The following is a 42,342-nucleotide window of genomic DNA, read 5'->3' on the forward strand; positions in this document are numbered from 1 at the left end:
GCCCCTGCTCCCGCGGCGCATCATCCGCCGGAATCTGCCGGGCCGGCGGCTCCAGCACCGCCGTCCCCATATGCCGCACCTGGCCGATCGCCACACCGTGGCTCACACCCACGCCCCGCAACGTTGTTCCCATCTCACCTGTCTCCGGTAGTGCGGCCCCCGCGCCGCGGGGCGGTCCGTCCTGCACCTGCGCGCCGCCGTGGCGACGGCGGTGGTGTCACGTCGTCACGTCCAGAGGAAGAGTCCGTCGCCGGACTTCACCTCGCCGTCGACACGGACACCGGAGAGGGCGTCGGCGGTCGCCTCCACCGCCACGACCGGGGACACCGGGGACTTGCCCACGGCCTCGACCGCGGCGGGGTTCCAGCGCACCACGGCCTGGCCGCGGAGCACGGTGTCACCCTTGCGGACCAGGAGCTCGAACCCCTTGCCGCCCAACTGCACGGTGTCGATGCCGAGATGGGTGAGCACACCGTGGCCCTTGTCATCGACGACCACGAAGGCGTGGTGGTGCAGGGACAGCACCACGCCGTCCAGCGGCGCAACCGCCTCCTGCGGCTCCCGGACCGGATCGATGGCGGTACCCGGACCGACCATCGCGGCCGAGAAGACGGGGTCCGGCACTGCCGCCAAGCCGATGGCGCGCCCGGCAAGCGGTGACGTCACATGGGTCACGATGGCCCTCCTGAACAACGCGGCACGGGTCCGCGGCCAGATACGTGGGGGTGCGGCGGCGGACCGCATGGCCCGCCGCCGCACAGTGGTGTAGACCAGTTGTAGCACGGCGGCGACCCCACGCGGAACCTTGTTCCTCACCTTTCCGTGACCATCTCACCCATCAGACACAGCACTGACCTGCAGTTTCATGGAGTTGCCAGAAATTGGTCCAGTCCTGTGCGGCTTTTGTACAGACACCCCGGGCCGGGCTGGAGCGATGCTCAGACCGGCTGCCTGATGCTCTCGATGATCCGGGCGAAGCCCTCCTTTCCGTGGCCCGCGTCGATCTGGCGCCGGATCAGCTTCTGGACCATGGAGATGACCTCCGTACCCACGCCCTGCTCCTCCGTGGCCCGCACGAGGTCGTCGAGGCTGGAGAACTCCAGGCTCTGCTGTCCTTCGACGGTGTAGTCGCCACCATCGACCACCTCGGCGAACCCCGCGAAGGCACCCGTCATGGCGGTCAGCCACGGCGCCGCCATGGTGGCGAACCGGCCCGCCGACACACCGGCCGGGGCGACCATGGCCGCGCCGTGCAGGAATCCGGCGAACATGACGTACATGCCCGCGAGCAGCGCGAAGTCATAGAGGGAGGCCAGTCCGGCGTCCTCACCGAAATACGTACCGTCGCCCCAGAGTTCGAGCAGCGGCTGGTGCCGCTGGAAGACGGCGGCCGAACCGCTGTAGAGGACCGAGGCACCCGGCTTCCCGATCATTTCCGGTACGGCCATGATGCCGCCGTCCAGATAGGCGATCCCGGCCTCCGCCGCCCAGGTGGCCAACTCCCGCGACTGCTCGGGGGTGGTGGTCGTGACGTTGATCAGAGTGTGTCCGGCCAGCTCGGCGGCGAGCGGATCGAGCACCTCATGGACCGAGGCGTGGTCCAGCAGACAGGCGATCACCAGTCGGCCGGAACGGACCGCCTCCGCCGCCGTGGCGACGGAGGCCGCGCCCCGGGCGACGAGATCGTCCGCCTTCCCGGCGGTCCGGTTCCAGACGGTGGTGGGGTGTCCGGCCCTCAGCAGTGCGTCCGCCAGGACACTGCCCATCGCGCCCAGTCCGAGGACACTCACCGGTGTGCTGGTGTTCGTGGTCATGATGCGGGGCTCCCCCTCGTGTTGCGTGTTGATCGTCCGGCTTCGATCCTGGCCGCCGCCGGTAGGGTTGACCAGTACGGACTTATAAGTCGGGTACTCACCTCCGGGTAAGTGCCCCCGGCCGGATCCGGAGGGGCGGATGGCACCGTCAGCGCGACGCGGTCCCTATTTCTGCGGTATCGACGCGGCGATGGACGTCGTCACGGGCAAGTGGAAATCGCTCATCCTCTGGGAGCTGGACCACCACGGGACGCGCAGGTTCGCCGAGCTCCGGCGCGGACTGCCGGGCGTCAGCGAGAAGATGCTGATCCAGCATCTGCGGGAGATGGAGGAGGACGGTCTCGTCCATCGCGAGGTCTACCGTCAGGTGCCGCCGAAGGTGGAGTACTCCCTGACCGAGCACGGTGTCTCGCTCAACGCCGCGCTCGCTTCCCTGGGGCAGTGGGGCACCGAACGCATACGGCGGATCGGGGCCGAGAAAATCGCCCCCGAGGGCGTCGGGACGGATCGCTGAGCCCATCCGCCGTCATGCGACGGGGAGTTGCCCCCGGAGCGGCGCCTCCTTGGATTCGATCCGTCCGAGCGGATCGGGGCCGGAGGCCAGCGCGTTCCGCGCGGCCTGCCAGGCGGAGTCCCCGGGGTAGAACTCGCTGCGCAGATAGGCCACGGTGAGCCGCGCGACCGCGGCGACCCGCTCGGGGTTCTCGTCCGTGGTCTCGGCGACGTCGTATCCGGAGATCCCGCCGAGCCCGTGCTCCGCGCCGAACAGGGTCAGCAGTGACTTGGAGCCCGGGGAGAGGGTGTACGGATCGGCGTGCCAGTCCGGACCGGCGACCGTCAGAAAGGCGGAGTCGTCCTTGTCGCCCGCGACCACGAGCGCGGGTGTGGTCATCGTGGAGAAGTCCGTGGTCAGGAAGAACGAGTAGTTCTCGACGGTGAACTCGGTGAGGGCGTCACCGCCCCGGCCGGGCGCGGCAAGCAGCACACCCGCCGTGATCCGGGGCTCGGCGAGGTCGACCTCGGTTCCGTCATGCGGATCGGTGAGGCGTGCGCCCAGCAGCAGACTCGCGGTGTGCCCGCCCATCGAGTGCCCGGCCACCGCGACCCGGCTGCGGTCCACACGGCCACGGAGCTGCGGAACGGCGGCCTCGATCGCGTCGAGCTGGTCGAGGACGCGCGTCATGTCCTCGGCCCGGGTACGCCAGTGCGCCACTACCGCGGACCCGCCAGGGTCCGGGTTCAGCGTCCTGGAGTCCAGATGGGTCGGCTGGATCACCACGAAACCGTGTGCCGCCCAGTAGTCGGCGAGCGGGGCGTAGCCGTTCAGCGAGGAGAGGTGGTGGGAGAAGCCGAGACCGTGCGAGAGGAGGATGACCGGAAGCTCGCTGCCGGTCATCGGGGCGGAGACGCGCACCTGCAGGTCCACGGCACGGCCGGGGGTCGACAGCACCACCGGGCCGACCGAGAGGACGGGCGTGGGCGCACCGGGGGTCTCGGTCGCGGAAGAGGGATTGCTCATGAGGAGTGTGCCTTTCGATGGCGCCTGCCGTCGGTCGCGTACGGCCGGCGGCGGGTAAGGCGGAGGGCCCGCCTTCAGCTACCCTGAAAGCGGATCGTTGTTCCACTTACGATACGGAACACTGATCCGTTTCGTCAACGACGACCGGAAGGAGTGCGTGGTGCCCACGTCAGGCCAGCCCAAAGGGGCGTCCGCCCGCAGCAAGCGGGCGGACGCGATGCGCAACCAGCAGACGCTGCTGGATGCCGCCGCGGAGGTGTTCGTGTCCTCGGGGGTCGATGCGCCGATCCGGGAGATCGCGGCCCGGGCCGGCGTCGGACTGGGAACCCTCTACCGCCACTTCCCGACCCGGGCGGACCTCGTCACCGCCGTCTACCGCCACCAGATCGAGGCATGCGCCGAGGCGGGCCCGGCCCTCCTGGCCGACACCACCTCTCCATTCGAGGCGCTGCGCCAGTGGATCGACCTCTTCGTCGACTTCCTGGTCACCAAGCACGGACTCGCGGACGCCCTGCAGTCCGACAGCGACCGCTTCGCCGCACTGCACACCCACTTCCTCGACCGACTGATGCCCGTCTGCGGGGAGTTGCTCGACGCCGCCGCCGACGCGGGCGAGATCAGGACCGGCATCCAGCCCTACGAACTGATGCGCGGCATCGGCAACCTCTGCATCGGACGGGACACCGACCCTCGCTATGACCCCCGTCGGCTGATCGGACTGCTCCTCCAGGGGCTGCGATCACAGCACTCACCCGGCGGCGACGACGCATGATGCCCGGCGCACGCGCCTACGCCGCTGAACTGCTGGGTCACCATCAGGTTCCTCAGTCACCAAAAAGTGCGTTCTTCCAGGTCAGCGGCGACTCTCCTACGGTTTCCCAGTAACCACGAGAGAGCACGAGTGGCCGGGGGCGCGCCCCCGGCTCTCATGACGAGGAGGACCGCACCATGGCCATCACCCTGCTGAACCCCGAGGGGCTGCCGAAGATCGATGCCTACCGTCAGGTGGCGGTCGCGACCGGGTCCCGGCTGGTCTTCATCGCCGGGCAGGTGGCCTGGGACACCGATGGCGTCACGGTCGGCGAAGGCGACCTGGCCGCCCAGGTCGAGCAGTGCTACCTCAACGTGGCCACCGCCCTGGCCGGGGCCGGGGCTTCCTTCGAGAACGTGGCGAAACTGACCCTCTACGTCGTCGACTGGACTCCCAGCAAGATGCCCCTGCTACTGGAGGGGATCACCCGGGCGGCCGGAAAGCTGGGCGTCACACCGGTGCCGCCGGGCACGCTGCTGGGAGTCGCCACGCTGGACGTACCCGAACACCTGGTGGAGGTCGAGGCCACCGCGGTCATCGACTGAACTCCCGCCCACCGGGCGGGACGTTCGCCGGGCGGGACGTCACCGAAATCACGTTGCCGCCGCCGGCGGACGCATACGATCCTCCTGGCATGGACCTCCCACAGCAGGTGATCGAGCTGGACGGCCTCACGCTGCGCCGCTTCAACGGCGAGGCGGACCTCCCGGAGCTCTTCCGGGTCATCGAGGAGTCGCTGGAGCACCTCCGGCCCTGGACCCGCTGGCTCCCCGAGCACAGCCTGACCAGGACCGGCACCTTCCTGTCCAGCCGCGCGGAGCGCTGGGAGAGCGGGGAGGCGTTCTCCTACGCGATCGTGCTCAACGGGGCGATCGTCGGCGCCTGCACGCTGTTCCGGCACGATGACACCCCGGACCGCAGCTACGAGATCGGGTACTGGCTGCACCCCGCCGCCACCGGGCGCGGCGTGGCCACCCGGGCCACCCGCGCCCTGGTGGAACAGGTCTTCCGCCTTCCCGACGTCGACTTCGTCGAGATCGTCCACGATCAGGCCAACCACGCGAGCGGCGCCATCCCGGCCCGCCTCGGCTTCGTCGAACAGCTCCGCCGTCCGTCCGAGCGGCTCGCTCCGGCCGAGACCGGCGAGGACCGGGTCTGGCGGATGACGCGCGACCGGGCCGAGTCGCTCACCGCCTCCGATACCCGGTGACGGGCCGGACGGGACGACGGAGCGGGGCGGTCCGACGGTGATCACCTATCTCCCCGAGTTCGAGCAGGTCTTCCTTCACACCTGGCGGGACGACCCGAAGGAGGAGACACCGTCGCTCCTGTCGGTGGTGTACGAACCGACGGCCACCGGACGGCGGTGGCTGCTGTGGGCCGGGCCGCCGTCCTTCCGGGAGTTCGTCCCGTTCGACGACGCCGACCACGTACGGGAATTCGCCCGCGCCGTACTGGACCTCCCGGCCACGGCCGTACCGTACGAACGGGACGTGGACCTCGCCGAGGAGGAGCCGGAGGACGGGGCGGATCCCGCCGGTCTGTGCGCGGCCACTGTGACCGTCGGCCGTGACACGTCCGCTGACCACCGCCCCTACCTCGCCTACTGGTCGTACTACGTACTGCCCGGCAGTCCGGAACAGTACGACCCGGGGCCGTCGGTCTTCTGCCGTGATCCCGACGTCGGCCGTCTGCACTCCGAGGCCAGGGCGCTGCTCACCGCGCTCGACGGCGGTTGAGGTGATCGGCGGTCGCGCTCGGGGGTGAGGCGCGACCGCCCGGCCACGTCCCGGTCCTAGTCCTTGCGGCCCGTCACCGCCACGCCGAGGCCGAGGCCGATCATGGAGAGTCCTCCGGCACCGCCCACCATCGAGAGCCGGCGCGGGGAGCGAGCGAACCAGTCCCGTGTGGTGCCGGCCACCAGCCCCCAGACGCTGTCGCAGATCAGCGCGATGAGGTTGAACACCAGCCCGAGCAGCAGCATCTGCGCGGCCACGTTCCCTTCGTCCCGTTCGACGAACTGCGGAAGGACGGCGGCGAAGAAGACGATGGTCTTGGGGTTGGTGACACCGACGGCGAACCCTTCCCAGAAGGCGCGCCGCGCCCCCTGCTGATCACCCTCGGAGGACTGGAACGCCGTCAGCATCGACTTGCGCCGGCGCACCGCCTTGACCCCGAGATAGATCAGATAGGCGGCACCGACCAGCTTGAGCGTGGTGAAGACGAGGACCGACTGCTCGACGATGGTGCCGACACCCAGCGCCACGGCTATCACCAGCACATACGCCCCCACCGTGTTACCGGCGACGGTGGTGAGGGCGGCGCGGCGGCCCTGGGCCAGTGCCCGTCCGATCACAAAGAGGACGCTGGGCCCGGGAACGATGATGAGCAGAAACGAAGCGGCCGCAAAAAGGGCCAATCGATCGGGAGAGACCATGCGGCGATGCTAATGAGGGAGCCGCCCGCTCCCAACCGAATATTCACCGGGCGCGGAAAAACCCGGGATCCCCTTACCGGCCCGCTCCCGTCCGGCCGGGCCCGGACCCCGGCCGGACGGGAGCGACAGACCGCGTGGCTAGTCCGCCACCTTGGCACAGGCGGGATGGCCCCAGCCGTCGGAGTTCTTCATGATCGTCTCGCCCTTGCCATAGGACGCGCCGCAGCGGCACCGGCCGGGGAACTTCGCCGTGATGGACGCCTTGGCGCGGGCACCGCTCCCCCGCTGCGCCGCCGCCTTGCGCGGACGCGCCGCGCGCGCCGTCGGGGCCTCGGGCGGCGGCAGTGCGGACCCGAGGGAGGTACCCGCCGGCTCCTGGGTGCGGGCGGTGTGGCTGGCCGCCTGGTCCGCGGCCGCGTTGAACGGGTCGCCGTCGACCTGGTGCGCGGCCACGTGGACGAACTCCACCGACCGGCCGTCCAGCAGTTCGTCGATACGCACCACGAGCTCGCGGTTGGCCACCGGCGAACCCGAGGCGGTCTTCCACCCCTTCCGCCGCCAGCCGGGCAGCCAGGTGGTGACCGCCTTCATCGCGTACTGGGAGTCCATCCGCACCTGGAGGGGCTGGTCCGCGTCGGTGGTCTCCAACAGCTTGAGCAACGCGGTCAGTTCGGCCACGTTGTTGGTGGCGGTTCCGAGGGGTCCCGCCTCCCAGCGCGCCACCGAGCCATCACTGTCCGCGATGACCCATGCCCAGGCCGCGGGCCCGGGGTTCCCCTTCGATGCCCCGTCACACGCGGCGATGATCTGTTCAGCCATACGCCGATACTGCCAGTACCCGGCCCGGGGCGGTGGCGCCTCCCCCGTCGGCGCCGTGTCCCCGGCCTAATATTTCCCCCGTGATGAATAACGGGCCCCGCCGGGGGCGGCGGACCGGGAGCCCGGACACCCGGACACAGATCCTGGAAGTGGCCCGGCGACGGTTCTTCTCCGAGGGGTACCAGAACGTGACCCTTCGTTCGATCGCCGCCGAAGCCGCCGTGGACGCTGCCTTGATCAGTTACTTCTTCGGTTCGAAGAAGGGGCTCTTCGGAGCGGTCCTCTCGCTGTCCGCCAATCCGGCCGACTTCTTCGCCCAGGCCCTCGAGGGGGACCTCACCACCCTCCCCCAGCGGGTGCTGCGCTCCGTGGACCTCGTCTGGGCGGACCCCGAGGCCGGTTCCCGGCTGCGTGCCATCGTGAGCGGCGCCGCGGACGACGTGGCCATGGCCGCCCTGGTGAAGGAGGCGCTGGAACGCGAGATGGTCGACCGGCTCGCCGCCCGGCTGGGCGGGCGCGACGCACACCGGCGCGCGGGGGCCTTCTGCGCCCAGGTGACCGGTCTGGTCATGACGCGGTTCGTGTTCCGGGTGGAGCCGGTCGCCTCGATGCGCCCGGACGCGCTGGTCCGGCTGTTCACCCCGCCGCTGCGGGCCGTGCTGCTGGAGCCCGGCCGACGGCGGCCGGGAGGCGACCCGTCCGCCCCGGGCCGGAAGCGCTCCTGATCCCCCGGATCCGGATCAGTCCAGGAGGGCGCGCACGGCCGGTGCGTAGAGCTCGACGATCTCGTCGGGGGTGAGGGCCACGGCCGACGGTACGCGGAGCACATAGCGGGCCGTGGCGAGACCGATGAACTGGGCGCAGAGCAGCCCGAGCCTGCGCGCATCGGTCAGGGCGGTCAGGGCCGGGGTGAGCTGGGTGGCCACGATCTCACGGGCGCGGGCGGCGGCGTGTTCGTTGGTGACGGCCGAGCGGAAGACGACGAGCAGGACGTCGTACCGGTCCGCGCCCTCCCACAGCTCCAGGAAGTGGCGGAGGAGCACACGCGGTACGTCCTCGCGGGGGACGCCGTCGAGGGAGGGCGGCCGTGTGTCGACAGCCGCGGCCGCGTCGAACAGCTGCTCCTTGCTGCCGAAGTGGCGCATCACCAGGGCGGCGTCGATGGTGGCCTCCGCGGCGACCGACCGGATGGTGGTGCGCTCGTAGCCGCGTGCGGCGAACTGCCCACGGGCGGCTTCGAGGATCGCGGCACGGGTGGCGTGGGACCGCGAGGGAGTGCCGGTGCCGGTGCGGGGTCCGGCCTCGGTACCCCTGCCATCGCTCATGACCACCCACTGTAAGTCTCCGGCCGTCGACGGCCAACCCGCCGCCGGGCGGCCGGAGTCGGAGCGGCTGGGCCGGTGGGGCCGCGCCCGGGGGCCACCGGATGGACTCCGGCCCCCGGGCGCGTGCCGTGCGGGGCGGGCGGTGTGCGTCCCGCCCGCCGCACACCGTTCACCGGTGTGTGCGGCTCCCCGCGGACGGTATGGAGCGCACCGCGCCGGTGGCTTCCGCACCGGGATCCTCCGTGCCGGTGTCCGGTGTGCCGGTGTCCTGCGCGGCGTGGTGGGGACGTCCCAGCAGGACGAACACCACGACGGCGCCCACGAGCGCCACTCCGGCGCCGCCCAGCAGGGCGCCGTGCAGACCGTCAATGAACGCGGAGCGGGCGGGGTCGACCACGGGTCCGCCGATGGCGGTGGCCGCCGCGAACGAGGAACGGGCCGCCTCGGCCATGTGCTCGGGGATCCCGGGCAGTTCGAGGTTCTCGCGGTAGCCGGTGCTCAGCACACTGCCCAGTACGGCGATGCCCAGAGCCCCGCCGAGCTCGCGGGACAGGTCGTTCATGGCGGAACCCACGTTCTGCAACGCCTTCGGCAGCGCGTCCGTGATGGCCGTGGTGGCCGGGGTCGTGGCGATGCCCATACCGATGCCGAGCGGGACCAGACCGGCCGCCACGAACGCGTACGGACTGTCCTCCGTGAGCTGGGCGAGTGTCGCCAGACCCACCGCGACCAGGACCAGACCGGTCACCCACGGGCCGCGTATGCCGAGCCGGGCGGTCAGCCGCGGGGCGAGCCGGGCGCTGGGCACCATGACGACGGCCATGGGCAGCAGACTGAGCGCGGCGATCAGCGCGCTGTCCTCCCGGATCATCTGGAGGTACTGCATCATCACGAAGATGTAGCCGAAGAACCCGAAGAACTGGAGCATGATCGAAAGCGAGGCCGCGGCGAAGCGGGGGTTACGGAACAGCCGGGGGTCGAGCAGGGGGTCGCGCCGCCGCAGCGACCAGCCGGCGAATCCGGCCACCAGGACCAGTCCCGCGGCGATCCCGCCGAGTGTCCGCGCGGCGCTCCAGCCGTGCACGGGTGCCTCAATGACGGAGTACACCAGAACGGCGAGGCCCGCCACCACCAGCACCGCGCCGGTGACGTCGACCTTCGGAGGGTTGTCGTCCGCGGACTCCGGTACATACAGCAGGGTGCCCACCAGTGCCACCGCCGCCACGACGACGTTGAACACGAAGATGGCCTCCCACGACCAGAACTCCAGCAGGATGCCGGAGACGAGGACGCCGATCACGGCGCTGCCGCCCGCCACCGCAGCCCACACCCCGACACCGCGGGCCCGTTGTTCCCTCGGGAAGGTGCCGGTGATGGTCGACAGCGTGGCGGGCATGACCAGTGCCGCCCCGACGCCGAGGACCGCTCGGCAGCCGATCAGCACATCGGGATCGCTGGTGAACGGCGCGCACGCGGAGGCCGCGCCGAACACGGTCAGGCCGACCAGCAGGGCGCGGCGGCGGCCGAAGCGGTCACCCAGGGTGCCCGCGGGGAGCAGCAGTGAGGCGAAGACCAGACTGTAGGCGTCGATGATCCAGGACAGTTGCGTCTGGCTGGCGTGGGTGTCCCGCGCGATGAGCGGCAACCCCACGTTGAGCGAGGACATGGCGGCGACCACGGCCCCCAGTGCCAGACAGGTGACGACGAGGACGAGGCCGTGGCGTACGGGTGGCCGGGCGGAGCTCCGGGCCTCGGGAGGGTGCGTGGCGGGCATCGGTGATCGGTCTCCAGGAGAGTTCGGCAACGTGACCGAGACTCGCCATCCGACCCATGTCATTTCAACGCTGATGAATTAATTCCGGGGGCGCCGTCAGGCCGGAGCGCGGCCCCGGCCGCGACCGCACCGCGGATATCCAGGGCCCTTGGCGCGCACTGATGAATTAGGGTCCCCGCCGGTATCAAGGTTCCCGCTCCGCGACTGCCCCGCGCAATCGCCCACGGGCGCTCAGCTCTGGAGGGTGTCGGCCGCGGGCGCCGCGGGCGCCGCGGCCGGGGCGGCCACCGGCGGTGTCATCGGCCTCGACCGCTCCGCCCACCGCACCGCCGGTCCCATCGCGTACGAGGCGGTGACGAACAGCCCGCCCAGCACCAGCCATCCCGGTACCCCCCAGGTGACCAGCAGCGCCGTGAGCAGCAGGGGCCCGGCCGTACGGGCCACGATGAGCCCCGTTCCGAAGAAGCCCTGGTACTCACCCACCCGGCCGTCCGGCGCGAGACCGAAGGCGATATGCCACGATCCGGCCGAGTGCAGCATCTCGCCCACCACATGCAGCACCGCGCCCGCGAGCAGCGTCAGGACCGCCACCCACACCGGCACGGCGGCCGCCGAGACCGCGCACACCGCGCAGGACACCAGCAGGATCCAGCCCGAGCGCCGGACGGCGTGCATCGCGGTGCCCGTCGAGGTGACCCCTCGTGCGGCACGTACCTGGAACGCGGCCACCGCCAGGGTGTTGAGCAGGAACAGCGCGGACACCAGCCACTCCGGCGCCCGGGTGTGCTCACTGATCCACAGCGGTATCCCGAGGCTGAGCAGTGGCATCCGCAGCAGCAACACCGCGTTGAGCAGGGTGATCAGGGTGAACGGACGGTCCCGCAGCACCGCGAGCGCCGGTCCCCGGGCACCGTTCACCGGGGCGACGACGGGCAGCCGCCACAGCACCAGAGCGCATCCCAGGAAGCTCACCGCGTCCATCGTGAACACGGCGAGGAAGCTCCCCTGGGTCCCGGAATAGAGCGCGTATCCACCGAGTCCGGCGCCCACCGCGAGCCCGGCGTTGAGGGTGGACTGCAGATGCGCCAGCACACTGGTCCGTTCGCCGGGTGCCACCAGTCCGGCGAGCAGGGCCTGCCGGGCCGCCGCGAGCCCGGACTGTGCCACGGCGTAGCAGCACGCCGCCACCAGGAACGGCCAGAAGGACCGGATGAACAGGAACGAGGCCACGGACGCGCTGGTGGCCAGCGCGAGCAGCACCGCGGTACCGCGCGGCCCCCGCCGGTCGGCGAGCGTCCCCAGCCAGACGCCCACCACCGCGCCGACCGCCCAGGCCACGGTGAGCCCGAGGCCGACCCGTACCGCGTCGAGACCGACGACGGTGGTGAAGTAGAGCGCGGAGGTGGTGTAGAACGCCCCGTCGCCCAGGGAGTTGATGAGCTGGGCGAGGGCGAGGGTCCGGGGCGGACCGGCGGGCGGCAGGATGCGGTGTCTGATCACGCTACGACCCTAGAGAGCCGATGGCCCGTCTCCCAGGGCCATTTCAGCAGTGATCACATGGTCCACTTGCCCCGATTCCTCCTCCGGCCGCCGCCCTGGCGGTCGTAACCCGGCCGACCGAAGCCACAGGGCACACGGCCACGTTGGAGTACGGCCTCTCTCTTGACCCCGGCGGAGGCCACCTCCATAGTTACCCACTGGTAAGGCAGAGGTGCGGCGCCGTGGGGGCGCGGACCGGCACCGCGGAAACCCAGAGAACGGGAAGGTGGACGGTGACGGACGACGCCCGAGCCGCGCTCGATCAGCTCCGCGACACGAGCCACTTCGAGTGGTACGTGATACCGCTCCTGTTGGTAGTGCTCTACGTGTACGCGGTCGAGGTGGAACGCAAGAACTGGAACGTGTTGTTCGCCGGTCTCGCCCTGTGGGGCATGGACTGGTTCAACGAGATCTGGAACTCACTGGTCTTCCACTTCACCGACCGCGCCCCCATGTGGGGCGCGCGGGGCGAAACCGCGTATCAGATCCTCATCGGGCTCAATATCGAGATCTGCTTCATGTTCGCCATCATGGGTGTGGTGGCGGCCAAGTTCCTGCCACCGCGCGAGGTGCGCATCCTGGGGATGCCCAACCGTCCCGTGATGGTCGCGGTGAACTCGGCCGCAGCGGTGTGCGTCGAACTCATGCTGCACCACGCGGGTGTGCTGACCTGGGACTGGTCCTGGTGGCAGGCGAGCTTCCCGCTCTTCATCTTCCTCCTCGGCTATATGCCCTTCTTCATCGCCTGCTTCGCCGTCCACGACATGCGCACGGTGCGCGCGAAGGCCATCACGGTCGGCGCCATCCTCGGCCTGGACGCGGTGGCACTGATCGTGTTCGGTGCGCTCGGCTGGCTGTGAGAGGGCACGGCACTCCACCGGCGCACCGCCGGACACCACCGGCCGGCTCCCGCGCACCGGCGCGCGCCCGGCCGGACCACCGGATCGGGGCACCCGATGTTTGCTCTCCGGCCATTCGGTTACGCGGAGACCATGGCCGAATCAAAGAGCACACGCACCACTGACCGGAGCGCCACCGTGAACGCCAAGGCCACCGCCACCAAGGCCAAGGAGACGACCGCCTCCCAGGCCAAGGCGGCGACGGCGAAGGCTGAGGACACCGCGAAGGAGGCGGGGAAGAAAACGGCTCGGACCGCGAGTCGAGCGACACACGCCGCCGCGGAAAAAGCGCAAGCCACCGCGGGAAAGGCGGTCGCCACCGGCCGTACCGTGGCGGTCGAGGCACCCAAGAAGGCTGCGGCCGCGGCGGGTACCGCATGGATGGTGATCAAGGCACGGAAGGTTCTGACCGCCGCCGCCGGTGCCGGGGCAGCCGCCACGGCCGCCACGGTGGTCGTCCTCCGCAAGAGGGCCGCGCGGCGCCGTCGCCCTCTGGCACGGCTGACCGGTGGGCGACTGGGCACCTGAAGTCAGCCACCATCAGGCGGTTCCCTTCCGTGATCCGCCGCCGTACGCCCCGGCCGCGCCGCTGCGGACCCACCGGCGTCGTACACGGGCGAGGATCACAGCAGCTCGGCGAGGTGTCCGAAGACATCGTGCGCAGACCCCCCGCGCACAGGTCATCGGGCACCTCGTCGGTATGTCGGAACCCGTGCCGTGCGACATCTTCATTCACGCGTAGCGGTCGAAGAGGGCCTGGAGGTAGTCTTCGAGCCGACCGGTCAGCACGGTGGGCGTCAGATCCGCCCGGCCCAGCTCACGCCAAGGGACAGCCACCTTCTCCGCGTCCGGGGCGAACGCCAGTGCGTCCAGGAGCCGCCAGTACAGATGGGCCGGGCCCTCCCCGGTCAGGGTTCCGCCCGCCGCCACATAGCGGTCGGCGAAATCCATGCCCGCTGGAACACCGTGCAGCAGGGCCAACGCGGTGGAGCAGTGCGCCACATCGAGATCGGCGGGCCCCCATGAGGTCTCCACCCAGTCCACGACACCACTGATCCGTATCTCCTCGCCCTCACCGGCGAAGAGCACATTGCCCGGGTGGAAGTCCCTGTGCAGGAAACGGGGTTCGAACGGCGGCGGGTCCTGCCCGATGATGTCCACGGCCCGCCGCCACAGCCCGGGACGGCCCGAATCACCAGGGGGTGTCACCCGCTCGGGCGCGGTCCAGGCCTGATAGTCCCGTGGCCGGGTCTCCCCCGTCACCCGTACCCCGTGGATACGGACCAGTTGACCGGCCAGCAGCGCGGCCCGCAGGCCGGCTCCGTCATCGGTCAGGCGAACGGTCCCGGGCAGCAGGGACATCAGCAGGGACGGGTGGTCACAGTGTTCCGCCGGGGCGTCCACGTCCACCACAGTGGCCGCGAGTATGTCCGTGGTGGCGAGCAGATCCAGCACTCCCGCTTCGCGGGTGAGCAGACCCTCGGCATGCCGCAGGTAGAACGGTTTCACGAAGGAGCGGAGGACCAGTGAACGACTGCCGCACGGACCGGAGATGTCCAGCCGGCGCATCTGTGAGGTCCAGCCGCCGCGCAACCGGGTGACCGCCTCGATCCGGTCCCCCGCGGGCAGCCGCTTCTCCACCCAGGAGCGTGTCGCGCTCCAGTCCTCCTCGCCACTGATCATGGCCGCCAGGCTAACCGCCACCTCCCGGCCCGTCGACACCGCTCAAGACCACCGCGATCCCGGAAACCCTAGGCTCTTCCCCATGAGTGAACGGAGCCCGGCCACCGGGGATCTGACGACCGATGTCTCCCCGGCGGAGATCTTCGGTGACTCGGACCTACCAGCCTGGCGCAACCGCGCGCTGCTCGTCTTCGACCGCGTCCCGATCCCGGCCGCGGTGTGCCGCACCGACGGCACCGTCCTGCTGGCGAATCCGGCCATGGCGGCCGAATGGCGCACCACTCCGGGACGGCTCCGGGGCCGTGATGTGCTGGAGCTGTTCCACCCCCGTTCCGTGGAGCAGGTCGAGCGCATCGTCGAGGCGGTGCGGCACGGCCATCGCTCCCGGTATCCGGTCCTGGTGCACTGGCCCGGCCCCGACGGACTGCAGCGATATGGGGAGTTGACGGCGGACACGGTGAGCGACACGCCCGAGGCGCCCCTGTGGCTGCTGGTGCTGCTGAGGGTGCTCGGTACCCAGGACACGCCCGAGGAGCCGCCGCGCTCACCCACCGAGAAGGTCACCGACCGGGAGCGCACCGTCCTGGCACTCGCCGCGGGCGGCGCCACCACCGCCCAGATCGCCCGCGCGGTGGGGCTGACCACGGACGGCGTCAGCTATCACCTCACCCAGCTCTCCCGCCGCTGGGGCGTGGCCAACCGTACGGCACTGGTGGCCCGCGCCTATGTGCTGGGCGTTCTGGACGCCGGTGTCTGGCCGCCGAAGGCGCGTGACCTGTGAGGAGGCCGCCCGCACGACCCCTGAGGTCTCCCCCTCGGATACAGCGGCACCCGCCGCGGAGGCAAGAGTCAGGAGACCTGGGTCACTACAGATTCCGGTAGGAGCGGGTCTGCGGACACCCCGCCCGGAACGTCACGCTGAGGGGAACGCCGTACCAACGGCATCCACCCGCACGGCAGTTTCCGGCTCCCGGGGAAAGGCATCTCCATGACCGAGGTCATTCTCCCTCCGCACGACGGGATCCGCTCGGGCCCTCCCGTCGTGGACATCTCCGCCACCGGCATGACCGCCACCCCCACCCTCCAGGCCATGGACCACGCACGGCGTCACGGTCCCGTCTTCGTCCAGCGGTTGCACGGCAAGGACACCCTGTTCGTCAGCGGCCTGGACCTGGTCACCGAACTGGCCGACGAGCAGCGGTTCAGCAAGGCGGTCGGACCGGGTCTGCGCTATGTGCGCGAGTTCACCGGCGACGGGCTGTTCACCGCCTACAACGACGAGGCCAACTGGTCCAAGGCGCATGACATCCTCATGCCCGCCTTCGCGCTGGGCTCGATGCGCACCTACCACCCGGTGATGCTGCGCGTCGCCCGCCGGCTGATCGCGGGCTGGGACCGGCACGCCGCCGCCGGCACCCCCGTGGACGTCCCGGGCGATATGACCCGGATGACGCTGGACACCATCGGACTGGCCGGGTTCGGGTTCGACTTCGGCTCGTTCGACAGCGAGGAGGCGCACCCCTTCGTCGACGCGATGGTGCGCTGTCTGGCCTGGTCGATGGCGGGGCTGAGCCGGAAACCGGGCGTCGACTACAGCGAGCGCGACGAGGCGTTCCGCCAAGACGCCGACTATCTGGCCTCGGTGGTGGACGAGGTGATCGCCGCACGCACCGCGCAGGGCGGCACACCGGACGAGGAGCCCGCCGATCTGCTGGGTCTGATGCTCCGGGCCCCGCACCCGGCCGACGGCACCACCCTGGACGAGGAGAACATCCGCAACCAGATCATCACCTTCCTGATCGCGGGACACGAGACGACCTCGGGCACCCTGGCGTTCGCCCTCCACTTCCTGGCCAAGCACCCGACCGTGCTGGACCTGGTGCGGCGCGAGGTGGACGGGCTGTGGGGCGACACCGCCGACCCCGAGCCGACGTTCGAGGACATCGGCAGGCTGCGCTACACCCGGCAGGTGCTCAACGAGACGCTGCGGCTGTGGCCCACCGCCCCCTCGTTCACCCGTACACCACACCGGGACACCCTGCTGGGCGGCCGCATTCCGCTGCGCGCGGGACAGGACGTCCGGGTGCTCACCACGATGCTGCACCGCGATCCGGTCTGGGGCGACAACCCGGAGCTGTTCGACCCCTCCCGGTTCGCCCCGGAGGCGGAGGCGGCGCGTTCACCGCATGCGTTCAAACCGTTCGGCACCGGCGAACGCGCTTGCATCGGACGGCAGTTCGCCCTCCACGAGGCCACCATGCTGCTCGGCATGCTGGTCCACCGCTACCGGCTGATCGACCACACCGACTACCGGCTCCGCCTCAAGCAGACACTCACCATCAAGCCCGAGGGCCTCACCCTGACCCTCCTTCCGCGCACCGCCGCCGACCGCGCCCGCCAGGACACCGCGCTTCCCACGGCCACCGTCCCCGGCACCACTCCGGCCGAGGACAGCTCGCTGCCCGCGCGGGTGCTGCCGGACACCGGTCTGCTGCTGCTCCACGGCTCCAACTACGGCACCTGCCGCGACCTCACGGAACGGCTCGCCGACACCGCCGGGGAGATCGGCTGCGCCACGGCATGCGCTCCGCTGGACGCCCACACCGGCGAACTGCCCACCGACCGGCCCGTGGTCATCACCGCCGCCTCCTACAACGGGCAGCCCACGGATGACGCCTCCGCCTTCGTCCGGTGGCTGGAGAACGCCGCGCCGGGCGCCGCGGACGGTGTCGCCTACGCCGTCCTCGGGGTCGGCGACCGCAACTGGTCCGCCACCTACCAGCGGATCCCCACCCTGATCGACGAACGGCTCGCGGCCCTCGGCGGCACCCGGCTGCTGCCCCGCGCCGAGGCCGACGCCTCGGGTGACCTGGCCGGATCGGTGAAGGAGTTCACCACGGCGCTGCGCACCGCGCTGCTGGAACACACCGGGGACCCGGCCACCGTCGGCACCCCGCGGGACGAGACGGCCGACGACGGCGGCTACACGGTCACCGAGGTGACCGGCGGTCCACTGGACGCGCTCGCCACCCGCCATGGGATGACGGAGCTCACGGTCACCGAGGCCGAGAGTCTCAGCCACCCCGCGTACCCGCGGGTCAAGCGGCTGGTCCGGCTGGCGCTCCCGGACGGTATGACCTACCGGACCGCGGACCACCTCACGGTGCTCCCGGCCAACGCCCCCGCGCTGGTGGAACGCGCGGCCCGGATCCTGGGCCTCGGGCTGGACACCGTCGTCCAGATCACCGCGCGCCGCCCCCGCCGCGACGGGCTCGCCGTCGACCGGCCGCTGACCGTCCGTGAGCTGCTCACCCGGCACCTCGAGCTCCAGGACCGGCCGACTGCCGAGCAGTTCGCCACCCTGGCCGGGCTCAACCCATGCCCGCCGGAGCGGCAGGAGCTGCTGAGGCTGGCCGAGGACGCGACCGCGCGCGCCGCGGACCACCGCACCGTGCTGGACCTGGTCGAGGACCACCCGGCCCTGCGGGAGGCGCTCACCCTGCCGGTGGCGCTGGAGCTGCTGTCGCCGGTCCGCCCCCGCCACTACTCCATCTCCTCCTCCCCCGCCGTCAGCCCCGGTGTCATCGACCTCATGGTCTCGGTGCTCCGGGCCCCCGCACGCTCCGGACGCGGCACCTTCCACGGCTCCGGATCCGGCCATCTGGCCTCCCTGCGCCCCGGTGACACCGTGCTCGCCCGGGTCCAGCCGTGCCGTGAGGCGTTCCGCATCCGCCCCGACACACGGACCCCCGTCATCATGGTCGCGGCCGGAACCGGGCTGGCCCCGTTCCGCGGTGCCATCGCCGACCGCGGCGCCCTGATGGCCGATGGCGCCGAACTCGCCCCGGCCTTGTGCTACTTCGGCTGTGACGCACCCGACGCCGACTTCCTGCACGCCGATGAGCTGCGCGCCGCGGAGCGGTCCGGTGCCGTATCGCTGCGGCCGGTCTTCAGCGAAGCGCCGGTCGACGGGGCGCGGTTCGTCCAGGACCGCGTGATGGCGGAGGCCGACGAGGTGTGGCGGCTACTGGAGGCAGGGGCGACGGTGTACGTGTGCGGTGACGGCAGCCGTATGGCACCGGGTGTCCGCGACGCCTTCCGGGCCCTGTACACACGGCACACCCCGGGCGCCGGGGAGGACGCGGCACACGACTGGCTGCGGTCGCTGACGGTCCGGGGCCGGTACATCGAGGACGTCTACGCAGGCTGACCCGGCTCCGCCCGCGGCCCGCCCCCGTTGCGGACCGCGGGCGGAGATCCCACTCAGCCGGGGCGGAACAGACCGTGGCGATGGACCAGCACGATGGCCTGGGCGCGGTCGCGGACGCCGAGTTTCATCAGGATCCGGGTGATGTGGGTCTTGACGGTGGCTTCACTGATGCAGAGCCGGCCGGCGATCTCGGCATTGGAGTGGCCCTCGGACACGAGGTGGAGTACGTGCCGCTCCCGGTGGGTGAGCTGGTCGTATCCGGGCGGTGGGGCGGGGTCTGGCAGCGCGTGGGCGGTGTAGCGGTGAATGAGCTTGCGCGTCATCTGCGGGGACAGCACCGCGTCGCCCTGGTGGGCGGATCGGACGGCCTGCTGGATGAGTTCCGCCGGGGAGTCCTTGAGCACGAATCCGTCGGCTCCCGCGTCCAGCGCCTGGTGAAGGTAGCGGTCCAGGCCGAAGGTGGTGACGATGACGATGCGCGGGCCGCCGGGGCGGGTCCGCAGGCGGCGGGTCACATCGATGCCGTCACTGCCGGGCATCTGGATGTCCAGGAGCACCACATCCGGTCCGAGGTGCGCGGTCTGGGCGAGGGTTTCCGGCCCCGAGGCCGCTTCCCCGGCCACGGTGAGGTCGTCGGCAGCCTCGACGATCAGGGAGAGTCCACCGCGTACGAGGGGTTCGTCATCGGCGATGAGGACACGAATGCGGCTCACGGTGTCTTCCTGGGCAGCTCGGTGGTCAGGGTGAAGCCGCCATCGTGCCGGGTGGTGGCCGCCATCGTGCCGCCGAGGGCGGTCACTCGCTCGCGCAACCCGACCAGCCCCGTGCCACTGCCCACCGTGACGGGAGGACGTTCCTGCGGGGAGGGGCCGTTGGAGACGACGACGGTGAGATGGCCGGGGGCGGCCCGCACCGTGAGGTGGACCGCTGCGCCGGGAGCGTGGCGGGTGGCATTGGTCAGCCCCTCCTGCGCCGCCCGGTACGCGGCGGTGGACAGGGTACGGGGGAGGTGGGTGCAGTCGGCCGGACGGTCGAGGGTGATGTCGACACCGCTGTCGGCGGCCCTGCGGACGAGTTCGTCGAGCGCCTCCAGGGTCGGGCCCGGCCGCGGCGGTGCGTCCGCGCTGTCGGAGCCGTCATCCTCCTCGCGCAGGACGTGCAGCATGGCTCGCAGATCGTCCATGGCCTGACGGCCCGCCTCCTCGATCGACGCCAGCGCGGTGGCCGCGGCTTCGGGCCGGTCGCGGGCGACCAGCCGGGTGCCCGTGGCCTGGAGCACCATGAGGGTCACCGCGTGGGCGACGGTGTCGTGCAGATCGCGTGCGACGGCCTGACGCTCCGTGGCGACGGCGGCCCGGATCTGGGCCTCACGGAGATGTTCGGCGCGCGACCGGGCCCGTTCCTCCCGGGCCAGTTGTTCACGACCGAGGGCGGAGCGCCCCAGCAGCCAGGCCGCCCACACCGCGACGTTGACGAACAGCGCGTCGCCCGAGGGGTCGGCGTTGACACCGATGGGACCGGCCCACTCCTCGGCCAGGCATAGCACCAGCAGCCCGACGGCGGTCAACCGGTGGGGCACGTACCGGCCGGCGGTGAACGCCGCCACCAGCACGGCAAGCAGGGGCATCACCAGTTGTGTGGACGGGGTCAGCCATGTGGTCTGCGTCATCGCCGCCACCACCGTCACCGTCACGGCGGAGACGGGAAACCCGCGTCCCGCTGCCAGCGGCGCGGCCATACCGGCCGCGCACACCGCGTTCAGCCACACCGCACCGGTCAGATCGGCGGAGACGGCGCATTCACGCGTGGCGACCAGGACGAACAGCGCCGCCAGCAGCGGCCCCCAGGGCACGCCGCGCGCGGGCGAGAGCGGCAGCGGCTGTCTTTCGTCGGTCACCCCTTCAGTCTAGGAAGCGAACGGGCAGCCGGGACCGGCACGGCGTACGACCAACGTCGCATGGTGTCCATCGCTCCCGCCCACCACCTGCGACGAAGATCGCACCGGAGAACAGGAGGTCGGACGGACGCGCGGACCGGGGGCCGGTTCCTAGCGTCGGGGCGGCGACAACCGCCCGCATCATGAGGAGCCCCCTTGCACCCCGTTCCCCCTCCCGCCACCGCGCCGCCGACCACCGCCGACTCCCGGATCCACGACCTCGACGCCCTGCGCGGCTTCGCCCTGGTGGGCATCCTGGTCGTCAACGCGACCTACTTCGCCTCCGCGTTCCACGGAACCGGCCTGCCGGACCCCGCCTTCACCTCGCCGCTCGACACGATCACCGGCTCGCTGATCACCGTCCTGTTCGAGACCAAGTTCTATCTGCTGTTCTCGTTTCTCTTCGGCTACTCCTTCACCCTGCAACGCCGCTCCGCGCAGCGGCGCGGCACCCGGTTCACCGCCTCCTTCCTCCGCCGTCTCGCCATGCTGTTCGTCATCGGGGCGGCGCACGCCGTCCTGCTGTTCACCGGCGACATCCTCACCACATACGCCCTGCTCGGCCTGGTGCTGCTGTCCCTGGGGCCGCTGCGCCCGCGCACCGCCGTCGTCACCGCCACCACACTGCTCGCCCTGACCGCGACCGGGTATGCCGCGCTGGGTGTCCTCCAGGCCGCGCTGGGGCCGGAGCGGACACTCGACACTGCCGCGGCCACCGCCGATGCCCACGAAATGGCGGCGCTCCTCGCCGGCGACCCCTTCCAGGTCGTCTCGGCCCACCTCAGGGACCTGCCGGACACCGCCGTCCTGTTGGGGTTCTTCCAGGCTCCCGCGGCACTGGCCATGTTCCTGTTCGGGCTGGCCGCCGGCACCCGAACCGTACTCGCCGGACCCTCGCCCCACCGCGCCACCCTGCGTCGCGTCCAGCGCGTCGGGTTCCCCCTGGGACTGACCGGTGCCCTGATCTATGCCTGGGCCGAGGCCGACTGGGCGGGCACCCCCTACGAGGCGTACGCGCTGGCCGTCGATCTGCTCACCGCCCCGGCCCTGACCGCCGCCTATGCCGCCACGCTCCTGCGTCTCCTCCGCACCGGCCACGGGCCACGGCTCCGCGCCGCGCTCGCACCCGCCGGACGCATGGCCTTGAGCAACTACCTCGGCCAGTCGGCGGTCCTGGCGGTTGTCTTCACCGGCTACGGATTCGCCGCCGTCGGGCAGTTGCCTCCCCTGGCCGTCCTCACCCTCTGTCTGTCCCTGTACGCCGTTCAGCTGCGCATATCCGCCCGGTGGGTCCGGACTCACCCCTACGGTCCCCTGGAGTGGCTGCTGCGGGCCGCCACCCATCTCTCGTTTCCTCCGTGGCGTCTGCGTGCGCGCCACTGCTGCCCCACGGAGGGCGTGAAGTGACCCGCTACAGCACCGAGGCGCTGTCCAGCACCGCGTCCACTTCCTGCCGCGCCGGCTTCCCGGGTGACTCGGCCACGCCGAGGAGGAAGGCCACGCGGTCGTCGCGCACCGAGATCAGGGTCAGCCGCAGGTGGTTCTCGGTTCCGCCGTCGGCGGCGCGGACGGTCAGCGACACCGTGTGTGCGGGGCGGCCGTCCACCTCGACCGCGCGGGACTCCCCCAAGGTCGAGCGGCCGTCCGGGTAGAAGTACTCCGCGTTCGAGCGCGCCGCGCTCTCGGTCCGCTGCCGCAGGGCGGACCGCGGCACCGGGTCGCCTCGTCCGGCGAGAACCACACCGCCGTCTTCCTCGGTGTCGTCCCCGGCCTCCGTGGCGTCCGCGGCGGGACGCCGGCTGATGGAGGAGGTGTAGGCGTCGACCAGGTCCTCGTCGGACTGCCGCCAGCCCTCGGGAATGGCATAGGACAGCCCCGCCGCGCGGTCCGTGACCCGCGGCCGCCCGGCCAGCGGTGACCCGTCCTCGTCGTGGGTCAGCCACCAGGTCGAGCCGGCGGCCAGGACGAGGAGCACCACGACGATCGCGGTCACCGTCCCCCGTCGGCCCCTCCGCGGGGCGTCGGGGGGCGGAGGCAGGTGGCCGGGGGCGGCCGGGGTGGACCACGGGGCATCGTGTGGAGCGGTTGTCATGGGGGCAGTATGCGGCGGTGCACCGGTCCGGGACCTGAGCGTTGCTACTCAGACGGCTACTCAGTTCGCCCCGGGCACACCGCCCGGGACATCGCGCGGCGCGGTGTCCGCGCCCCCGGCCGCCGGTGTGGCGGCCGCCGGAAGGGTGCCGGGCTCGGACAGGGTGCGCAGCAGGAGCCAGCCGACGGCGGGCAGGGCGATCAGCGGCATCAGCGCGGTGTGCAGCGACGTGGCGTCGGCGAGGGCGCCGATGGCCGGGCTCGCGACACCGCCGACGCTGACGGCCAGGCCCAGGGTGACACCACTGGCCGTTCCCACCCGCCGTGGCAGGTAGTCCTGGCCGAGGGTGACGTGGAGGGAGAAGGGCACGTACAGACCGGCCGAGGTGAGCGCCACGCAGAGGTAGAGCGCCGGACCGGGGACGAACACCACTCCGGCGACGGCGAGAACGCTCAGGGCGTAGGACCACCGCACGACCGTGACGCGCTGGTGGCGGGCGGCGAGCCGGCCCCCGGTCACGGTGCCCACCGCACCGCCGAGGTAGAGCACGAAGAGGGCGGCGGTACCGGCGGCGCCACCTCCGCCGGTGCGCTCTCGGACATAGAGCGAGATGAAGGTGCTCAGGCCGACGAAGACGATCGAGCGGCACACGATGGCGCCGGTGAGCCGGGTGAAGGAGCGCCAGTCGTCGCGGCCGGCGGGCGTGGCCGCGCGGGCGGTGGCGGACGCGGTGGCGGGTGGCCGCGCCGCCCGCAGCGCGGCCGCACACAGCAGGGCCCCGGCGACGGCGGGCACGGCCAGCAGGGGTGAGGCGCGCAGCCCGGCGGTGGCCACGACGGCGGAGACCAGCAGCGGGGCGAGGGCGAAGCCGATGTTGCCACCGAGGGAGAACCAGCTCATCCCGGTGTGGCTGCCGCGGCTGACCTCACGGGCCACCCGCGCCGCCTCGGGGTGGTAGGCGGCGACACCGATGCCGGTCACCGCGACGGCGAGGAGGGTGAGGGGGTAGGAGCCGCCGAGGCCGCTCAGGGCGACGCCCGTCCCGGCCGCCAGTGTGCTCACCGGCAGCAGCCAGGGCAGGGCCCAGCGGTCGGTGACCGCTCCGAACAGCGGCTGGACCACGGACGACAGCAGGGTGGCGGCGAGCACGACACCGGAGGCGGCGGCGTAGGTGTACGCGCGCTCGGAGACGAAGAACGGGACCAGCGCGGCCACCGCTCCCTGGTAGATGTCCACGCAGGCGTGTCCGACGGACATCAGCGTGATGGGCCGGTGGCGTGACGGGGTCTTGGTGGTCGGCACCTCTCGATCGTGGGCCTGCGGCAGGGTGTCCCGCTTCCGATAAAGTGCCAATCGATGCCGGATATCCGCCATACGCCGAAGGCCCCGACCCGCGCCCGGACGCTGGCCGCCGGGGAGGGCATCGACGCGCACCGCCATGACGAGCACCAGATCATCTACGCGGGGTCCGGCGTGGTCGCCGTCACCACGGACGCGGGCACCTGGTTCGCACCCGGTACCCGCGCCCTGTGGGTCCCGGCGGGAACGGTCCACGCCCACCGTGCGCACGGCACCCTCGACCTGCATCTGGTGGGGCTGCCCCCCGATGACAACCCGCTCGGCCTGGACGCCCCGACCGTGCTCGGCGTCAGTCCGCTGCTGCGCGAGCTGATCCTCGCCTACACCCGCTCGCCGGAGGACACCAGCGCCGAGCGCCGCCGTCTGCGGGCCGTGCTGCGCGACCAGTTGCGCGCCTGTCCGCAAGCGCCCGTCCATCTGCCGGCCCCCGGCGATCCGCGCCTGGCGGCCGTGTGCGCACTCGTCCACGACCACCCGGAGGACCCGCGCACCCTGGCCGCGCTGGGTGCGGCGACGGGGGTCGGCGAACGCACGCTCAGCCGTCTGTTCCGCTCCGAGCTGGGTATGACGTTTCCCCAGTGGCGCACCCAGTCACGGCTCTTCCACGCGCTGCGGATGCTGGCCGACGGCTTGCCCGTCACCTCCGTGGCCCACCGCTGCGGATGGGCGTCGACCAGCGCGTTCATCGATGTCTTCCGCCGCGCCTTCGGCTACACCCCCGGCACCCACAACCGCCGCGGCTGAGCGCCCGCCCGCTCCCGGACCGCGAAGCGGTGTGTGCCGAGTTAACTGACCTCGGGTCGCAAAAGTTAGTGCGATCTTGAAATATCTCTGTCTACACTGGGCCGCACCACCCGGAGAATGAGGTGACCATGGGTTACAAAAGTGCCGTATCAGCCTCGAACACCACCCCCGCCACGGATCCGGACGTCGGCGGCGACGCATCGGACGACACCCCGATGGAGCGCACCCTCCCCGGCGACGCCTACCTCTCGGCGGACACGTGGCGGCGTGAGCGGGAGCGGATCTTCACCCGCGAGTGGTTCTGCGTGGGCCGGGAGGAGTCGCTGCCGGACCGTGGGGACTACCTCCGGGTCGACGTGGTCGGCGAGAGCGTCCTGGTCGTCCGCGACAGGGACGGATCCCTCAAGGGCTTCTACAACGTGTGCCGCCACCGCGGCGCCCAGCTCGTCGCCGATCCCCCGGCCGAGGCCGCGGACGGGGAACCGCCCTGCCGCAGCGGACGTTTCCGGGGAGCCATCGTCTGCCCGTTCCACGCCTGGACGTACGCGCTCAGCGGTGAGCTGCGCCAGGCGCGTTTCCTCGACGAACGCCACGGTGTACGCCGTGACGAGCTGTCCCTGCACGAGGTGGGCGTCGCCACCTGGGGCGGCTTCGTCTTCGTGAACCTCTCACCGGCACAGGCGGGTCCTCTGGAGGACCAACTCGGGCCTGTCCCGGAGAACTTGCGCCGCTATCCCCTCGGCCGGCTGCGGACGGCACGGCGGATCACCTATGACGTGGCCGCCAACTGGAAGGTGGTGGCGGAGAACTACAACGAGTGCTACCACTGCGGACCGGTCCATCCCGAACTCTGCGAACTGGTCCCGGCGTTCCGTGAGGACGGCGGCGCCGGGCTCGACTGGGAGGGCGGTGTGCCCCACCGGGAGGGCGCCTGGACCTTCACCTTCTCCGGCACCAGCGACCGCCGGCCGTTCCCGGAGCTGTCGGAGGAGGAACGGGAGCGGCACAAGGGCGAACTGATCTACCCGAATATGTTCCTCAGCTGCTCCGCCGACCATGTGGCGGCGTTCCTGCTGTGGCCGGACGGCCCCCATCGCACGGTCATCACCTGCGACTTCCTCTTCGATCCGGCCGAGATGGAGCGCCCGGAGTTCGACGCGTCGGACGCGGTGGACTTCTGGGACCTCGTGAACCGCCAGGACTGGCGGATCTGCGAGAGCGTGCAGCGGGGCATGGCGTCCCGGCCGTTCACCTCCGGCTACTACGCCCCGATGGAGGACTACTCCCTGGACATCCGCCGCTACGTCCGGGAAAGGCTCGCAGATGACTGACCGACGGTCCGGACCCCGGGCCGTGCGCTCAGCGCACCCCGATGGCGCTGCGCACCAGCTCCAGGAACTGGGCCATCCTGGCCGACGTGGTCTCGCCCGCGCGGCCGGGGTGGTGGAACAGCCCCGGGTCGAGCTCCTCGGTGACCAGTGCGTCCTGGATCCGCTCCACCAGCCAGTCGACCATGGCCACGATCATGTCGATGGCGATGTCGTCGCGGACCTCGCCCCGTTCGACGCCGAACCGCACGAAGGCGAAGGTGCCGTACGGGTCCTCCTCCGCCAGGAACCGGTTGATCTCCCGCTTGACCGACAGCTCCACCGCATGTGAACCGAGCAGGGCCACCCGGTAGGGCACCCAGTCCTCCTGGATGTACCCCTCGGTCCGGTTCAGCCAGTACTCCAGCGTGGCGAAGAAACCCTCGGCCAGCACCTCGTCCGGGGCGTCGAGATAGGCGGGAAAAGTCTCCACGGCCTTCCGGAACGCGGAGACGAACAGCTCCTCCTTGGTCCCGAAGTGCTGGAAGACCGACGCCTTCGAGATCCCGATCTCCTGCGCGACACGGTCGACCCGCGTCCCGTGGTAGCCCTCGTCGGCAAAGCGCCGCATGGCGACCTCGATGATGCGCTCGCGCGTCTTGATACCGCGCGCCCGCCGCCGCACCGCGGGCTGTCCGGACGTCGAGGACGTCTTCGAGCCGGATGCCGAAGACGACTTCGGGTTCGCCGCCACAGGGACCACCGATGAGTGAGGAAACAGAAGTGTGACCGGCGGTCAGTTTAATGACCGCGCAGAACGAAGGCAAGTCACGGTGATCGACATGCCTCGGAGCAGGAGGAGGTGTTCGCCGATGGACGCCCACAGCACCGCGCCATCGAAGGAAAGCCCGGCCGACCCGGTGTCCGTGGACATCCTGGTGGTGGGTGCCGGACCGGTCGGCCTCTACGCCGCCTATTGCGCGGGCTTCCGCGGCCTGAGCGTGGCGGTGATGGACTCCCTCCCCGAGGTGGGCGGCCAGATCAGCGCGCTCTACCCCGAGAAGCTGATCCACGATGTCGCAGGATTCCCCGCGGTCCGGGGGCGGGGGCTTGTCGAAGGCCTGGCCCGGCAGGCCGCACAGTTCGGGCCCCGGCTGCTGCTCGGACACCAGGCGGACACCCTGTGGCACGCGCCGGAGGGGCGGATCGCGGTCGTCTCGCAGCGGGGGACGCGGGTGGCGGCGGGCGCCATCGTCGTCACCGCGGGCATCGGCCGGTTCGTCCCCCGGCCGCTTCCGGCCGCCGCACACTTCACCGGCCGGGGCGTGGACTTCTTCGTCCCCGACCCCGAGGTGCACCGGGGGCGTGAGGTGGTGGTGGCCGGAGGCGGCGACAGCGCCGTGGACTGGGCCCTCGCCCTCGCGCCCCTCGCCGGGCGGATCACCCTGGTGCACCGGCGCACCGCGTTCCGGGCCCACCGGGCCGGTGTGCGCGCGGCGGCCGAAGCGGGCGTGGACATCCGCGTGAACACGGAGATCGAGGCGGTGCTCGGCGGGGCCCGGGTCGACGGGGTGCGTCTGGTCGACCGGACCTCCGGCGAGACCGAGGAGATCCCGTGTCAGTCGGTGATCGCCGCCCTGGGCTTCACCGCCAGCCTCGGACCACTGGAGCGCTGGGGACTGGACATCGCGGACCGCAGGATCGTGGTGAACAGCCGGATGGCCACCAGTGTGCCGGGCATCTTCGCCGCCGGGGACATCACGGAGTACCCGGGCAAGGTCCGGCTGATGTCCGTGGGCTTCGGCGAGGCCGCCACGGCGGTGGCCAACGCGGCCGTCAGCCTCGACCCCGCGGCCGACCTCTTCCCCGGCCACTCCACGGATGACGCCGGGCAGTTCGGGAACACCCAGGAGAAGGAGACCGGCGATGCCCTACGCGATCGGTGAGAGCTGCGTGGATGAGATGGACGGCTCCTGCGTGGAGGTCTGTCCAGTGGACTGCATCTACGAAGGCCACCGCAAGCTCTACATCCACCCCGGCGAGTGCATCGACTGCGGTGCCTGCGCCGAGGTGTGTCCCAACGGTGCCCCCGTGGTGGTGTGGCGGGGCTCGGCGCCCGACCCCGTCGCCGCCGAGGACGCGGTGTTCTTCGCCCGGCCCCTGCCCGGCCGGGACACCGCGCTCGGCTCCCTGGGCGGCGCGTCGTCGGGCCCGCCGATCGGTGTGGACACCGAGGCGGTCACGGCGTACGAGCCCCCGGTGGCCGATGGCAGCGGGTGACCTCCGGCGGACGGGCTCGTAGGCTCACGGACATGCGCATCGTCTCCCTGCTCCCGGCCGCCACCGACATCGTGGCCGAGCTCGGCCTGCTCCCGGACCTGGTGGGCCGCACCCATGAGTGCGACTGGCCCGAGGGCGAGGTCGACCGGGTCCCGGTGGTCACCGCCTCCACCCTGTCCACCGACGCCATGACGAGCCGTGAGATCTCCGACGCGGTCGGCGGTGCCACCCACCGGGGCTCATCGCTGTACACGCTGGACACCGAGGCGCTCGCGGGCCTGGCCCCGGACGTGGTGCTCACCCAGGACCTGTGCGATGTGTGCGCCGTCTCCTACGACACGGTGTCCCGGGCGCTGCGGGTGCTCGACGGCGGTCCGGGTCCACGGGTGCTCAGCCTGGAACCGCGCACCCTGGACGACGTCCTGGACTGTCTGCTCAGGGTCGGCCGGGAGCTGGGCGTACCGGAGGTCGCGGAGGAGCGGTGCCGTGTGCTGCGGAACCGGCTGGCGGCGGTGGGGCGGGCCACCGCCGGGCGCCCGCGCCGCCGGGTGGCCGCCATCGAATGGCTGGACCCGGTGTGGCCCGCGGGCCACTGGGTGCCCGAGCAGATCACCCACGCCGGTGGCGATCCGCTGCTCGCCGCGCCGGGCGAACACACCGAACCGGTGGACTGGGAGGCGGTGCGCGCCGCCCGGCCGGAGGTCATCGTACTGATGCCCTGCGGCTTCAGCCCGCAACGCACCGAACAGGAGAGGGAGTTGCTGTTCCGGCTGCCCGGCTGGGACGGTCTGCCCGCCGTGCGCGCGGGTGAGGTGTGGGTGGTGGACGGCCCGGCGTACTTCAACCGGCCGGGGCCACGGGTGGTGCGCGGAGCCGAGGTCCTCGCCCAGGTGCTGCACTCCGTCACCTCCGGCGCCCCCGTCACCGATGGTGAGGCGCACCGGCTGACGACGGGCTGAGGGGCGCGGTCCACGACCGGTGGCCGGGGTGTCGCCGCGCGGTCAGGCCGCGACGGCCGGGCGGATGTTCTGGTTGGCGTGGAAGAGGTTGTCGGGGTCGTAGGCGCGTTTGACGCGCGCGAGGCGGTCATAGTGGTCGCGGTAGGTGGCGCGGACCCGCTCCTGCCCCTCTCCCGCGCCCATGAAGTTCACATACGAACCGCCCATGGAGTACGGGTGCATCTCCTCCCAGTAGTCCACGCACCACCGGGTGATGGCCCCGGCGTTGGCCGGGTCGGGGTCGACTCCGGCGAAGACACCGGACCAGACGGCGTCACGGTAGCTCCAGGCCGTGTCATCCGGACCCGGCCGGTGGGCCGCGCCGTCGACCGGGTACAGGTGCATCAGGGAGAGCGGGGTGGGGAGACGCTCACCGTACTTCTGGTGCACGTCCACGGCGGCGTCCGGGATGGAGTCGAAGAAGTCGCCCCGCCAGTACCACTGGTAGCCACTGGGGATCACCAGGTCGAGCATGCTCTGCAGCGCCGGATAGGGCATCGGCGACGTGAAGTGGAAGGCCGGGGGGCCGGGCTCGCGTACCGCGGCGAACGCCTCCTCGAAGTGGCCGAGGCCGCCGGTGTGACACCACACCACCCCGCACATCTTCCGCCCGTGGAGCTCCACGGGGAACGGTGGTGCGGGCGGGATGGTGAACAGGGCGAAGAAGCCGTACACATCGTCCGGCGCCTGGGGCAGGAACTCGCGGTACCACATGAGGACATCCCGGGTGCGCTCGACCGGCCAGACCGTCATGCCCACCCCGACCGTGTCCACGGGGTGGAGCCGATAGGTGAAGGAGGTCACGATGCCGAAGTTGCCGCCGCCTCCGCGCAGCGCCCAGAACAGCTCCGGGTGTTCGGTCTCGCTGGCGGTGACGAAGCCCCCGTCGGCCAGGACCACGTCCGCGGACAGCAGGTTGTCCGCGGTGAGGCCGTACTTGCGGGTGAGGTAGCCGTGGCCGCCGCCGAGGGTCAGTCCGCCGACTCCGGTCATCGAGATGATGCCGGTGGGGGTGGCCAGTCCGAAGGGGTGGGTGGCGTGGTCGAGGTCGCCGAGGTGGCTGCCACCGCCGACCTCGGCCGTCCTGGCCTCCGGGTCCACGCGCACCCAGGTCATCGGCGACAGGTCGATCGTGACGCCGTCCTCCACCAGACACAGGCCCGGCCCGCTGTGACCGCCGCCCCGGACGGCGAGTTCCAGTCCGTGGTCACGGATGAAGGTGACGGCGGCCATGACGTCGGCGGCGTCCGCGCAGGGCACGAAGGCGGCGGGATGCCGGTCGATCATGGCGTTGTACACCTGGCGGGTGCTGGCGTAGTCGGCGTCCCGCGGGCCGATGACCGGTCCGCGCAACGAGGTCCGCATCGTTTCGAGAGTTCCGGCGTCCATGGCGATCTCCAGGTTGTGCGCCGGCGCCCGGACACCCGTCAGCGGCCCGACGGGTGAGCGCACGCCGCGGGGCAGACACCTCCAGCATCCCGTCGGCCGCCCGAGCGTGCAATGTGGCCTGGTCGGCGGCGCGGCACGGCCGCGGGCGGCGCACACGGCACGGCGCCGTACGCCTACTCAGCGTGGCCCGGGGCGCGCTGTCGCCATCCGTACCGGGAGGGTTGTTGTCCGATTGCGACAAGGTGGTGGTGGCGTCCCCCCGCCGCGGGTGAGGCTTGGTCCTGACCAGGAGACCGTCGTCGACGTGCCGCGATCTCATGGCTCCGGACCGCTGTTCACCGGCGGTGTGCCAGAGAGGGGAAGGGTATGGGCGGCGAGACACCGGATGCCGACCTGATCGACATCCGCAGGCTCAGATCGTTTCTGACGGTGGCACAGGAGATGAGCTTCACCCGGGCCGGAGCCCGGCTGTACCTCACCCAGCAGGCCGTCTCCTCCCAGGTGCGGGCGCTGGAACACGCGGTGGGTACGGAGCTGTTCCGGCGCACCACGCGGAACGTACAACTGACCGCCGCCGGAAGGGAGTTGCACGACCGGGTTCGGCCGGTGCTGCGGGCCCTGGACGACGCCATCAGCGCGGCCCGGGAGCTGGGGGCGCAGGACGGCGGCCGGACGGTGAAGGTGGGCCATACGCCGACGGCCGCGTACTGGCTGCTGCCATGTGCCGCCGGGCTGCTCGACGCCGGGGATCCGGCAGTGCGGCTGCGGACCGAGGAGCACACCGAGACGGGTCTGCGCGCGGCGGTGGCCGAAGGACGGGTGCATCTGGGGGTGGGTCTGGAGCTGGAGTCCGGGGTGGACGGACTGGCCGGGCATGAAGTGGGCGGCGAGCCGTGGTGCGCGGTGGTGGGCCCCGGCCATCCGCTGGCGGTCCGGCGCCGGGTACGGCTGGCGGAACTGGCCGGGTACGAGTGGCTGACATGGCCGCGGTCGAGCCATCCGGGACACTGGCATGCGGTGCACGCCCTGGCGGCGTCGGTGGGCGGGGTACCGGCGGTCCACGAGACCTGGCTGAGCGTGGCCCACGCACGGCTCACGGCCGGAGCGACGGTGATGCTCCGGCCGGTGTCCTACACCGCCCATCCCCTGCTGGGACTGGTGGCGCTCGAGCTGGAAGACGCCCCGATGTGCCGCTACACCGCGGTGTGGAACGAGGCGGCGGCGCCCCCGGACCTGGCGGAGGTGCTCTCCGCGCTCACCGGGGCCGCGGAGCGGCTGGCCCGGCTGGGGCTCGCGGAAGCCGGGGCGGGGCGGTGACCGCCACCGCCCCGCGCACCGGCCCTCAGTGGCCGCGGGCGATCCACTCCTGGAGCCGCGGCGCCTCGGCTTCGACGGTGGTGGAGTCCCCGTGGCCGGTGCGGACCGTGGTCCCGGGCGGCAGCGGGAGCAACCGGTTCCGGATCGATTCGATGATGGTCGGGAAATCGGAGAAGGACCGGCCGGTGGCACCGGGTCCGCCCTGGAAAAGGGTGTCCCCGGTGAAGACGGTGTCCAGCGCCGGTGCGTAGAGGCAGACCGCGCCCGGCGCGTGGCCGGGGGTGTGCAGCACGGTCAGACCGATCCCGGCCACCATGAGCTCCTGGCCGTGGGCCAGCTCCCCGTCCGGCGTCCGGCCGGGGTGGGTCCGGTGCCACAGCTCCAGGTCGTCGGGGTGGAGCAGAACGGGCGCCCCGGTGCGTTCGGCGAGCGCGGGGGCGGCGTTGATGTGGTCGTCGTGGGCATGGGTGCACACGATGGCGGTGACCCGGCGGCCGCCGAGCGCCCGGAGGACGGCTTCGGCGTCATGGGCGGGGTCGATGACCAGCGCCTCGGTGTCATCGCCGACGATCCAGACGTTGTTGTCCACGTCCCAGGTGCCGCCGTCGAGGCTGAAGGTGCCGGAGGTGACGAGGTGGTCGATACGGGCGGCGCCGCTCACAGGACCACCACCGAGCGCAGCACATCGCCCTGGTGCATCCGGGTGAACGCCTGCTCCACCTCGTCGAGTCCGATGGTCTCGGTGACGAAGGCGTCCAGGTCCAGACGGCCCTGGGTGTACAGGTCGATGAGCATCGGGAAGTCCCGGGAGGGCAGACAGTCCCCGTACCAGGAGGACTTGAGGGCGCCACCGCGGCCGAAGACGTCGAGCAGCGGCAGTTCCAGCTTCATCTCCGGGGTGGGCACTCCCACCAGGACGACGGTCCCGGCCAGGTCCCGGGCGTAGAACGCCTGCTCATAGGTCTCGGGCCGGCCGACGGCGTCGATGACCACGTCCGCCCCGTTGCCGTCGGTGAGTTCCCGGATGGCGTCGACGGCATCGGCGGTGGCGGAGTTGACGGTGTGGGTGGCGCCGAGTCCGCGGGCCGTGGCGAGTTTCCGGTCGTCGATGTCGACGGCGATGATGCGGGCCGCCCCGGCGAGGGCCGATCCCGAGATCGCGGCGGCGCCGACCCCACCGCAGCCGATGACGGCCACCGAGTCACCGCGGCCGACCCCGCCGGTGTTGATGGCGGCGCCCAGACCGGCCATCACCCCGCAGCCCAGGAGCCCGGCCGCGGTGGCCGCGGCGGCCGGATCGACCTTGGTGCACTGGCCGGCGGCGACGAGCGTCTTCTCGGCGAAGGCACCGATCCCCAGCGCCGGGGAGAGCTCGGTGCCGTCGGCGAGGGTCATCCGCTGGTGGGCGTTGTGGGTGTTGAAGCAGTACCAGGGACGGCCGCGGCGGCAGGCACGGCAGTTGCCGCACACCGCACGCCAGTTGAGGATGACGAAGTCACCCGGGGCGACATCGGTCACCCCCTCCCCGACCGTCTCGACGGTTCCGGCGGCCTCATGGCCGAGGAGGAACGGGAAGTCGTCGTTGATACCGCCCTCGCGGTAGTGCAGATCGGTGTGGCAGACACCGCACGCCTGCACCTTCACCAGGGCCTCACCGGGTCCGGGATCCGGTACCAGGATCGTCTCGAGCCGGACGGGTTCGCCCTTGGCGCGTGCGACCACGCCTCGTACCTCGTGTGCCATGTCCTTGAGCCTCTTCTTTCCGGTGTCATTCGTGGGGGTGGTGGTCGGAGCAGGTCAGGGCAGGTTGCGGGAGATGACCAGGCGCATGATGTCGGAGGTGCCCTCCTCGATCTCCTCCAGCTTGGCGTCGCGCATCCACTGCTCCACCGGGTACTCACGGGAGTAGCCCCAGCCGCCGAGGGTCTGGACGGCACCCCAGGTGCAGAACATCGAGGTCTCGGAGGCGGTCAGCTTGGCGATGGCGGCCGCTCCGGTGACGGGGGCCCCGGCGTCGACCGCGCGGGCGGCGCTCAGCACCAGCAGCCGGGACGCCTCGATCCGGGCGGCCATGTCGGCGAGGCGGAAGGCCACGGCCTGGTGTTCGATGATGGGCTTGTCGAACTGGACGCGGGTGCGCGCGTAGTCGCGGGCGTACTCGTACGCCGCGCGGGCGGCGCCGACGGCCGCCGCGCCCAGGACGATGCGGGAGATGTCGAACGTCCGCATCAGGCCGCGGAAACCCTGGCCCTCGTCGCCCAGCCGGTTCTCCTCCGGCACCTCCACATCGGAGAAGAACACCTCACGGCAGACGATGGCGCGCTGGCCCATCTTCCGCATCGGCTCACCGACCGTGAGCCCGGGGGTATCGGCGTCCAGCAGGAAGGCGGAGACGCCCTTGGACCGCTGGGTGGGGTCGGTCTTGGCGAACACCACGAAGAACCTGGCCGTTCCGGCGTTGGAGATCCACGCCTTCTGGCCGTTGAGGACGTATCCGGTGCCGGTGCGGCGCGCGGTGGTCCTGATCGACGCGGCGTCGGAGCCCGAGCCGGGTTCGGTGGTGGCCAGCGCGGTCATCGGGGCCTCGGGACCCGTCAGCGGGCCGAGCCACTTCTTCTGCTGCTCCTCGGTGCCCAGTTCCAGGACGGGGTCGGCGAAGAACCCGTTGGAGCACACCAGGTTGCCGATGCCCGGGTCGCCGAAGCACAGCTCTTCCTGGACCAGACACTGGGTGAAGACATCGGTGAACCCGCCGCCGCCGATGTCCGTGGGCAGCATGAAGTCGGTGATGCCGACCTGCGCCGCCTTCTGCCAGATGTCGACGGGGGTGACGACGTCCGCCTCGTCCACCTCGCGGGCGCGCGGACGGATCTCGTTACGGGCGAAGTCACGGCACAGGTCGATGATCGCGCGCTGCTCTTCGGTCAGCGGCCACGGTTCGGTCACGGCGTTCACGGTGTTCCTCCTGGCAGGTGGATGAGGGTGGGGCGGTCGGAGCCGAGTCCGGTCTGCAGCGCCGTGGCCAGTTGTGCGGCGTCCTCGGCGCGCACCCCGTGGCAGCCCATCGAGCGGGCCAGCGCCGGGAAGTCGGGGGCGGGCAGATCGACCGCGTGGACGGGGTCGCCGCGGTCGGCCATCTCGTTGCGGATCTCGCCGTAGCCGCCGTTGTCCCAGACGACCACCGGGAGCGGCAGTCGCAGCTGGGCGGCGGTGGCCAGCTCCTGGACGGTGAACATCAGACCGCCGTCACCGTGGAGGGCGACCACGGGCGCGTCGGGACGGGCCACCTTGGCTCCGATGGCGGCGGGCAGACCGTAGCCGAGGGTGCCGAGACCGGTCGGGTAGAGGAACGAACGCGGATGGTGCGCGGGCAGATTGGACAGCGCGCCGTAGTAGCAGGCCATGGTGGAGTCCCCGGCGAGGATGCCGTCGCGCCCCAGGGCCTGGCCGAGCGCCGCGGTGAGACCGAGGTAGTCGGCGCCCTCGGCGCGCGCGGCGGCGGTGAAGTCCCGGCGTGCGGCGGCGGCCCGTCCGGGGTCCGCCGGGCCGGTGGTGCGGGCCGCCTCGAGCCGGGTGCCGAGGGCCTTGAGGGCCTCGGCGGCGTCGGCGACGAGGCCGATGTCCGGCAGCGCGTTGGTGGTGAGCGCCTGCGCGTCGATGTCGATACGGATGAGAGTGCCGGGGATGTCCAGCGGACCGAACCACAGGTCGGCCGGGGCCAGTTCGGTGCCGACGGCGAGCACCACATCGCTTCCGGCCACCAGTTCGCGTACCGCGGTGTGGTGCAGTCCGGCGCCGATGGCCAGCGGGTGGCCGTCGGGGAAGGTGCCCTTGCCGTTGGCGGTGGTGACCACGGGCGCGCCGAGCCGTTCGGCCACGTGGCGCAGGGAGTGGGCGGCGCCGCTGCTGCCCCCTCCGGCGATGATCACCGGTCGCCGCGCGGCGGCGAGTGCCGTGGTGGCGGCGGCGATCTGGGCCCGTCCGGCGGCCACCGGGGCCACCGGTGTGGTTACGGCCACCTCGACCGGCGCGGTGGCGTCGAGCAGATCGAGCGGGATCTCCAGGTGCACCGGGCGGGGCCGTCCGCCGGTCATGGCGGCGAAGGCGTGCGCGACGGCCAGCGGGATCTCCGCGACGCTGGTGACCCGGTGGCTGTAGGCCACGATGGCATCGAGGGCCGCACGCTGGTCCTTGACCTCGTGCAGATAGCCGTTGCCCCGGCCGGGGTGGCCCAGTGGCAGCCCCGGGGAGATGAGCAGGACCGGGACGGAGTCGGAGTAGGACTGGGCGGCCGCGGTCGCGGCGTTGAGGACGGCGGGCCCGGTGGTGGTGACGCACACCCCGGGGCGCCCGGTGACCCGGGCCCAGCCGTCGGCGGCGAAACCGGCGCCCTGTTCGTGGCGGGGCAGGATGTGGCGGATCGGGGAGTCGGCGAGGGCGGCGTACACGGGCAGGTTGTGGGTGCCCGGGATGCCGAAGACGGTGTCCGTGCCGTGCGCTTCCAGGGCGGCGACCAACGCCTGCCCGCCGGTGAGCTGGTCGGTCATCAGCGGTCGTCCTGTCCGGTGGTGTAGATCGCCTTGCCGAGCCACTGGCCCCCGTCCACGACGAGGACATCGCCGGTGACGTACGCGGCGCGGTCGCTGACGAGGAACGCCGCGGATTCGGCCACTTCCTCCGGGGTGGTGAACCGGTCGGCCGGAACGCTGCCCATGACCCGGGTCCGCGCCGCTTCGGTGGGCCACAGGGCGGCGGAGGCGCCGTCGGTCTCGGTGGGGCCGGGGGCGATGCAGTTCAGGCGCACCCCGCGCCCGCCCCACTCCACGGCCAGGGTGCGGGTCATGGCGAGCACACCGGCCTTGGCGGCGGCGCTGTGCACGGTGCCCGGGTGGCCGTGCCAGGCGTAGCTGGCGATCACGTTGAGCACGGCGCCGCGGCCGGCGGGGAGCATATGGCGGGCGGCGGCGCGGGTGCAGTGGAAGGTGCCGTTGAGGACGATGTCCACGACGGCCTTCCAGCCGCCCGGGGAGAGGTCCTCGGCGGGCACCACGAAGTTGCCCGCGGCGTTGTTGACCAGGACGTCGAGACGGCCGTGGCGGTCGGCCACCTGGTCCACGGCGGCGTCCACCGCGGCGGCGTCGCGGACATCGCAGGTCACCGCGTCGGCACGGCCTCCCGCCGCCTCGATCAGGCCCACGGTCTCCCGCAGTGCCTCCTCGCGGCGCCCGAGGACGGTGACATGGCCGCCTCCGGCGGCCCAGCGCTGTGCGACGGCACGGCCGATGCCTGATCCGCCGCCGGTGACCAGTGCTGTCCGGCCGGTGAATTCGTCGGCCTGTATCTGGTGGCTCATGGGTTTCCCTTGGGGTCGGGGGCCGTGCTGGAGGAGGCCGCGCTGTGGGTGTCGGGACTGTCGGCGGGGGTGTCGGCCGGGGTGTCGTTGTCGGGGCGGTCGGTGATGGCGCCGGGGGCCGCGTCCAGGAGCAGGGCGTCGACGGCGAGGGCGCCGTCCGGTGCCACCCGGAGCGGGTTGATCTCCAACTCCACCTGTGAACCGTCGAGTTGTGCGATGAGACGGGAGACGGCGGCGACCACGTCGGCCAGCGCCCCGATATCGGTGGCGGGCCGTCCGCGCCACCCCGCGAGCAGCGGGGCGCAGCGCAGCCGCCGGATCATCGCGTGGGCCCGCTCCGCGTCGACCGGCGCGCATTCGGTGACCACGTCGCGGTGCAGTTCGGCTTCCGTGCCGCCCGCGCCCACCATCACCATCGGACCGAGCCGGGCGTCCCGGCGCGCGCCGACGATCACTTCGACGACATCGGCGCGGACGTCCTGCTCCTCGAGCACATACGGTCCGTCGCCGAGCCTCGTGTGCATGCCGGTGAAGGCGCGCAGGGCTCCGGCGGTGTCCTGGAGGCCGGTCACCACCCCGCCCGCCTCGCTCTTGTGCTCCAGCCAGGAGGCTTTGAGGACGTAAGGCGGATGGAGCCGTCCGGCGGCGGCTTCGAGCTCTCCGGCGTCATGGACCCGGTACGCCGCGGGGAAGGCGATACCGGCGTCGCGGAGCAGCGCGCGGGTGTCCCAGAAGCCCCGGGGCCGGGTGCGGCGCTCGGCCGGGGTGCCGTACGGGGGCCGCCCGGGATGCTGGTGCAGGGCGTGGGCCCCGGCCAGGGCGGTGGTGGCGGAGTCGATGGTGGCGAAGACGGGGACACCGGCCGCGCGCAGGACGGCGGCGGTGTCGCTGTGGGCGCCCATGGAGTGGACGAGCAGGGGCCGTCCGTGGCGCCGGGTCAGCTCGCCGAGCTCCCGCGCCACCTGTGCCTCCGCGGCTGCCAGCGGCGGGCTGTCCAGGCCGTAGGTGCCGAAGTAGCCGGTGAGCACGACGCTGTCGACGTCACCGGAGCCGAGGAGGGCCGCGACCACGTCGCGGTAGCTGGTGAGATCGCGTTCCCCTCCGCCGGCGAGGTCGACGGGGTTGGCGGTGGCGGCGCCGTCCGGCAGCCGGCGGGCCAGCTCCGAGGCGAGCGGTCCGCCGAGCTCCGGAACGGTCAGCCCGTGCCGGGTGGCGCGGTCGGCGGCCAGGGCGCCCTGGCCGCCGCTGTCACTGACGACGGCGACGCGCGGCCCGGTGGGCAGGGTGGTGGTCAGCAGTTGCGCGGCCACGTCCACCAGCGCCGCGGGGGTGGGGACGCGCAGGGCCCCGGCGGCCCGGCAGGCGGCGTCGACGAGTTCCATCGGCGAGGTGAGGGCGCTGGTGTGGGAGCGCGCCGCGCGGGCCCCGGCCTCGCTGTCCCCGGCGGCGAGCAGGACGACCGGCTTACCGGCCGCACGCAGCGCGCGCAGGGCGTCGAAAACACGTCCGCCCTCGTGGAAGCTCTCGAGGTAGACCCCGACCGCACGGGTCAGCTCGTGGTCGACGAGGTCCTCCAGGAGGTCGGCCATGGTGACGTCGAGCTGGCTGCCGACCGAGACGAACCGGGATATCCCGAGGCCGGAGCGCTGGGAGAGCAGGGCTATCTCACTGCCCACCTGTCCGCTCTGGGAGACCACGGCCAGTCCCCCGGCGGTGAAGTCGCCCCAGGCGATGTGCAGGGAGGTGGCGGCGTCGAACAGGCCGAGGCTGCTCGGGCCGATCATCCTGGCACCGGCGGCGGCCACCTTGGCGGCGAGCCGCCGCTCGTCGTGGACCGCGGCGGTGATGCCCAGCAGCCCGCGTACGCCCAGTTCCAGGGCCTCGTCGACGACGGCGTCCAGGTGTGCGGCGGGGACGCAGAGCGCGACCAGTTCGGGGACCTCGGGGAGGTCGCCGAGCGAGGCGGCGGTGGGGGCGCCGAGGATCTCGCCACCGCCGCGGGTGACCAGATGCACCGTCCTCCGGTCCCGCCCCGCCAGGGCGCCGCGGGCCAGCCAGTATCCCCATTTCGACGGATTGGCCGAGGCACCGACGACGGCCACGGATGCCGGATCGCGGAAGGCGGCGAGCCCGGTGCGCCGGGTACCGGCGGGGGGCGAGGTGATGGGCATGGGTGCTGCGGCTCCTCTCGGCGGAGGGGGCGGTGAGGGTGGCGCTGGGGAGAAGGAGCGCCGGGCGCCGTGACTGCGGGCGGACCCGGTGGGGCCGGGGCATCGGGGTTCCGGTGGCCTGGCAGCGCCGCTCCGGTCCGCTCTTTACTGACTGGCCGTACAGTTAATCCGTCAGCATCGTGGATTCTTCCTCGCACTTTGTCAATGACCCCGGGACACTTCGCTGGCCGCCCGTTCAGCACCCGGTCACGGCCGCGACCGGAAGACCCCTGGGGGCGGCGGCGGGACATGTCCTATCCTCATGGCGTGACACGCAGCCGTAAGGACCCGAGTCTGCGCCGGGGGGAGATCCTTCGCGCCACCGTCTCCCAGATCAAGAAGCAGGGCATCCACCCCCTGCGGATCTCCGATGTGGCCCGCGAGCTGTCGGTCAGCCCGGCGCTGGTGATCTACCACTTCCAGAACAAGGAAACGCTGATCGCCGAAGCCTTCGCCTGGGCCGTCCAGCGCGAGCTGGACCACCTGGACCACCTCACCGCCGGGGCGCCCACCGCACTGGAGCGGCTGCGCACCGCGCTGGACTGGTACGCGCCGACCGGGCAGGCCAAGGGCTGGACCCTGTGGATCGAGGGCTGGGCGGGCGCACTGCGGGAGCCCACCCTGCGCAAGGTCGGCCGGGAGCTGGACCTGCGCTGGAAAGAGGCGCTGACCGCGGTCATCCAGGACGGTGTGGACGCGAAAGAGTTCACCACCGACGACCCGCGGGGCGCGGTGTGGCGTATCACCGCTCTGCTGGACGGGGTGGCCGTGCAGACCATCGTGCACCGGGGCACCCAGGACCGTAAGCAGGCGGCCGACTGGTCGCGCCAGATCGTCGCCCGTGAGCTGGGCCTGAAGAGCACCGATCTGGAGCGCGACTGAGCGGCGCGGCCTCGGCTCCCCGCCGCGATTCCCCGCCGCTGCCGAATCCAGCCCTCTTCCGTTGAGCGGCACCGGCTTCCCGGGCCCCGGCCGGGCCCTCGCCTGCCCGAGCACTGCCCGAGCACTGCCTGAGCACGCCTTCCGCAGGACACGGCGGACACTCCGCCCGACCCTCCGCTATTGACAAGCGCGGAACGCGTACTACATCGTCGTTCAGTAACCGATAAGCCTGCGGGCCACGCGGCAGGGTCATCCCGTGCCTCGGCCGCCGGGCCCAGCTCCTCACCACGAGTAGTTACCGAGCTCCCCTTCCGCCACCGTGGCTTCCTGCCTCATACACCGGGACACGGGTGGCACGAGCTCCGCGTCGAGAGGCCAATCCATGAACGCGCACCACGGGACCGAGTCGTTCGACGTCATCGTTGTCGGCCTGGGCGGTCTGGGCTCCGCCACCGCATGGCACCTGGCCGCCTCCGGGCAGCGGGTGCTCGGCCTGGAACAGTTCTCCTTCGGCCATGACCGCGGAGCCTCCCACGACACCTCGCGCATCCTGCGCCACAGCTACCACCGGCCCGACTACGTCCGCCTCACCCGGCACGCCTACGACGACTGGGCCCATCTGGAGCGCTCCGCCGACGAGCGGTTCGTCACCACCACCGGCGGTGTGGACCTGTGTCCGCGCGACTCCTCGATCCCGCTGACCGACTACTGGCAGAGCCTGGACGCCGAGGGCATCCCGTACGAGCTGCTGGACGCCGACGAGGTACGGCGCCGGTGGCCGCAGATCTCCGTGCCCGAGGACACCACCGCGATGTACCAGGAGCGCACCTCCATCGTGCCCGCGGCGCGGTCCACCGCCGCCATGCAGCGGCTGGCCGTCGCGGCCGGTGCGCGGCTGCGGGACAACACCCCGGTGACCGCCGTACGGCACGGTGCCCATGGGGTCGAGGTGGACACCCCGGCCGGCCGGTTCTCCGCCGGGCAGGTGGTGCTGTGCACCGACGCCTGGGCCAATACGCTGCTGGCCCCGCTCGGCCGCGAGATCCCGCTGACCGTGCTGGAGGAGCAGGTCACCTACTTCAAGCCCGCGGATCCGGCACCGTTCGCCCCCGAGTCGTTCCCGGTCTGGATCTGGCTGGACGAACCGTGCTTCTACGGCTTCCCCTGCTACGGCGAGGCCACCGTGAAGGCCGGACAGGACTGCGGAGGGCCCGAGGTGGGCGCCGACGCGCGGTCGGGCAGCACCGATCTGGACCTGCTGGACCGGCTCACCCGGTTCATGGGCGAGCGCTTCCCGCTCAGCGGCCGTCCCATCAGGTCCAAGCGCTGTCTGTACACCCTGACCCCGGACCGTGACTTCATCCTCGGCCCGGTGCCCGGTGCCGAACGCGTCCTGGTCGGCCTCGGAGCGGCCCACGCCTTCAAGTTCGCGCCGACACTGGGCCGGATGCTGTCCGAGCTGGCCGCGGATCCCAAGCTGGCGGACACCGAGGCGTACACCACCTTCCGGCTCGACCGGCCGGCGCTCACCGACAGCCAGTACCCGGTCAACTGGATGACCTGACCGGTGTGGGGGGGGCGGGGGGGGGGGGGGGCCCCCCCCGCCCCCCCCCCCCCCCCCCCCCCCCCCCACCCGAGCCCCCCC

At 71.8% G+C, this 42,342-nt stretch carries 41 protein-coding genes; 20 read left to right on the forward strand and 21 right to left on the reverse strand.

The features are described 5' to 3' along the window. Positions 1-225 precede the first annotated feature (225 nt). Together NMK44_RS33315 and NMK44_RS33320 are read right to left on the reverse strand one after the other, a co-directional pair. Positions 226-675 (reverse strand): PTS sugar transporter subunit IIA, encoded by a 450-nt coding sequence (locus NMK44_RS33315; RefSeq protein ID WP_254750163.1) that lies wholly within the window; start codon positions 673-675, stop codon positions 226-228. 263 nt (positions 676-938) lie between these two features. Next, positions 939-1,814 carry an NAD(P)-dependent oxidoreductase gene (locus NMK44_RS33320; RefSeq protein WP_254750165.1) on the reverse strand — a complete coding sequence of 292 codons (876 nt, stop codon included), beginning with the start codon at positions 1,812-1,814 and terminating at the stop codon, positions 939-941. A gap of 139 nt (positions 1,815-1,953) precedes the next feature. On the opposite strand from NMK44_RS33320, the gene NMK44_RS33325 reads away from it, so the two are divergent. After that, the gene (locus tag NMK44_RS33325; RefSeq protein ID WP_254750167.1) at positions 1,954-2,328 is read left to right on the forward strand and encodes a winged helix-turn-helix transcriptional regulator; all 375 of its coding nucleotides are present in this window, start codon (positions 1,954-1,956) and stop codon (positions 2,326-2,328) included. 12 nt (positions 2,329-2,340) lie between these two features. On the opposite strand, the gene NMK44_RS33330 is transcribed toward NMK44_RS33325, so the two are convergent. Next, complete coding sequence (locus NMK44_RS33330) at positions 2,341-3,333, reverse strand: alpha/beta hydrolase family protein (RefSeq protein ID WP_254750170.1); 993 nt, start codon at positions 3,331-3,333, stop codon at positions 2,341-2,343. A 217-nt stretch (positions 3,334-3,550) separates the two neighbouring features. Here NMK44_RS33330 and NMK44_RS33335 point away from each other — a divergent pair, with 217 nt between their 5' ends. From NMK44_RS33335 to NMK44_RS33350, 4 genes are all read left to right on the forward strand, one after another. Continuing rightward, complete coding sequence (locus NMK44_RS33335) at positions 3,551-4,105, forward strand: TetR/AcrR family transcriptional regulator (protein WP_302888928.1); 555 nt, start codon at positions 3,551-3,553, stop codon at positions 4,103-4,105. Positions 4,106-4,281: 176 nt separating this feature from the next. Continuing rightward, positions 4,282-4,689, forward strand: a complete 408-nt coding sequence (locus tag NMK44_RS33340) for a RidA family protein (protein ID WP_254750174.1) — start codon at positions 4,282-4,284, stop codon at positions 4,687-4,689. A gap of 89 nt (positions 4,690-4,778) precedes the next feature. Next, the gene (locus NMK44_RS33345; protein WP_254750176.1) at positions 4,779-5,354 is read left to right on the forward strand and encodes a GNAT family N-acetyltransferase; all 576 of its coding nucleotides are present in this window, start codon (positions 4,779-4,781) and stop codon (positions 5,352-5,354) included. 37 nt (positions 5,355-5,391) lie between these two features. Next, positions 5,392-5,883, forward strand: coding sequence for a hypothetical protein (locus tag NMK44_RS33350; protein ID WP_254750178.1), 492 nt, complete (start codon positions 5,392-5,394; stop codon positions 5,881-5,883). A gap of 56 nt (positions 5,884-5,939) precedes the next feature. Here NMK44_RS33350 and NMK44_RS33355 read toward each other — a convergent pair whose 3' ends face one another. Beyond that, positions 5,940-6,581 carry a LysE family translocator gene (locus NMK44_RS33355; protein WP_254750180.1) on the reverse strand — a complete coding sequence of 214 codons (642 nt, stop codon included), beginning with the start codon at positions 6,579-6,581 and terminating at the stop codon, positions 5,940-5,942. A 138-nt stretch (positions 6,582-6,719) separates the two neighbouring features. Then, positions 6,720-7,400 carry a ribonuclease H family protein gene (locus NMK44_RS33360; RefSeq protein ID WP_254750182.1) on the reverse strand — a complete coding sequence of 227 codons (681 nt, stop codon included), beginning with the start codon at positions 7,398-7,400 and terminating at the stop codon, positions 6,720-6,722. 83 nt (positions 7,401-7,483) lie between these two features. Between NMK44_RS33360 and NMK44_RS33365 the strand changes: the two genes are divergently transcribed. Next, a complete protein-coding gene (locus NMK44_RS33365; RefSeq protein ID WP_254750317.1) occupies positions 7,484-8,125 on the forward strand; it encodes a TetR/AcrR family transcriptional regulator in 642 nt (213 codons plus the stop codon). A 15-nt stretch (positions 8,126-8,140) separates the two neighbouring features. Here the strand turns inward: NMK44_RS33365 and NMK44_RS33370 are convergent, their stop codons facing one another. The 3 genes from NMK44_RS33370 to NMK44_RS33380 form a co-directional block, all read right to left on the reverse strand. Beyond that, on the reverse strand, positions 8,141-8,725 hold the full coding sequence (locus NMK44_RS33370; protein WP_254750184.1) for a TetR/AcrR family transcriptional regulator: 585 nt from the start codon (positions 8,723-8,725) through the stop codon (positions 8,141-8,143). A gap of 169 nt (positions 8,726-8,894) precedes the next feature. Further along, entirely contained in the window at positions 8,895-10,499 is a 1,605-nt protein-coding gene (locus NMK44_RS33375) for an MFS transporter (RefSeq protein ID WP_254750186.1), read from the reverse strand. Between the two features lie 231 nt (positions 10,500-10,730). Beyond that, positions 10,731-11,996, reverse strand: a complete 1,266-nt coding sequence (locus tag NMK44_RS33380) for an MFS transporter (protein WP_254750319.1) — start codon at positions 11,994-11,996, stop codon at positions 10,731-10,733. Between the two features lie 275 nt (positions 11,997-12,271). Between NMK44_RS33380 and NMK44_RS33385 the strand changes: the two genes are divergently transcribed. Then, on the forward strand, positions 12,272-12,898 hold the full coding sequence (locus NMK44_RS33385; RefSeq protein ID WP_254750188.1) for an AF_1327 family membrane protein: 627 nt from the start codon (positions 12,272-12,274) through the stop codon (positions 12,896-12,898). Between the two features lie 132 nt (positions 12,899-13,030). Continuing rightward, positions 13,031-13,465, forward strand: a complete 435-nt coding sequence (locus tag NMK44_RS33390) for a hypothetical protein (protein WP_254750190.1) — start codon at positions 13,031-13,033, stop codon at positions 13,463-13,465. 204 nt (positions 13,466-13,669) lie between these two features. Here NMK44_RS33390 and NMK44_RS33395 read toward each other — a convergent pair whose 3' ends face one another. After that, the gene (locus NMK44_RS33395) at positions 13,670-14,620 is read right to left on the reverse strand and encodes a phosphotransferase family protein (protein WP_254750192.1); all 951 of its coding nucleotides are present in this window, start codon (positions 14,618-14,620) and stop codon (positions 13,670-13,672) included. A gap of 82 nt (positions 14,621-14,702) precedes the next feature. On the opposite strand from NMK44_RS33395, the gene NMK44_RS33400 reads away from it, so the two are divergent. Both NMK44_RS33400 and NMK44_RS33405 read left to right on the forward strand, forming a co-directional pair. Further along, on the forward strand, positions 14,703-15,401 hold the full coding sequence (locus NMK44_RS33400; protein ID WP_254750194.1) for a LuxR C-terminal-related transcriptional regulator: 699 nt from the start codon (positions 14,703-14,705) through the stop codon (positions 15,399-15,401). Between the two features lie 207 nt (positions 15,402-15,608). After that, the gene (locus NMK44_RS33405; RefSeq protein WP_254750196.1) at positions 15,609-18,830 is read left to right on the forward strand and encodes a bifunctional cytochrome P450/NADPH--P450 reductase; all 3,222 of its coding nucleotides are present in this window, start codon (positions 15,609-15,611) and stop codon (positions 18,828-18,830) included. 53 nt (positions 18,831-18,883) lie between these two features. On the opposite strand, the gene NMK44_RS33410 is transcribed toward NMK44_RS33405, so the two are convergent. Together NMK44_RS33410 and NMK44_RS33415 are read right to left on the reverse strand one after the other, a co-directional pair. Next, positions 18,884-19,543, reverse strand: a complete 660-nt coding sequence (locus tag NMK44_RS33410; RefSeq protein ID WP_254750198.1) for a response regulator — start codon at positions 19,541-19,543, stop codon at positions 18,884-18,886. Beyond that, positions 19,540-20,727, reverse strand: a complete 1,188-nt coding sequence (locus NMK44_RS33415) for a sensor histidine kinase (protein WP_254750200.1) — start codon at positions 20,725-20,727, stop codon at positions 19,540-19,542. The genes NMK44_RS33410 and NMK44_RS33415 overlap by 4 nt, the downstream gene beginning before the upstream one ends. 195 nt (positions 20,728-20,922) lie before the next feature. Here NMK44_RS33415 and NMK44_RS33420 point away from each other — a divergent pair, with 195 nt between their 5' ends. Next, positions 20,923-22,173, forward strand: a complete 1,251-nt coding sequence (locus NMK44_RS33420; RefSeq protein ID WP_254750202.1) for a DUF418 domain-containing protein — start codon at positions 20,923-20,925, stop codon at positions 22,171-22,173. A 4-nt stretch (positions 22,174-22,177) separates the two neighbouring features. On the opposite strand, the gene NMK44_RS33425 is transcribed toward NMK44_RS33420, so the two are convergent. Together NMK44_RS33425 and NMK44_RS33430 are read right to left on the reverse strand one after the other, a co-directional pair. Beyond that, entirely contained in the window at positions 22,178-22,858 is a 681-nt protein-coding gene (locus tag NMK44_RS33425) for a hypothetical protein (protein ID WP_254750204.1), read from the reverse strand. A 60-nt stretch (positions 22,859-22,918) separates the two neighbouring features. Further along, entirely contained in the window at positions 22,919-24,115 is a 1,197-nt protein-coding gene (locus NMK44_RS33430) for an MFS transporter (RefSeq protein ID WP_254750321.1), read from the reverse strand. Positions 24,116-24,214: 99 nt separating this feature from the next. On the opposite strand from NMK44_RS33430, the gene NMK44_RS33435 reads away from it, so the two are divergent. Beyond that, positions 24,215-24,961, forward strand: coding sequence for an AraC family transcriptional regulator (locus NMK44_RS33435; protein ID WP_254750206.1), 747 nt, complete (start codon positions 24,215-24,217; stop codon positions 24,959-24,961). 128 nt (positions 24,962-25,089) lie between these two features. Then, on the forward strand, positions 25,090-26,292 hold the full coding sequence (locus NMK44_RS33440; protein WP_254750208.1) for an aromatic ring-hydroxylating oxygenase subunit alpha: 1,203 nt from the start codon (positions 25,090-25,092) through the stop codon (positions 26,290-26,292). Between the two features lie 28 nt (positions 26,293-26,320). Here the strand turns inward: NMK44_RS33440 and NMK44_RS33445 are convergent, their stop codons facing one another. After that, positions 26,321-26,899 carry a TetR/AcrR family transcriptional regulator gene (locus NMK44_RS33445; protein ID WP_254750210.1) on the reverse strand — a complete coding sequence of 193 codons (579 nt, stop codon included), beginning with the start codon at positions 26,897-26,899 and terminating at the stop codon, positions 26,321-26,323. A 10-nt stretch (positions 26,900-26,909) separates the two neighbouring features. On the opposite strand from NMK44_RS33445, the gene NMK44_RS42245 reads away from it, so the two are divergent. From NMK44_RS42245 to NMK44_RS33460, 4 genes are all read left to right on the forward strand, one after another. Beyond that, positions 26,910-27,041, forward strand: coding sequence for a hypothetical protein (locus NMK44_RS42245; protein WP_302888926.1), 132 nt, complete (start codon positions 26,910-26,912; stop codon positions 27,039-27,041). Between the two features lie 99 nt (positions 27,042-27,140). Next, positions 27,141-28,214, forward strand: a complete 1,074-nt coding sequence (locus NMK44_RS33450; RefSeq protein WP_254750212.1) for an NAD(P)/FAD-dependent oxidoreductase — start codon at positions 27,141-27,143, stop codon at positions 28,212-28,214. Then, entirely contained in the window at positions 28,195-28,548 is a 354-nt protein-coding gene (locus NMK44_RS33455) for a ferredoxin family protein (RefSeq protein ID WP_254750214.1), read from the forward strand. The genes NMK44_RS33450 and NMK44_RS33455 overlap by 20 nt, the downstream gene beginning before the upstream one ends. 32 nt (positions 28,549-28,580) lie before the next feature. After that, the gene (locus NMK44_RS33460; protein ID WP_254750216.1) at positions 28,581-29,507 is read left to right on the forward strand and encodes a cobalamin-binding protein; all 927 of its coding nucleotides are present in this window, start codon (positions 28,581-28,583) and stop codon (positions 29,505-29,507) included. A gap of 42 nt (positions 29,508-29,549) precedes the next feature. On the opposite strand, the gene NMK44_RS33465 is transcribed toward NMK44_RS33460, so the two are convergent. Then, positions 29,550-30,935 carry an FAD-binding oxidoreductase gene (locus NMK44_RS33465; RefSeq protein WP_254750323.1) on the reverse strand — a complete coding sequence of 462 codons (1,386 nt, stop codon included), beginning with the start codon at positions 30,933-30,935 and terminating at the stop codon, positions 29,550-29,552. A gap of 366 nt (positions 30,936-31,301) precedes the next feature. Here NMK44_RS33465 and NMK44_RS33470 point away from each other — a divergent pair, with 366 nt between their 5' ends. Then, complete coding sequence (locus NMK44_RS33470) at positions 31,302-32,252, forward strand: LysR family transcriptional regulator (RefSeq protein WP_254750218.1); 951 nt, start codon at positions 31,302-31,304, stop codon at positions 32,250-32,252. A gap of 25 nt (positions 32,253-32,277) precedes the next feature. Here the strand turns inward: NMK44_RS33470 and NMK44_RS33475 are convergent, their stop codons facing one another. The 6 genes from NMK44_RS33475 to NMK44_RS33500 are packed head-to-tail and all read right to left on the reverse strand — an operon-like array spanning position 32,278 to position 39,776. Further along, entirely contained in the window at positions 32,278-32,913 is a 636-nt protein-coding gene (locus NMK44_RS33475) for an MBL fold metallo-hydrolase (RefSeq protein WP_254750220.1), read from the reverse strand. Further along, positions 32,910-33,995, reverse strand: coding sequence for an S-(hydroxymethyl)mycothiol dehydrogenase (locus tag NMK44_RS33480; protein WP_254750222.1), 1,086 nt, complete (start codon positions 33,993-33,995; stop codon positions 32,910-32,912). Before NMK44_RS33480 ends, NMK44_RS33475 begins: the two co-directional genes overlap by 4 nt. A 54-nt stretch (positions 33,996-34,049) precedes the next feature. Beyond that, positions 34,050-35,207 (reverse strand): acyl-CoA dehydrogenase family protein, encoded by a 1,158-nt coding sequence (locus tag NMK44_RS33485; RefSeq protein ID WP_254750224.1) that lies wholly within the window; start codon positions 35,205-35,207, stop codon positions 34,050-34,052. After that, positions 35,204-36,799 carry a 5-guanidino-2-oxopentanoate decarboxylase gene (locus NMK44_RS33490; protein ID WP_254750226.1) on the reverse strand — a complete coding sequence of 532 codons (1,596 nt, stop codon included), beginning with the start codon at positions 36,797-36,799 and terminating at the stop codon, positions 35,204-35,206. Before NMK44_RS33490 ends, NMK44_RS33485 begins: the two co-directional genes overlap by 4 nt. Next, positions 36,799-37,605: an SDR family oxidoreductase gene (locus NMK44_RS33495; RefSeq protein WP_254750228.1), complete on the reverse strand. Its 807-nt coding sequence runs from the start codon at positions 37,603-37,605 to the stop codon at positions 36,799-36,801. The genes NMK44_RS33490 and NMK44_RS33495 overlap by 1 nt, the downstream gene beginning before the upstream one ends. After that, positions 37,602-39,776, reverse strand: coding sequence for an acetate--CoA ligase family protein (locus tag NMK44_RS33500; RefSeq protein ID WP_254750230.1), 2,175 nt, complete (start codon positions 39,774-39,776; stop codon positions 37,602-37,604). Before NMK44_RS33500 ends, NMK44_RS33495 begins: the two co-directional genes overlap by 4 nt. Before the next feature lie 306 nt (positions 39,777-40,082). Between NMK44_RS33500 and NMK44_RS33505 the strand changes: the two genes are divergently transcribed. Both NMK44_RS33505 and solA read left to right on the forward strand, forming a co-directional pair. Next, positions 40,083-40,697 carry a TetR/AcrR family transcriptional regulator gene (locus NMK44_RS33505; protein ID WP_254750232.1) on the forward strand — a complete coding sequence of 205 codons (615 nt, stop codon included), beginning with the start codon at positions 40,083-40,085 and terminating at the stop codon, positions 40,695-40,697. A 382-nt stretch (positions 40,698-41,079) separates the two neighbouring features. After that, a complete protein-coding gene (gene solA, locus NMK44_RS33510) occupies positions 41,080-42,261 on the forward strand; it encodes an N-methyl-L-tryptophan oxidase (protein ID WP_254750234.1) in 1,182 nt (393 codons plus the stop codon). Positions 42,262-42,342 lie beyond the last annotated feature (81 nt).

The sequence above is a fragment of the Streptomyces cucumeris genome (genome assembly GCF_024295805.1).
Taxonomy (GTDB): Bacteria; Actinomycetota; Actinomycetes; order Streptomycetales; family Streptomycetaceae; genus Streptomyces; species Streptomyces cucumeris.

What these genes read in the sequence shown, in the direction of transcription:
- NMK44_RS33340 (WP_254750174.1), top strand. Translation starts at nt 4,282, where the DNA reads ATGGCCATCACCCTGCTGAACCCCGAGGGGCTGCCGAAGATCGATGCC.
- NMK44_RS33430 (WP_254750321.1), bottom strand. Translation starts at nt 24,115, where the DNA reads ATGTCCGTCGGACACGCCTGCGTGGACATCTACCAGGGAGCGGTGGCC.
- NMK44_RS33325 (WP_254750167.1), top strand. Translation starts at nt 1,954, where the DNA reads ATGGCACCGTCAGCGCGACGCGGTCCCTATTTCTGCGGTATCGACGCG.
- NMK44_RS33500 (WP_254750230.1), bottom strand. Translation starts at nt 39,776, where the DNA reads ATGCCCATCACCTCGCCCCCCGCCGGTACCCGGCGCACCGGGCTCGCC.
- NMK44_RS33495 (WP_254750228.1), bottom strand. Translation starts at nt 37,605, where the DNA reads ATGAGCCACCAGATACAGGCCGACGAATTCACCGGCCGGACAGCACTG.
- NMK44_RS33395 (WP_254750192.1), bottom strand. Translation starts at nt 14,620, where the DNA reads ATGATCAGTGGCGAGGAGGACTGGAGCGCGACACGCTCCTGGGTGGAG.
- NMK44_RS33445 (WP_254750210.1), bottom strand. Translation starts at nt 26,899, where the DNA reads ATGCGGCGCTTTGCCGACGAGGGCTACCACGGGACGCGGGTCGACCGT.
- NMK44_RS33330 (WP_254750170.1), bottom strand. Translation starts at nt 3,333, where the DNA reads ATGAGCAATCCCTCTTCCGCGACCGAGACCCCCGGTGCGCCCACGCCC.
- NMK44_RS33400 (WP_254750194.1), top strand. Translation starts at nt 14,703, where the DNA reads ATGAGTGAACGGAGCCCGGCCACCGGGGATCTGACGACCGATGTCTCC.
- NMK44_RS33455 (WP_254750214.1), top strand. Translation starts at nt 28,195, where the DNA reads ATGCCCTACGCGATCGGTGAGAGCTGCGTGGATGAGATGGACGGCTCC.
- NMK44_RS33345 (WP_254750176.1), top strand. Translation starts at nt 4,779, where the DNA reads ATGGACCTCCCACAGCAGGTGATCGAGCTGGACGGCCTCACGCTGCGC.
- NMK44_RS33320 (WP_254750165.1), bottom strand. Translation starts at nt 1,814, where the DNA reads ATGACCACGAACACCAGCACACCGGTGAGTGTCCTCGGACTGGGCGCG.
- NMK44_RS33360 (WP_254750182.1), bottom strand. Translation starts at nt 7,400, where the DNA reads ATGGCTGAACAGATCATCGCCGCGTGTGACGGGGCATCGAAGGGGAAC.
- NMK44_RS33435 (WP_254750206.1), top strand. Translation starts at nt 24,215, where the DNA reads ATGCCGGATATCCGCCATACGCCGAAGGCCCCGACCCGCGCCCGGACG.
- NMK44_RS33425 (WP_254750204.1), bottom strand. Translation starts at nt 22,858, where the DNA reads ATGACAACCGCTCCACACGATGCCCCGTGGTCCACCCCGGCCGCCCCC.
- NMK44_RS33375 (WP_254750186.1), bottom strand. Translation starts at nt 10,499, where the DNA reads ATGCCCGCCACGCACCCTCCCGAGGCCCGGAGCTCCGCCCGGCCACCC.
- NMK44_RS33465 (WP_254750323.1), bottom strand. Translation starts at nt 30,935, where the DNA reads ATGGACGCCGGAACTCTCGAAACGATGCGGACCTCGTTGCGCGGACCG.
- NMK44_RS33490 (WP_254750226.1), bottom strand. Translation starts at nt 36,799, where the DNA reads ATGACCGACCAGCTCACCGGCGGGCAGGCGTTGGTCGCCGCCCTGGAA.
- NMK44_RS33370 (WP_254750184.1), bottom strand. Translation starts at nt 8,725, where the DNA reads ATGAGCGATGGCAGGGGTACCGAGGCCGGACCCCGCACCGGCACCGGC.
- NMK44_RS33365 (WP_254750317.1), top strand. Translation starts at nt 7,484, where the DNA reads ATGAATAACGGGCCCCGCCGGGGGCGGCGGACCGGGAGCCCGGACACC.
- NMK44_RS33390 (WP_254750190.1), top strand. Translation starts at nt 13,031, where the DNA reads ATGGCCGAATCAAAGAGCACACGCACCACTGACCGGAGCGCCACCGTG.
- NMK44_RS33480 (WP_254750222.1), bottom strand. Translation starts at nt 33,995, where the DNA reads ATGGCACACGAGGTACGAGGCGTGGTCGCACGCGCCAAGGGCGAACCC.
- NMK44_RS33335 (WP_302888928.1), top strand. Translation starts at nt 3,551, where the DNA reads ATGCGCAACCAGCAGACGCTGCTGGATGCCGCCGCGGAGGTGTTCGTG.
- NMK44_RS33405 (WP_254750196.1), top strand. Translation starts at nt 15,609, where the DNA reads ATGACCGAGGTCATTCTCCCTCCGCACGACGGGATCCGCTCGGGCCCT.
- NMK44_RS42245 (WP_302888926.1), top strand. Translation starts at nt 26,910, where the DNA reads ATGATGCGCTCGCGCGTCTTGATACCGCGCGCCCGCCGCCGCACCGCG.
- solA (WP_254750234.1), top strand. Translation starts at nt 41,080, where the DNA reads ATGAACGCGCACCACGGGACCGAGTCGTTCGACGTCATCGTTGTCGGC.
- NMK44_RS33460 (WP_254750216.1), top strand. Translation starts at nt 28,581, where the DNA reads ATGCGCATCGTCTCCCTGCTCCCGGCCGCCACCGACATCGTGGCCGAG.
- NMK44_RS33355 (WP_254750180.1), bottom strand. Translation starts at nt 6,581, where the DNA reads ATGGTCTCTCCCGATCGATTGGCCCTTTTTGCGGCCGCTTCGTTTCTG.
- NMK44_RS33440 (WP_254750208.1), top strand. Translation starts at nt 25,090, where the DNA reads ATGGGTTACAAAAGTGCCGTATCAGCCTCGAACACCACCCCCGCCACG.
- NMK44_RS33470 (WP_254750218.1), top strand. Translation starts at nt 31,302, where the DNA reads ATGGGCGGCGAGACACCGGATGCCGACCTGATCGACATCCGCAGGCTC.
- NMK44_RS33450 (WP_254750212.1), top strand. Translation starts at nt 27,141, where the DNA reads ATGGACGCCCACAGCACCGCGCCATCGAAGGAAAGCCCGGCCGACCCG.